A 54,412-nucleotide genomic window follows, 5' to 3' on the forward strand; every position below is an offset into this window, starting at 1 on the left:
CCGCGGCGACCCCGCCCGACGTGGCGGCCCGTCCCTCGCGGCGCCGTCCCGCCCTGCCGCCCCGGCCGTAGGGTCCCGTCCCCTGCGTCGCGGTTCCCGCCGCCACCCGCCCGCTTCGCCCCGCCGCTCCGGCGGCGGGGTCCCGAAGCGGCCGCGGGAAGGCGGGACCGTGACGTCGGGCCGGGTGGGGGCCGAGGTCCGGCGGCCGCCCGCCGCCGGACATGACATCTGTCATGCGGATCATCCGTGAGATCCATACTCCTCCGGTGATATCGGCGACTGCCCGGGAATCCGCCGGTGGAAGAAGATTTTCCGCATGAGGACACCACAGCTTGCGGACACGGCCGGCGCCGCCCCCCACGGCCTCGACGACGTGATCGAGGTCGGCGGCCTGCGGCAGAAGTACGGCGACTTCGAGGCCGTGCGCGGGATCTCCTTCACCGTCCCCCGGGGGGAGGTCTTCGCCCTGCTCGGCACCAACGGCGCCGGGAAGACCACCACGATGGAGGTCCTGGAGGGCTTCACGCCCGCGACCGACGGCACCGTGCGCGTCCTCGGCCTCGACCCGGTGCGGCAGCAGCGCGAGCTCCGGCCCCGGGTGGGCATCATGCTGCAGGAAGGCGGGTTCCTCGGCGACCTCACCGTCGCCGAGACGGTGGACCTGTGGAAGGGGCTGAGTGAGGACGCCGGCCGCCCGGTCACCCTGTCCGGCGGCGCCGAGCTGCCCGGCCGCCTCACCCTCATGGGCCGGGTGCGCGGGGTGGACCGGGCGACCATGGGCGCGCTGGAGCTGGTGGGCCTGGAGAGCAAGGCGCGGGTCAAGGTCAAGCAGCTCTCCGGCGGGCAGAAGCGCCGGCTGGACCTCGCGCTCGCGGTGCTCTCGGCGCCCGAGGTGCTCTTCCTGGACGAGCCGACCACCGGGATGGACCCCGAGGCGCGCCGGACCACGTGGAAGGTGATCGAGGACCTGCGGGACGCCGGCACCTCCGTGCTGCTGACCACGCACTACCTGGAGGAGGCCGAGCGCCTCGCCACCCGGCTCGCGATCATGCACGAGGGCCGGATCCACACCCACGGCACGGTCGAGGAGGTGGTGGCCACCTCCGGCGACCGCATCGCCTTCCGGCTCCCCGGCACCGCCTGGACCTTCGGCGACCTGCCGGTGCTGGACGGCGTCACACCGGTGCTCACCTACGCGGGCGGCGGCGACGGAACGGCCGCCCGGTCCGTCACCGCATCCTCCACCGCATCCTCCACTGTGCCCTCCACCGGGCCCTTCACCGAGGTCGTCTACACCCTGACCGGCGCCGACACCGAGACCCGCGCGCACGCCGCGCTCCGCCCGCTGATGGCCTGGGCCGACGGCCGGGGCGCGGCCCTGGAGCGGCTGGCCGTGCGCCGGGGGACCCTGGAGGACGTCTTCATGCGGGTGGTCGGGGAGCAGCGGTGAGAGCGGCATACCGGGAACGAGTCGTCCACGTATCGACGGGAAGCGGGAAGTGACCATGAAGACCGACGTTCTGCACGCCGTACGGCTGGCGAGGCTCGACCTGACCCTGGTGGCCAGGAACACCACCGTCTTGTTCAACGTGCTGCTGCTCCCGCTCCTGATGGCCTGGATGTTCACCGGGGCGCAGGGCGGCGCGGAGGTCGCCGGGGTGCCGGGCGGAGCCTTCGTCCTGACCGGCGTGCCCGGCCTGATGCTGGGCTTCGCGGTCTTCATCAACCTGGTGAACTCCTTCACGGCCCGCCGGGAGGAGCTGGTGCTCAAGCGGCTGCGCGGGGGCCAGCCGTCCGCCCTGGCGGTCATGGCCGGCAGCGGGCTCGGCGCGCTGGCGCTCCTGCTCGGCCAGATGGTGCTGCTGGGGATCTGGCTGCACCGGACCGAGGGGGTCCTCCCGGCCAACGTGCCGCTGATCCTGCTCGCCGCGGTGCTGGGCGTCATCGTGTTCGGCCTGCTGGCCGCGGCCTTCTCCGGCCTGACGCCGAACGCCGAGATGGCCCAGATCACCGTGTTGCCGGTGCTGATGGTCATGCTGCTCGGCGCGCCGATCGCGTTCCCCCTCGACGTGCTGCCCGGCCCGCTGGGCACGGTGTCCGGCCTGCTCCCGGTGACCCCGGTGGTGGAGATGATGCGCACCGGCTTCCTCGGCGCGGACCACTTCTCCAGCGGCGGCGAGGCGCTGAGCACGGCCGGGCAGTGGGTGGCCGCGCTGCCCTCGATCGGGATCATGGTCGTCTGGATCGGGGTGACCGGGCTGCTGGCCAGGTGGCTGTTCCGGTGGGAACCCCGGCACGGCTAACGTTGGTCGCCGGATGACGACGAACACGACGGAAGAACAGGGGACGGGGCGCCTGAGGCGCCTCGTCCCCGCGGCGCTGCCCCGGCGTCGCACGCGCTCACAGGTCGAACGGCTCCGCCGGCTGACCGCCTGGATGCTCGGCATCGGGATCTTCCTGGCCTGGGTCGGCCCGCTCGGCTGGTTCGCCAACAGCACCTGGCCGGTCCCGGTTCTCTCCTGGAGCCTCGGGCTGCTGGGCCTGGCGGTCTTCACCGTGCTCCAGACACGGATGATCAGGGCCGCCCTGGACGGAGCCACCGCCTACCGGGAGACCGCCGCCTCGGGCGCGGTGGCGCTGGCCGTGCTGCTGGTCCAGGACGGCCACCTGCTGGCCTGGGGGCTGATCGCCCCGGCGTGGGCGTCGGGCGCGGCACTGGTGCTGAACCGGTCCGCCACGTTCGCGGCCACCGTCGTGGCGACGGCGGCCGGGCTGTACCTCATGTGGCCGGACGCCTGGGCGGCCTTCTACCCGGACCAGGAGACGTTCGGCGGCGCGATCGGCGGCTACGTGGCGGCGTCGCTGACCGTGCCGTGGATGAACCGGTTCCAGCTCTGGTTCTGGGAGGTGGTCCGGGCCGCGGAGGCCGGCAAGGCGGCCCAGGCGCAGCTGGCCGTGACCGAGGAGCGGCTCCGCTTCGCCCGCGACCTGCACGACCTGGTCGGGCACAGCCTCTCCGCGATCGCGCTCAAGAGCGAGGTGGCGGCCAAGCTGGCGAAGAGCGACACCGGCCGCGCCGCGGCCGAGATGGACGCGGTGCGGGGGCTGGCCCGGGAGGCGCTGAAGGAGATCCGCACGGCGGTGCGCGGCTACCGGACGGTCGACCTGGAGGCCGAGCTGCGCAGCATGACCGCGGTGCTGGAGGCGGGCGGCATCCGCTGCGCCCTGGAGGCGCCGCCGGACGGCTTGCCGGAGGAGGAGGCCACCCTGCTGGCCTGGGTGGCCCGCGAGGGCACCACCAACGTGCTGCGGCACAGCTCGGCGACCCGCTGCCGGATCTCCGTCACGGTGCACGGCGGCACGGCGGTGCTGGAGATGGTCAACGACGGCGTGACCGGGACGGGCGTCCGCGGCGGCACGGGCCTGATCGGTCTGTCGGAGCGGCTGGCGCCCGCCGGCGGCACGGTCACCGCCGGACCCGGGAGACCGGGGGAGTTCAGGCTGCGGGCGACGGTCCCGCTGGAGGGAGCACGATGATCCGGGTCCTGCTGGCCGACGACGAGCACCTGATCCGCGAGGCGATCGCCACGCTGCTCGGGCTGGAGCCGGACATCGAGGTGGCGGCCCAGGTGTCCAGGGGCGACCACGTGGCGCAGGCCGTACGGGAGCACGCTCCCGACGTGATCGTGCTGGACATCGAGATGCCGGGCATGGACGGGCTGAGCGTGGCCGAGACGCTGCCGGGGCACGCCGTGCTGATGCTGACCAGCTTCGGGCGGCCCGGCTACCTGCGGCGGGCGCTGGCGGCGGGGGTGCGCGGCTTCGTGCCCAAGGACGCCTCCTCCGACGAGCTGGCGGCGGCGATCCGCAAGGTCCATGCGGGAGGGCGCTACCTCGACCCGGAGATGGCCGCCTCGGCGATGATGGCGGGGGAGAGCCCGCTCACCGACCGGGAGCGGGACGCGCTGGCGCAGGCGGCGCGGGGCGCCTCGGTCGGGGAGATCGCGGCCGCGCTCCACCTCACCGAGGGCACCGTCCGCAACTACCTGTCCAGCGCGATCACCAAGCTGGGCGCCGCCAACCGGATCACCGCCATCCGGGCCGCCCAGGAGAAGGGCTGGCTCTGACCGGCGGTCCCGGGCTCAGCCGGTCGGGGACCGGCGGAAGATGTGCATGGCCGTGCCGGTCAGCCGACCAGGGACCGGCGGAAGATGTGCACGGCCGTGCCGACCAGCTGGTCGACCGGGGGCGGGTCGGCGGCCAGCGTCCACTCGATGAGCAGCTCCTGGACCACGCCGAGCAGGCCGAGCACGACCAGGCGCGGCTCCACCCCGCCCTTCTCCGGCAGTTCGAAGAGGCTGGTCTCCAGGATCTGGCAGAAGGCCGCCGAGGTCTGCTGTCGGGACGCGGTGAAGCCGTCGTCGGCCCGCCGTACCTCCAGGTACATGATCCGGGCCCGGCGCCTGTCCCCGGTGATGAACCGGATGTACTCCGAGATGCCCGCCTCGATCCGGTCGGGCAGCGTGTCGGGAGCCCGCTCGACGGCCTTGGCCACCGTCTCCAGGGTCTCCCGCACGCACCGGTCGTACACCACCAGCATCAGCTCGTCGCGGCTCTCGAAGCACTCGTAGAACGCGCGGTTGGAGATGCGCGCGACGGTGCAGAGCTTCTCGATCGTGGTGTCGGGGAAGCCCAGCTCGGAGTAGAGGACGTAGGCCGCCGAGATCAGCCGCTCCCGGCGTTCCGCCAACCGCTCCTCTGCCGACATTCCCCTATAGGATCGGCCATTCATGCAAGCCCTCGCTGCGGGGGAGGGCTTGACAAGTCCACGCATATTCGCTTCCACCTCATGATCTTTGCTCCCCGAACCAACTATTATGGGTGCAAGATCCTTTTCATGGAAGAGGGAATGCCCTATCTCTTCCGGCGACCATGCAAGAAAGTCACAATTTTCACCAGCTGGTCAAGCTCCTTCTGCCCGCGGTCGAACGAGGTGAGGTTCATCCCGGGCAGGGCGAAGCGCTGCCGGGCGATCGCCTTGGGCCGGGCGAACTCGCGCAGGCCGTCCGCGCCGTGGATCCGGCCGAAGCCGGAGTCGCCGAGACCGCCGAAGGGCAGGGCGGGCACCGAGGCGAAGGAGATGACCGAGTTGATCGCGGTCATCCCGCTGCGCATCCGGCGCGCGAGCTCCACCGCCCGCCGCGCGTCGCCCGAGAAGACCGTCCCGGCCAGGCCGTACGCGCTGGCGTTGGCCCGCTCCAGCGCCTCCTCCGCGTCGGCGACGCGCTTGACCGTCACCGTCGGGCCGAACGTCTCCTCGCGGACCGCCGGGGAGTCCTCCGGCACGTCCTCCACGATCACCGGGTCCACGTACGGCGCGCGCACCGACTCCGGCCCGCCCACCACGGCGCGGCCGCGCGCGACGGCGTCGTCGATGTGCCGCCGGATGACGTCGAGCTGCGCGGGCATGGTGATCGGGCCGTAGTCCTCACCCGCCCTGATCGCGGCGGCCCGCCCGGTCAGCTCCCGCATGAACGCGTCGTAGACCGCGTCCACCACGTAGACCCGCTCCACCCCGGCGCAGGTCTGCCCGGCGTTGGACATCGCGCCCCACAGCGCCGCGTCCGCCGCCGCCCGCACGTCCGCGTCGGCGTCCACGATCAGCGCGTCCTTGCCGCCGCACTCGGCGACCAGCGGAGTCAGGTTCGCCGCGCACGCGGTCATCACCCGCTTGGCGGTGGCGGTGGAGCCGGTGAACGCGATCTTCTGCACCCCCGGGTCGCCCGCGAGGGCGGCGCCCGTCTCGCCCAGGCCGGTCACCGTGCGGAACACCGGCTGCTCGGGCACGGACTCGGCGAACAGCTCGGCGAGCAGGGCCCCCGTCCCCGGCGTCAGCTCGCTCGGCTTGAACACCACCGCGTTCCCCGCGGCCAGCGCGTAGGCGATCGAGCCCATCGGGGTGAACACCGGGTAGTTCCACGGCCCGATGACCCCCACGACGCCCAGCGGCTGGTACTCCAGCGTGGCCGCGAGGTTGGCGCCGACCAGGCCGGGGAAGACGCGGCGCGGGCCGAGGACCCGGCGCGCGTTGCGGGCCGCCCAGTCGAGGTGGACGACGGTCAGGACCACCTCCAGCACGGCGTCGGCCTTCGGCTTGCCCGTCTCGCGGTGGACCGTCTCGGCGATCCGGGCGAGGTCGCGGGTGACGACCGCCTTGTAGTCGAGCAGCCGCCGCCTGCGCTCGGCCCGGCTCAGCCCGCCCCACCACCGCGCGGCGCGCCCGGCCTCGGCCACGGCCGCGCGCACGGCCGCGGCGTCGTGGATCGGATGGGTCCCGACGACGGTCCCGGTGGCGGGGTCGAGGGAGTCGAAGGTGCGCTGTCCGGTCGCCGTGGACATCACGGGCCTCCTCGCGTGCGGAGCGGACACCCGGCGGCGGCGCGCGTCCGAGGGGCGTGGCCGGCCGAACGGGCACGGTGGGCCCACGATAGACCGGGTCCGCCCACGGGGTAAACCATCACTTACCCCTCTTACCGGATGAGGAGTCCCAGGTCGATGGCCGTGGTGACGGCGGCGGTGCGGTCGGAGACGCCGAGCTTGCCGAAGACCCGCAGCAGGTGCGTCTTGACGGTGGTCTCGCTGATGAACAGGGCCCGGCCGATCTCGGCGTTGGTCAGCCCGCGCGCGACCAGGGAGAGCACCTCGGTCTCGCGCGGGGAGAGCGACTCGGCCGCGGGCGCCCGCATGCGCGAGACCAGCCGGGTCGCCACCGACGGGGAGAGCACCGTCTCCCCCCGGGAGGCCGAGACGACCGCGGCCAGCAGGTCGGCCCGGGAGGTGTCCTTGAGCAGGTATCCGGCGGCCCCGGCCTCGACGGCGCGCACGATGTCCTGGTCCGTCTCGTAGGTGGTCAGCACGATCACCCGGCTCTCCGGCCGGTCCGCCAGGATGCGGGGGATCGCGGCCACCCCGTCGCCGCCGGGCATGCGCAGGTCCATCAGGATCACGTCCGGCGCGAGCTCGCGCGCCCGCACGACGGCCTCGTCCCCGGACGCCGCCTCGCCGACCACGGTGACCCGCGGGTCGGACTCCAGCATCCCGCGCAGCCCCTCCCGGACCACCGGGTGGTCGTCGACGATCATCAGACGCAGCATGCGGTCACACTCCCTGTTCTGCGGGGGCGGAGGCTCCCGGGGAGGCGGCGCCCGGGTCCGCGGTCCCGGCGGCCGCCCGGGCCGGTTCCTCCGGGGAGGCCGCCGGGCCGGTGGGAACGGTCACGGCCAGCACGGTCCCCGCACCGGGCGCACTGGTCAGGGTGAGCGTCCCGCCGACCTGCTCCGCCCGGGCGCGCATCCCGCGCAGGCCGTACCCGCCGGCGGCCTCCGGGTCGAGGCCGATCCCGTCGTCGCGGACCTCCAGCGTCACGGTCCCCGGCCCGTAGACGGCGCGGACGTCCACCCTGCTCGCCCCCGCGTGCTTGCGCACGTTCGCCAGGGCCTCCTGCGCCGCGCGGATCAGGACCACCTCGGCGGGCGGCGGCAGCGGGCGCGACCGCCCGCCGACGACGGCGACCGCCTCGATCCCCGTCTCCTCGCCCAGCCGCGAGGTGAGCCTGCGCAGGGCCTCGTCCAGCGTCGAGCCGTCCAGCGGAGCGGGGGACAGGGCCGCGATCAGCCCGCGGGCCTCGGCCAGGTTCTCCCGCGCGGTCCGTACGGCCAGCGCCAGGTGCCGGGCCGGGTCCGGCTGCGCCTCGGCGGCCTGGAGCAGCATGATGATGCTGGTGAACCCCTGGGCCAGGGTGTCGTGGATCTCCCCGGCCAGGCGCTCCCGCTCGGCCAGCGCGCCGCGCTCGGCCGAGAGCCGGGCCACCTCGGCCCGCTGCGCCTCCAGCTCCGCGATGAGCGCGGCCCGCTCCTCGCTCTGCTCCATGATCCGCTCCAGCCAGACCCCGAAGACGGCGGAGAAGAAGACCACGATCGTGGTGACGGTCAGGAAGTTGAACGTCCCGGCCCAGCCGTCGTCGGACAGGGTGAAACGGAGCGCGGGCCCGAGGTTGAACACGACGACCCCCGCCACCGCGGGCCTGGCCCGCAGCACCATGAAGCACTGCGGGCACAGGCCGAAGAGCGCGAACGTGGCCGTGGGGGCGATGAGCACGGCCGGCGTGAACAACGCGGCGAGCAGGACGATGTAGACGATCCCGCGCGGCCGGTCCTCCCGCGTGATCGCGGGCCGGCCGAGCAGGAGGTAGACCACCGGGACCGCGGCCAGCAGGCCCGCGGCGAGCAGGTGCTCCGGGGTGCGGGGACCCTCCAGCACGATGAACGAGGCCGGCAGGAGCGTCGTGGCTGCGAGCAGCAGCTCCCAGCCGCGCAGCGACTCCCAGGCGTTCGGCCCGGCGGGACCGGCGGGCCGCCGGCCCCGGCGCAGCAGTGGGAACGCGGGGCGCGCGGCCGGTCCGCGCCGGGCGGACGCCTCGTCCGGGCCGTCGCTCATCCGTCGCGGCGGCCCTTCCAGCGGAAGGTCGTCAGGCACAGCACCAGCCCTCCGACGACCCAGGCGCCCAGAATCAGGGCGACCCGGTCGAGTTCGTATGATTTCGCCAGTTCGAGTGTGGCACCTCCGTCGCCCAGGAACACCGACCGGAAGCCCTGGCACATCCACTTGAGCGGGAAGAACGAGGCGACCCGGGTCACCCACTCGGGGAGCTGGCTGATCGGGATGAACACCCCGGAGATGAACTGCAGGACCACGAACGGCATCGCGATCACCGCGCTCGCGCTCTTGGCCGACCGGGGCAGGCTGCTGACCGCGATGCCGAGCAGGGACGACCCGAGCACGCCGAGCACGAACACCCAGGCGAAGGTCAGCCAGTCGGAGAGCGCCGAGGGCAGCTCCAGCTCGAACATCGCCACCCCGATGGCCAGCAGGATCGCCACCTGGACGGCGGAGACGAGCAGCGTGTTCAGCGCCTTGCCGACGAAGTAGGCGGCGGGCGGCATCGGCGTCCCGGCCAGCCGCTTCAGCGTGCCGTCGTCGCGGTCCCCCGCGATGCCGATGCCGAGGTTCTGGAAGCCGGTCATGGCCGCCGAGCCGATCAGGCCGGCCACGTACAGCTGGGAGACGTTCAGGCCGGTGCCCTCCAGCTCGGCCTTGAAGATCGATCCGAAGATCACCAGCAGGACGATCGGGAAGGAGAAGGTGAAGATCACCGCATCCTTCTCCCGGAAGAACATCCGGGTCTCGAAGGCCGCCCGGGACAGCCCCACCCTGATCACGGAGGGCGGCCCGGCGGATGCGGGTGCGGGTGCGGCGGATGCGGGGGCGACGGTCTCGCTCATGGGAATCGGTTCTCCATCGTCTGTCTACGGGGGATCGCCGGACTCGTCCGGCGGGGAGTCGGCGGGCCGCTCTCCGGAGGGGGACCGGAGGTCAGTCTCCGATGAGGCCGAGGTAGACGTCCTCCAGGGACGGCCGGGTCACGGTCAGCTCCGGGACCTCGCCGTCGAACCGCTCGCTCAGCTCCCGTACGGCCCGGGTGGGGGTGTCGGTCTCCAGCGACCCGCCCGCCCAGCGGACCGTGGCCTTGGCGGTGGCCCGGCCGCCCAGGGTCGCGGGCTCGCCCTCGGCCACGATCCGGCCCTTGGCGATCACCGCCACCCGGTCGGCGAGCGCCTCGGCCTCGTCCAGGTAGTGGGTGGTGAGCACGATCGTGGTGCCCCGGTGGGCCAGACCCTGGATCAGGTCCCAGAACCGCCGCCGCGCCTCGGGGTCGAACCCGGTGGTCGGCTCGTCCAGGAAGAGCAGCTCGGGGCGGCCGATCACGCCGAGCGCCACGTCCACCCGGCGCCGCTGGCCGCCGGAGAGCTCCCGGACCCGCTTGCCGGCCTTCTCCGTCAGGCCGACCTGCTCGATCACCGCGTCGGGGTCCTCGGCGTCCGGGTAGTAACCGGCGAAGTGCCGGACGGTCTCCCGCACCGTCGCCTCGGTCATGTCGTTCGCGGTCTGCAGCACCACCCCGACCCGGGAGCGCCACTCGCGGGTGGGCCTGCCCGGATCCACCCCCAGGACGCTGACCTCACCGGCGTCCCGCTTGCGGTAGCCCTCCAGGATCTCCACCGTGGTGGACTTCCCGGCCCCGTTTGGGCCGAGGATCGCGAACACCTCGCCCGGGGAGATGTCGAGGTCGATGCCCCCGACCGCCTGCACGTCGCCGTACCGCTTGGCCAGGCCGCGCACTCGCACCGCTGTCGTCGTCATGCCCCAAGCCTCGCCGGGGCAGGGGCCCGGCGGTACCGCCGGCCGGTGGAACGCCGTGTCCTCCGTTCGGTGGACACGGCCACCCGCCCGGAACGCCGTACGGCTCCCGGAGCCGGGCGGGCCGTGGACGCCGAGCACGCCGTACGGAGGAACCCGGGGGCCGGGCCGTACCGGCTAGAACAGCGTGGGGTTCTCCGGCTCGATGCCGCGCAGCGCGGCGTAGTCGAGGGTGACGCAGTCGATGCCGCGGTCGGCGGCCAGCACGCGGGCCTGCGGTTTGATCTCCTGGGCGGCGAAGACCCCCCGCACCGGCGCCAGCAGCGGGTCGCGGTTGAGCAGTTCCAGGTATCTGGTGAGCTGCTCCACGCCGTCGATCTCGCCCCGTCGCTTGATCTCCACGGCCACGGTGGCGCCGTTCGCGTCACGGCAGAGGATGTCCACCGGGCCGATCGCCGTCATGTACTCCCGGCGGATCAGCGTGTAGCCCGCGCCCAGCGTGGTGATGTGCTCGGCCAGCAGCTCCTGCAGGTGTGCCTCGACGCCGTCCTTGATCAGGCCGGGGTCGACGCCCAGCTCGTGGCTGGAGTCGTGGAGGATCTCCTCCATCGTCAGGACGAGCTTCTCGCCGGTCTTGCCGTGGGTGACCGTCCAGGTGCCGTCCTCCTCGCGGAGCCTGCACGGCGGGTTCATCCAGTTGAGCGGCTTGAAGGCGCGGTCGTCGGCGTGGATCGACACGCTGCTGTCCGCCTTGATCAAGATCAGACGGGGTGCCATCGGGAGATGGGCGGTGAGCTTCCCTACGTAATCCACGCTGCAACGCGCGATGACCAGCCGCATGGGCCCCAACCCTACCCGCCGGAAGGGGGCGGCCGCCCGGCGAAGCGGACGGCCGCCGGGGAGCCGGTCAGCGCACCACCTCCGTGAGCTTGACCCGCGCGCCCGTGCGCAGGACCGCGCGCTCGTAGATCCGGGCGCCGACGGCGAGCATGCCCGCCGTCGCGACGAGCATCAGCGCCGCCGCCACGCCGATCTCCCAGAGCGGCACCTCGCCGCCCGCCATGCGGACCGGCATGACCATGGAGGAGAACGGGGGGATGAGCGACATGACCCGGGCCAGTGCGGTGCCGGGCTCCATGGTGGCGAAGAAGGCCACGAAGTAGGAGACCATGACCAGCATCTGCAGCGGGGTCAGGACGCTGCTCACCTCCTCCTGCCGGGAGACCAGCGAGCTCAGCGCCGCCGCCAGCACCGAGAAGAAGGCGTAGCCGAGCAGGAACCAGAACAGGGTGCCCAGCACGATGCCGGCCATCCCCGGCGGCAGGTCGACGGCGAAGCCGGTCGCGGCGGCGGCGCCGAGGCCGACCACCATGATCACGACGAGGTTGGCCAGCGCGAGGACGCCGAGGCCGAGGACCTTGCCGCCGAGCAGCTGCCAGGGGCGGATGGAGGTCAGCAGGATCTCCACGATGCGGCTGCCCTTCTCCTCGACCACGCCCATGGCGACGAACATGGCCGACTGGAAGATCAGGAAGAACAGCACGAAGACCACGATGGTCGCGATGCCGGTGCGGGCGGCCGCGTAGCGGGTGTCGGCGCCGACGGACACCTGCTCCAGGGGGGCGACCTGCATCGCCTGGCCGACCTTGGCCGGGTCGAGGCCCGCGTCGGCGAGCTGCTTCTGCGTCTGCGCGGTCCGGTGCGCGCTCTCCAGCAGCGCGCCGAGCTCCCGGTCGACCTCGCCGTCGGCGAGCACCCGGCGGTCGTCCACCACGGCCGCGTCCACGTCGCCGTCGAGGACCGCCTTGCGCGCGGCCGCCTCGTCGGCGAACGGCCTGGTGGTGACCTCCGTCTCTCCCGCCGTCGAGGTGAGCGCGGGCTGCAGCGCGGAGGAGCCGACGACGCCCACCGCGTAGGAGTCGGGCCCGTCGAAGACCTTGGGCAGGAAGGCGAACGCGCCGACCAGCACCGCGCTCACCACCAGCCCGGCGATGAACCCCTTCGTACGGCCGCGCGTGACGATCTCCCGCCGCGCGACCAGCCACAGTCCGTTCACCGGCGCACCGTCCTCAAGTCGTCGTGGGGGAGGCTCATGCGACGGCCTCCCGGAAGATCTCGGTGAGCGAGGGCCGCTCCCAGCCGAAGTGCTCGACCCTGCCCGCCGCCGTGGCGGCCCGCAGGATCTCCTGGCCGTCGCCGTCCACACCGGTGAAGAGCACCTCGTCGCCGTTCGCGGCGAGGTCGCCGGGCAGGCCCGCGGTCCAGCCGGGGGCCGCCTCGCGGACGACCACCCTCAGCACACCGCGCCCCTCCCCGGCCCGCAGCTCCCCGACCGTGCCGCTGGCGACCATGCGCCCGGCCGAGATGATGCCGACCGCGTCGCACAGCCGTTCGACCAGGTCCAGCTGGTGGCTGGAGAACAGCACCGGCGCGCCGGCGCGGCGCCGCTCGACGAGCACCTCGGCGAGCGCGTCGACGGCGATGGGGTCGAGACCGGAGAACGGCTCGTCCAGGACCAGCGCCTCGGGCTCGTGCACCAGCGCGACGGCGAGCTGGACCCGCTGCTGGTTGCCCAGGGAGAGCGCGCCCACCTCGTCACCGGCCCGATCGGTGAGCGAGAGCCGTTCGAGCAGGTCCGCGGTGGCCTTCCGGGCCGCGGCCGGGGCCAGGCCGTTGAGGCGGCCGAAGTACTCGACCTGCTCGGCGACCTTCATCTTCTGGTACAGCCCGCGCTCCTCCGGCATGTAGCCGAACCTGCGCCGGTCGGCGAAGGCCAGCGGCCCGCCGTTCCACCGCACCTGGCCGGAGTCGGCGGTCAGCACGCCCATGAGGATGCGCATCGTGGTGGTCTTGCCCGCGCCGTTGGCGCCCACGAAGCCGAACATCTCACCCGGTTTCACGGAGAAGGACACGCCCGCGAGCGCGGTCTTGTCCCCGTAGCGTTTGTGCAGGTCGTCGATCTCGATCACTCGGAAAGCCCTTCCGTCAGTCGTTTCAGCACCGAGACATAATCCCGGAAGGCGCGCCGCCCGTCGTCGGTGAGGGAGAGCCAGGTGCGCGGGCGCTTGCCCACGAAGACCTTCTCCACCTCGACGTAGCCGGCCTCCTCCAGGGTGAGGATGTGCTTGGAGAGCAGGGAGTCGCTCACCTCGATCGTGTCGCGCAGAAGGCGGAACTCCGCCTTCTCGGCGGCGGCCAGCGCGGCCATGATCGACAGCCGGACCGGGGCGTGGATGACGTCGTCCAGGTCGTGGCGCGGATGCGAACCGTCGCTCACCGCTCCGCCCGCAGGATCCGCCGGCCGCCGTAGAGGGCGGGGAGACCGGAGAGCACCGCCAGCGCGATCAGCGCCGCGGCCCACCCGGCGCCGGGGTCCTCCGGCCGGAAGAGCATCCCGAAGAGGAACGTGACCAGCACGGAGGCCACGTAGGCGACCGAGACCGGGGAGGTCGGCCGGTTGACCCAGGCGACCTCGGCGTCCTGGACCCGCAGGCTCCCGAGGTAGAAGGTGCTTGCGATGGTGAGGGCGACCCAGGCCACGCCCGCGACGGCCTGCGCCCACGTCGGGCCGAGGAACATGGCGGGCCAGTAGAGCATGGTGCCGAATCCGGTGGCCACGAAGGTCCAGCCGGCCGTGCGCACGGGCCGCCGCACCCGTCGCTCCGCCTCTTCGATCCGCCGCAGGGCGTCCCTGGGGGTGAACCTCTCTTCCATCACTCCTCCTCTGCTCACGTACTCAAACAGTAGCTAGTACTCAACCGCCGTTCAAGTATTTTCCGTACCCGGGTTTTGGGTCGGGTCGCACCTCTCTGGGAGACTGGAGGGCACGGGGCCGTCGAGCCCCGCCGATGAGCGGTCCGCGCGCGTGATGGGGAGAGGGATGGCCAGCACCTTTGAGACGGTCGGCGTGGTCGGCCTCGGCACGATGGGGGCGGGGATCGCCGAGGTGTTCGCCCGTGCCGGGATCGCGGTCGTCGGCGTGGAGACCGACCCCGGGGCGCTGGAGCGCGGCCGGGGCCACCTGGATGGCTCCACGGGCAGGGCGTTGTCGCGCGGCAGGCTGACCGAGGCCGAGCGGGCGGAGATCCTCGGCCGGGTGGCCTTCACCACCTCCCTGGAGGACCTGTCGGACTGCGACCTGGTCATCGAGGCCATCCCCGAGGTCATGGACTTCAAGCGGGCCCTGTTCACCGACCTCGACCGGGTCTGCAAGCCCTCCGCGGTGCTCGCCACCAACACCTCCTCGCTCTCCGTCACCGCGATCGCGGCCACCACCACCCGGCCCGGCCGGGTGGTCGGCATGCACTTCTTCAACCCGGCGCCGGTCATGCGGCTGGTCGAGGTGGTCCGCACCGTGAGCACCGAGGACGGGCTGGCCGAGGAGGTGGCCGGGCTCGCGCGCCGCCTGGGCAAGACGCCGGTGACCGTCGCGGACCGCGCCGGATTCGTGGTGAACCGGCTCCTGCTGCCCTACCTCAACCACGCGGCCGCACTGCTGGAGCAGGGCCTGTCCACCCGCGACGACATCGACACCGCGATGCGGCTCGGAGCGGGCTTCCCGATGGGCCCCTTCGCCCTGCTCGACCTGATCGGGCTGGACACCTCGTACGAGATCTGCGAGGCGCTGTTCCGGGAGAGCCGCGAGCGCCGCCACGCCCCGGCCCCGGTCCTGCGCGAGCTCGTCACCGCCGGGCTGCTCGGCCGCAAGTCCGGGCGCGGCTTCCACGGTGAGGAACCGCCCGCGAACCCCTCCGCCGAGGAGAAGCCGTCGGCGAGCACCGTCGCGGTCGTCGGCGGGACGGCCGCGAACGGGACGGGCGCGGCGGACGGAGCCGCGGAGGCGTTCGCCGAGCGGCTCTCCGCGGCGGGCTTCAAGACCACCCCCGTCGAGGAGGCCGACCTGGTCGTCGCCGTCTCCCGCACCCCGGTGATCGAGCAGGCCGTACGGCTCCCGCACCCGGCCCGCCTGGTCGGCCTCAACCTGGTCGGCGACCAGGTCGCGGAGGTCGCCTCCACCGTGCTCACCTCGCCCGGCGCCGCCCAGGTGGCCCGGGGCCTGCTGCGCATCCTGGGCCGGACGTCCGTGTCCTGCCGGGACCGGGCCGGGTTCGTGGTCGGGGCGCTGCTCCATCCCCACCTGAACGACGCCGTGCGGATGTACGAGTCGGGCTACGCCTCGATGGAGGACATCGACACGGCGATGCGGCTGGGCTGCGGTTACCCGGCCGGGCCGTTCGAGATGCTCGACCGGCTGGGCCTGGAGACCGTCCGCGACGGCCTGCGCGCCCTCTACGCCGAGTACCGCGACCCCTCCTTCGCCCCCGCACCGCTCCTCGACCAGCTCGTCACGGCCGGTGTGCGGAGCATCCGCGACCTGTCGTCGTGAGCCCGCGCAAGGCACGGCGGACGGACCCCTTCGACCGCGGCGGGAACCGGGGCGGAGCCCGTCCCGTCGGCGGGTCCGTGCCCGGAGTCGACCAGGTGGAGGAGTGGCCGGACGGCGACTGGCGCGTGCGCCGGGTCACCGGTGCGGCGGCCGGCAAGGTCTACCGGTGCCCCGGGTGCGACCAGGAGATCCGGGCGGGGCTTCCGCATCTGGTGAGCTGGCCCGCCTGGGCGGGCGGGGAGGACGAGCGCAGGCACTGGCACACCGCCTGCTGGCGCAACCGGACCAGGCGCGGCCCCGGCCGGAGCCGATACTGAGGGCCGGCGGGCGCCGGACGCGTCCCGGGTCCACCGGTCGCGGAGTCCTGGGCCCACCGGCCGTGAAGAAGGAGAACGATGGAGATCCGGGCCTCTACGGTCCTGCCCGCGCGGCGCGAGCCGATCGAGCTGCACACCGGTGACGGGCTGACCCTCGTCGGCGAGCTGGCCCTCCCGCCGGAGCGCCCCCCGGCGGCCACGCTCGTCTGCCTGCACCCGCTGCCCACGCACGGCGGCATGATGGACAGCCACCTCTACAAGAAGGCCGCCAACCGGCTGCCCGCGCTGGCGGATCTGGCGGTGCTGCGCTTCAACACCCGCGGCACCTCTTCCGAACGGGGCACCTCCGAGGGTGCCTTCGCCGACGGGGAGGGCGAGCGGTTCGACGTCGCGGCCGCGCTGGAGTACGCCGAGTTCCACGACCTGCCCCGGCCGTGGCTGGTCGGCTGGTCCTTCGGCACCGAACTGACGCTCAAGTGGGGGCACGACCCGGCGGTGCAGGGGGCGATCCTGCTCTCGCCGCCGCTGCACCGGGCCACCGACGCCGACCTCGACGCGTGGGCGGCGTTCGGGCGGCCGCTCACCGCCCTGGTCCCGGAGCTCGACGACTACCTCCGGCCGGAGGAGGCGCGCCGCCGTTTCGCCCGGGTCCCGCAGGCCGAGGTCGTCGGCGTGGACGGCGCCAAGCACCTGTGGGTCGGCGAGCCGTACGTGCGGATCGTGTTCGACGAGATCGTCCGCCGGGTGAACCCCGCCGCCCACCCCCTGCCCACCGAGGTCGCCGGGGCGTAGGTCCCCGCCGGTCCCCGCGTGACGAGGCCGCCGGGGCGCGCGGCCCGCCCGTCCGTCCGGGAGCGCGCCGCGGGGCTCGTCCGTCCGGGAGCGCGCCGCGGCGACCCCGGGCGGGTGGCCGCCGACGGCCGGGTATGCGACCCGTCAAGCGTCAGGGGGTGCCAGAGCGGCGGTCCCGGATTACGGTGGACGGCGTGCGCCTGTACACCCGGTCGGCGGGCGAGGGACTCCCGGTCGTCCTTCTCCACGCGTTCCCGATGTCATCGACGATGTGGCTGGCCCAGCGCGAGGGCCTCGCCGCCACCTGCAAGGTGATCACTCCGGACCTGCGCGGGTTCGGCGGCTCGCCGCTCGGAGACGACGAGCCCTCGGTCGACGTGATGGCCGACGACGTCGTGCGCCTCCTCGACGAGGAGGGGATCGACCGTGCCGTCGTCGGGGGCCAGTCCATGGGCGGCTACGTCACCATGGCCCTGTGCCGACGGCATCCGGACCGGCTCCTGGGGGCGGTCCTCGCCGACACCAAGGCGACCGCCGACTCCGAGGCGGCCAGGGCGGGCCGGGAGCGCATCGCCGCCGCGGTCCTGGAGCGGGGCACCTCGGTCCTGGTGGAAGAGGTGCTCCCGGGACTGGTCGGATCGACCACCCGGCAGCGCCGGGCGATGGTCTTCGGCCGGGTCCGCGGCCTGGTCCAGTCGGCCCCGCCCGCCGCCGTGGCCTGGGCCCAGCGGGCCATGGCCGCCCGCCCCGACTCCTTCGGCACCCTGCGCGGGCTCAAGGTGCCGGCGCTGGTGATCGTGGGGGAGGAGGACGGGCTCTCCCCGCCCTCCGACGCCGAGGCGATGGCGGAGGCGGTGCCGGACGGCCGCCTGACGGTGATCGAGAAGGCCGGCCACCTCAGCGCGATCGAACAGCCCGAGGCCTTCAACCGCGCGGTCGCGGCCTTCCTGCGGGACCGGATCCTCTGACCTGCTCCCCGCCCTGAAGGGCAGGGGACTCCCGTGCCGCTCACGCGGCGGCACGCGGCACGCCGCGCGCTGCGGAACGGGTGCGCGAGGCACGGCCCGGTCCCGAGAGGGCCGTACGGGAGGCGGAGAACAGCAGGAGAGCCCGGCGACCGCGAAGGTCGCCAGGCTCTCCCGTAGCCGTCGTCGATGCCCCGGAGCCGGGGGCGGTGCTACTCCTGCCACCACTCCGCGTCGTCCTCGGCCTTCTCGGCCTTGGCGGGAGCGGGGACCGGCTTGTCGGCGCTGCCGTTGGACGGGGCGGCGATGGCCGGCTTGACGGGGGCCGCGGTGACCGCGGGCTCCGGCTCCACGGCCGGGAGCGGCGCGCCGCCGAGCAACTGGCGGAGCTGCGCCAGGTGGCTGGTGATGCTGTCGCGCTGACGGGTCAGCTCGTCGACCTGGCGCTGGGCGACCGAGCGGCTCCGCTCCGCCTCGGCCTTGGCCTCGGAGACGATCGACTCGGCGCTGGCCTTGGCCTCGGAGACGACCTGGTCGGCGTTCTTGCGGGCGTTGGCCAGCAGCTGCTTGGCGTGCGTGTCGGCCTCGCGGCGGGTCTGCTCGGCCTGCTGGGTGGCCTTGGTGGCGCGCTGCTCGGCGGTGGCCGCCCGCTGCTCGGCCTCGGCGACCAGCTTCTGGGTGGCGGCCTGCGCGGTGGCGTGGCGCTCGGCCTCCTGGCGCTCGGCCTCCTCGCGGCGGGCGGCGAGCTGGATCTCGAACTCGGCCTCGTCCTGGGCCCGCTTGGCCTCGGACTCCTCCAGGACCCGCTGGGCCTGGGCCCGCATCTCGTCGGCCTGGCGCTTGGCGGTGGTGAGGATCTCGTCGCGCTCGCGCTTGGTCGAGGCGCGCAGCTGGGCGACCTCGCGCTCGGTGGTGGTGCGCAGCTTGGCGATCTCGCGCTCGGCGTCGGCGCGCTTCTCGGCGACCTCGTGGTCGGCGGTGGCGCGGAGCTTGGCGACCTCGCGCTCGGTGGTGGAGGTCAGCTCGTCGGCCTCGCGGCGGGCGGTCGAGCGGATCTCCTCGGCCTCGCGCTCCGCGGTGCCGCGCATGTCGTCGGCCTCGCGGGTGGCCAGGGCGCGCTTCTCCGCCGCCTCGTTCTCGGCGGCGGCGCGCATGTCGGCGGCCTCCACCTTGGCCGCGGCCTTGATCTCGTTGGCCTCGGCGCGGGCGGCCTGGACGAGCTCCGTGGCCTGCTCCTCGGCGAGGCGGAGCAGCTGCTCGATCCGGGCGCCGAGCCCGGAGTAGGTCGGGCGCTCCTGCTCCTGGAGCTGGCGCTGGGAGTCGGCCAGATCCCGCTGCAGGCCCTGGAGCTGTTCGCGGGCCTGGCGCAACTCCCCGTCGAGCTGCTTCAGGTGGTCGTGGACCTGGTGCCGGTCATAGCCCCGGAGCACCACGTCGAATTCCCGAGCGGGGGCGTCTTCAAAGAAGTTGTTGAGCTGGGCGTCGATGTCGGACTGCATGGAGGCTCGATCCTGGGTTGTCGAGACGGCTACACGGGCCGGACGGGGGGTTTCGGACATCCGAGGCGGGAGCCGGGGCGGGATCCACGTCCGGTGGTACGCCAGCGTACTCCGCCGCTGCCGCGTTGGCCTCCTCCTCCGACTATCTGCGTGACTTGTTACGTATGAGCCTTTCTTGTGTTCCGCGTGGTCAAGGTCGCCGCGGGCGGGGCCGCCGCGGCGCGGCAGGGCGGCCGCGCCGCCGCGGCCGGTGCCGCCGCGCCCGGAGCCGCCGTGGCGCGGTCAGGGCCGCCGCGGCGGGGCCTGGACGAGTTCGGTGAGCATCCCGCCCACGTCCTTGGGGTGGAGGAAGGCGATGGAGGAGCCCATGGAACCGTGGCGCGGCTTCTCGTCCAGCAGCCGGACCCCCCGGCCGCCGATCTCGCCCAGGGCCGCCTCGACGTCCGGCACGCCGAACGCGACGTGGTGCACCCCCTCCCCGCGCTTGGCCAGGAACCTGCCCACGGGGGTGTCGGGGCCGAGCGGTTCGAGGAGCTGGATGTAGGAGCCGCCGCCCTCGCCGTCGGCGATGTGCAGCATCGCCTCCTTGACCCCCTGCTCCTCGTTGACCTCCCTGGCCACCACCGTGAGCTCGAAGGTCCGCTCGAAGAAAGCGATCTTCTCCTCCAGGTCGTGGCAGGCGATTCCCACATGATCGATGCGCATGAACATAGGACCGTCCTCCATGGCGGGTGTCCGGGTACTCATGGGTATCGTGGCAAACGCGTCACGTCCTCCGCGAGGGCGCGCCGGTGAACGGGACCGAGGAGTGGAGAATCTCCGAGGGGCCGAGGGTGGGGATCCGGCCGCTTTCCGTCCGGGCCGTGACGCGCAGTGCCGCCATCGACACAGGAAGGCCCCTCCCATGCCTGGTTCCGTCATCGTCGCCGGAGCTCGTACCCCCATCGGCCGCCTGCTCGGCTCCCTGTCCGGCCTGTCGGCCGCGGAGCTCGGAGGCATCGCGATCAAGGCCGCGCTGGAGCGCTCCGGAGTCGCCCCCGAGGCCGTGCAGTACGTGATCATGGGCCAGGTGCTCCAGGCCGGGGCGGGGCAGATCCCCTCCCGGCAGGCGGCCGTGCAGGCCGGGATCCCGATGTCCGTGCCGTCGCTGACGATCAACAAGGTCTGCCTGTCCGGGATGGACGCCATCGCCCTGGCCGACCAACTCATCCGGGCCGGCGAGTTCGACGTCGTGGTCGCCGGCGGCATGGAGTCCATGTCGAACGCCCCGCACCTGCTGCCCGGCCTGCGCCGGGGAGTGAAGTACGGCGAGGCCGGCATCGTGGACTCGATGGCGCACGACGGCCTGACCGACGCCTACGACCAGGTGTCCATGGGCGAGTCCACCGAGCGGCACAACGCCCGCCTGGGCCTGACCCGCGAGGAGCAGGACGCGTTCTCCGCCCGTTCCCACCAGCTCGCCGCCGCCGCGATCAAGAACGGCGTGTTCGACGACGAGATCGTCCCGGTCACGATCCCGCAGCGCAAGGGCGACCCGGTGGTCTTCTCCGCCGACGAGGGCGTGCGCGGCGACACCACGGCCGAGACCCTGAGCCGGCTGCGCCCCGCCTTCAGCAAGGACGGCACGATCACCGCGGGCTCCGCCTCGCAGATCTCCGACGGCGCCTGCGCCGTGGTGGTGATGTCGAAGGCCAGAGCCGAGGAGCTGGGCCTCGAGTGGCTGGCCGAGATCGGCGCCCACGGCAACGTGGCCGGACCGGACAACTCGCTGCAGTCGCAGCCGGCCAACGCGATCAAGCACGCCCTCGGCAAGCAGGGGCTCTCGGTGGACGACCTCGACCTGCTGGAGATCAACGAGGCTTTCGCCCAGGTCGTCCTGCAGTCCGCCAAGGAGCTCGGCGTCCCCCTCGACAAGGTCAACGTCAACGGCGGCGGCATCGCCCTCGGCCACCCGATCGGGGCCTCCGGCGCCCGCATCGTCCTGGCCCTGGCCCACGAGCTCCGGCGCCGGGGCGGCGGGCTCGGCGCGGCGGGCCTGTGCGGCGGCGGCGGCCAGGGCGACGCCCTGATCATCCGCGTCCCCTCGGCCTGAGGGCCGGGATGGGAGACCGGGCGGCCGCCCCGGCCGCGCCGGCGTCAGGGCAGCAAGGCCGGGCGGCCGCTCCGGCGGCGCCGGGGCACCACGACCGGCGGGACGGAGGCGGTATGGATCTGGACGTCCTGGTCGAGGGCGTCCGCCAGGGGCGGCCCCGGGCGGTGGCCCGGCTGATCACCCTGGTGGAGAACGGCTCGCCGGTGCTGCGGGAGATCTCCGCCGAGCTCGTGCGGCTCTGCGCCGCCCGGCCGGAGCGAGCCCGGATCATCGGGCTCACGGGCTCGCCCGGCGTGGGCAAGTCCACCTCCACCGCGATGCTGGTCCGGACGTTCCGCGAGCGCGGCCGGAAGGTGGGTGTGCTGGCGGTCGACCCGTCCTCGCCGTTCACCGGCGGGGCGCTGCTGGGCGACCGGGTGCGGATGCAGGACCACGCCACCGACTCCGGCGTGTTCATCCGCTCCATGGCCAGCCGCGGCCACCTGGGCGGCCTGTCCTGGGCCGCGCCGCAGGCGCTGCGCGTGCTGGAGGCCGCCGGGTGCGAGGTCATCCTCGTCGAGACGGTCGGGGTCGGCCAGGCGGAGGTGGACATCGCCTCCCTGGCCGACAGCACCATCGTGCTGCTCGCCCCGGGCATGGGCGACGGCGTCCAGGCCGCCAAGGCGGGCATCCTGGAGATCGCGGACGTGTTCGTGGTCAACAAGGCCGACCGCGACGGCACCCAGGCGACGATCCGCGAGCTGCGCAACATGCTCGCCCTGGTGGAGCGGGCCTGGCGGCCGCCGATCGTGCCGACGGTGGCCTACCGCGGCGAGGGCGGCGGAGACGTGGCCGACGCGCTGGACGCCCACCTGGCGCACCTGGAGGAGTCGGGGGAGCTGGAGCGCCGCCGGCGCGCCAGGGCGAGAGACGAGATCGAGGCCGTCGCCCTGGCCGCGCTCCGCTCGCGCTTCGCCCACCTGCACGGGGACCGGCGCCTGGACGCGCTCGCCGTACGCGTCCTGGCCGCCGAGCTCGACCCCTACGCGGCGGCGGACGAGCTGCTCGCCTCGCTCGGCTGACGGACCCCGCCGGCGGACCGCCGGCGGGGCCCCGCGCCCCTCGGAGGCGGCCCTGGATCAGGGCTCGTCGGAGAACTTCACCGTGACCTTCGTGAAGCCGAGGCCGTTCAGCATGCCCTGCAGCATCGCCTTGGTGTTCTGGTCGGCGCGGTTGCGCAGGTCGCTGGCGAGGGCCGCCTCGGCGATCTTCTTCTCGGCCAGCACGTAGAGCTCCTGCTGGTCGGCCGGGGAGGAGGACAGGAAGTCCCCGACCCGGTCGAACAGGCCGCGCTGCTGGTCGTAGACGTAGGAGCGCCGGTTGTCGAGGTTGGGCTTCTCCAACTGGGCGCGAGGGAGCCGTACGGTGACCTCGGTGCGGTCGGGGGAGACGGTCAGCGCGTCCTTGGCCAGGCCGCCGAAGTCCACGTAGGCGTCGACGCCGCCCGCGCCGACGAAGAGGGTCCGGGTGCCCTTGATGGCGTCCGGCAGGAAGTCGGCGTCCTTCTCCAGGTCCACGATGACCTGGAAGTTGCCGGTGGCCGCCTCGAACCGGCTGAGATCGTGGATGGACTGCAGCAGGGCGGGCTGGCTGCGGTCGACCGTGGTCTCGCCGAAGGGGTCCAGCCACGACCAGGCGACCCTGGCCCCCACGGCCAGGAGGACCACGGCGACGAGGAACCCGGCCAGGAAGCGCCAGCGGCGCCGGCGCGGCGCCGGGGGGGCGACGTCGGGGGGTGCTTCCGGGGGAGCGTTCACAGCCGTGTCCTTCCCTCGGGGGCCGCTTTCTCACCTGGACCCTACGCGGATCCCGTCACCGCCGCGGCAGGTGCCCGGAGGCCGCGTCCCGCAGGCGCCACCGGAGCACGTCGCGGACGCTCCCGAGCGGTGAGCCGTCCGCCCGGTGCGGCTCGCCGCCGTGGCGGTCCCCGGTCCCGCCGCCCGCCGGCTGACGGGACCTGCCGCCGTGGTGGTCCCTGGGCCCGCCGTCCCCGCGGCCGCGCGGCTCCCCGTTCCCGGGGCCCTCGTGGCGGGGGCGGTCTCCGGAGGGGCCGTCCTCCGGGGCGGGACCGCGCCGTCCGTGCGGCGGGGCGGGCGCCTCCGGGGCGGGTGAGACGGCCGGTCGGGCGAACAGCACGTCCTCGGGCGCCTGGTAGAGCTGGCCGGCGCGGGGCGCCCCCTCCGCGAGGCCCGTCCGCCCGAGGCCGGCGGTCCCGTCCCCGGCCCGCTCCCGCGCGGACCCGCCGCGGCCCTTCGGCTCACCGGTCCTGCGCGTGCCGGAGCTCTGGCGGCTCCCGGTCTCCCGGGGCTCGGAGGTCTCCTGCTGCGACCGGCGGGTCTGCTCGCTCTGGGCCGTCTGGGCGCCGAAGTGGGTGCTCTGCAGCCGGCAGCCGGTGAAGTCGGAGTAGTAGAGCCGCAGCCAGCCGCGCCGCTGGGCCTCGGTCAGGCCGGAGAACCAGGCGGCGGCGTATTGGTGCTCGGGCAGCGGCCCGCCGGGCAGCGGTTCACCGCGCAACCAGGCCGTCACGATGTCGCGGTATCCGTCCGCCACCGTGCCCTCGCACTCCTCGGCGAGGCCCTCCACGAACTCGTCGGCCGCCCGGTCGGCGAACCCGGCCGACAGGTCGTCGACGTGGACGGGGACCACGCCCGGCGGGAGGACGGCGTCGTCGCGCCGCGGGCGCTGCTCGACCCGGGAGAACTCGCCCGGGGTCCCCGCCAGCCGGGAGGCGATCTTGACGAACGCCGAGCCCAGCTCGTCCAGCCCGGTGCGCATCCCCGGATGCACGCAGACCATGATCGGCCATTCCTGGCAGCTGTAGACCACCCGCTGGATGGCGATCGGCTTCGGTTCGGAGAGCAGGCGGGCGACGCCGGTGCCGGCGGCCAGCACCGCGAGCAGCGCGGCGGCCAGCACCAGCGCCTGGCGGGTCACGATGGCGGCCCAGCCCAGCAGGAGCGCGGCGCTGACCCCCAGCAGCCAGAGCGTCTGGTCGGTGAAGGCCGCCGCGCTCAGTCCCTGGAAGAGGTCGTACGGCTCCCGCGTGGCGGGGGCGAGCCGGTCGGCCCAGGTCGAGCCGTCCGCCAGCCAGCTGAACAGGGCGTAGCAGCCGAGACCGGCGAGCGCCGGAGTGATCGTCCAGGGCAGCAGCCACCCGGTCACCCAGCCGATGGTGACGTACAGGGCGAGCCCGGACACGCCCATGATCAGGCCGCTGGGCAGCAGCCGCCCCGCCTGCTCGCTGAGCATGGTCTTGACCGCCAGGACCAGCACCGTGGCGGTGTAGGAGCCCATGACGACCACCAGGATCGCCAGCGGGGCGCGCACCGCCTGCCACGTCGTCAGGGCCCTGCCGCCGGTCGCGCGCCGCCTGCGCACCGCCACCCAGGCGGCGAACGCGGCGGCGACCGGTCCGGTGATCCGCAGTGAGCCGATGAGAGCGACGATGAGGTTCTCCCAGGCGCTGACACCGGGAATGAGGACGCTCCACGCCGCGACCACGCCGAGCACGAGCAGGACGGCGACCGCCACCAACGCGCTCTGCTGGAGTTCCTCGCGTGAAACGCCCCTGTGCTCACGCACGGGAGGGCGCGGGCCGGGCCCACGCCGCGTCCACCGCCGCGTCCACCGCCGCGTCCACCGCCGCGTCCACCGCCGCGTCCACCGCCGCGTCCACCGCCGCGTCCACCTCCGCGTCCACCGCGCCGGAGCCCGGACCGGAGTCCGGGCCGCAGCCGGCATGGCGTGCGAACGCCTTCGAATCGTCGTCCATCAAGCACCCCCCGTGCGGTGAATGTGCGGAGCCGGTCCCCTCGGCGTCCGGTCCCGCCCGCTTCCCCCGCGGGCCGGACTTGAGTCCCCGTCGCCACTTGGCTGCGGCCTCACCATTCGATGTGGGAACCATAACTGAGTGTGACGTTTCACGTCCGGGTTCTTGGCCAAGCCGCCAATCTGATCACTCTACGTATATGGGCGAACCGGGACGAGGCCGCGCTACCGTAGCCTGTGTGGCTACCGACCAGCTGAACCTGCCGTTCGACCCCATCGAGCGTGCCGCGGAGACGTGGCGCACCCGCTTCGGGCCGTCGTCGGCGATGGCCGCGGTTACCTCGATCATGAGAGCGCACCAGATCCTGCTGTCGCAACTGGACACGCTGCTCAAGCCGTATGACTTGACCTTTGCCCGGTACGAGGCACTGGTTTTGCTCACCTTCAGCAGGGCCGGGGCGCTGCCGCTGTCGCGGATCGGCGAGCGGCTGATGGTGCACCCGACGAGCGTCACCAACACCGTGGACCGGCTGGAGCGGGCCGGGCTGGTCCGGCGCAGGCGCAATCCCAGGGACGGCCGCGGGGTGCTGGCGGAGATCACCGACCATGGCAGGGAGGTGGTGGCCCGGGCCACGGAGGCGCTGATGGGCGCCGACTTCGCCATGCCGATGTACGGCGAGGCGGAGCTGGAGCAGCTGTTCGGCCTGCTCAGGACCCTCAGGGTGGCCGCCGGCGACTTCGCGGCCGAGCACGGTGTCGATCACGGTGCCGATCACGGTGCCGATCACAACGCCGATCGCCGTGCCGACCACCGTGCCGGGCGCGGGACCGGGTGCGCCGCTCCCGGTCTGGCGAACAAATACTAGGACGTCCTAGTATTTTCCGCAGGGCCCCTCCCCGGAGCCGGCCGCCCACAGGCGGGCACGGACCGCGGGAGGAGGGGCCGGGGCCACGAGCCGGACGGAAGAGGTGGGGCATGAACGCCGAGGAGATCGAGGCGGGCAGGGCGCGCTGGCAGGCGCGGTTCGACCGGGCCGCCAAGCGTGAGTCGGAGTTCCGGACGCTCTCCGGCATGGAGGTGGAACCCGTCTACGGCCCGCCCGGGGAGGACCCGCGCTTCGAGCGCATCGGCTGGCCCGGGGAATACCCCTTCACCAGGGGCCTGCACGCCACCGGCTACCGCGGCAAGACGTGGACCATCCGGCAGTTCGCCGGGTTCGGCAACGCCAGGCAGACCAACGAGCGCTACAAGATGATCCTGGGGGCCGGCGGCGGCGGGCTGAGCGTGGCCTTCGACATGCCGACGCTCATGGGCCGCGACTCCGACGACCCGCGCTCGCTCGGCGAGGTCGGGCACTGCGGCGTGGCGATCGACTCCGCCCAGGACATGGAGCTGCTGTTCGACGGCATCCCGCTGGGCGACATCACGACCTCCATGACGATCAGCGGCCCCGCCGTGCCGATCTTCTGCATGTACGTCGTCGCGGCCGAGCGGCAGGGCGTGCCGGTCGGCAGGCTCAACGGCACGCTGCAGACCGACATCTTCAAGGAGTACATCGCGCAGAAGGAGTGGCTGTTCGCCCCCGAGCCGCACCTGCGGCTGATCGGCGACCTGATGGAGTTCTGCGCCGCGGAGATCCCGGCCTACAAGCCGCTCAGCGTCTCCGGCTACCACATCCGCGAGGCGGGCTCCACGGCCGCGCAGGAGCTGGCGTTCACCCTGGCCGACGGCTTCGGCTACGTGGAGCTCGGCCTGTCCCGGGGCCTCGACATCGACGTCTTCGCCCCCGGCCTGTCGTTCTTCTTCGACGCGCACATCGACTTCTTCGAGGAGATCGCCAAGTTCCGGGCCGCCCGGCGGATCTGGGCCCGCTGGCTGCGCGACGTCTACGGGGCCAGGACCGACAAGGCCCAGTGGCTGCGCTTCCACACCCAGACGGCGGGGGTCTCGCTGACCGCGCAGCAGCCGTACAACAACGTGGTCCGCACCGCGGTCGAGGCGCTCGCGGCCGTGCTCGGCGGCACCAACTCGCTGCACACCAACGCGCTGGACGAGGTGCTGGCGCTGCCCACGCAGAAGGCCGCCGAGATCGCGCTGCGCACCCAGCAGGTGATCATGGAGGAGACCGAGGTCGTCAACGTCGCCGACCCGCTCGGCGGGTCCTGGTACGTCGAGGCGCTCACCGACCGCATCGAGGCCGAGGCCGAGGCGATCTTCGCGAAGATCCGGGACATGGGCTCCGACGGCTCGATGACCTCGGGCATCCTGCGCGGCATCGAGGACGGCTGGTTCATGTCGGAGATCGCCGAGGCCGCCTTCGACTACCAGCGCAAGCTGGAGAAGGGCGAGAAGCGGATCGTCGGGGTGAACTGCCACACCGCCTCCGCCGAGGAACCCCTAGAGATCCTGCGGGTCAGCCACGAGGTCGAACGGGAGCAGAACCGGGTCCTGGCCGCCCGCCGCGCCGCCCGCGACCAGGATGCCGCCGACGCCGCGCTGGCCGCGCTGGTCCGGGCCGCCGAGGGCGAGGGCAACATGATCCCGGCCATGCTCGACGCCGTCCGCGCCGAGGCCACCCTCGGCGAGATCTGCGACGCCCTGCGCGGGGTGTGGGGGGTCTACACCGAACCCGCGCGCTTCTGACGGACTTCCCCGCCGTGCCCCGCCGTGCCCCGCCGTTTCCCGTCGGCCCCGGCCCCTCGCGGGCGCTCCCGGGCGCGCGGAGTACGGCCGGGCCCTCCTCATGCGGCAGGATTGGAGGTATGAGCCCAGCGGATTTCACTCCTCGACCCGGATCGCTCTACGGTGCCGTCGACCTCGGCGCGCGCAAGCAGGCGCTGGAGGCGCAGGCGCGCAGGGAGACCACCGCGCAGCAGACCGGAGGCGTCCCGGCGCAGGTCATCGATGTCGACGACGCCAGCTTCGCGACGGAGGTCGTCGAACGCTCCATGAACAGCCTGGTGCTGCTGGAGCTCACCGTCACCCGGGCCGAGCAGGCCAGGGACTACAGCCTCCTGCTGGAGAAACTGGCCGCGGAGAACGCCGGCCGGTGGGTGCTGGCCCGGGTGGACGTCGAGGTCAGCAGGCAGATCGCGCAGGCGCTCCGGGTGCAGAACGTGCCCGCCCTGTACGCCATCTTCCAGGGGCAGCCGGTGGCCGTCGTCCCGGGCATCGCCACCGAGCCGCAGCTGCGCGACTGGCTCACCCAGCTCATGGAGGCCCTCGCGCAGTACCTCCCGCCGCCCGCCGAGGGGCAGGAGGGCGAGCCCGCCTCCCAGGAGCCTCCGGTGGACCCGGACGTCCTCGCGGCGGAGCAGGCCATCGACGCCGGCGACCTCGACGGGGCGACGGCGGCCTACGAGCGGCTGCTGGCCCGCTCCCCGAACAACGAGGACGCCAAGCTGGGACTGGCCGGGCTGGGCCTGATCCGCCGGACCACCGGCGTCGACCCGGCCGACGTGGAGCGCCGCCTGGCCGACCCCGCCGACGTCGCGGCCCAGCTCCTGGCCGCCGACTTCGAGATGCTCTCCGGTGAGGTGGACGCCGCCTTCGACCGCCTCGTCGGGGTCGTCCGCCGGACCTCCGGCGACGACCGCGACAAGGCCAGGGTGCACCTGCTCGGCCTGTTCGAGACGCTTCCCGGTGACGACCCGTCCGTCGTCAAGGCCCGCAGGAACCTCGCCTCCGCACTGTTCTGAGCCGCGCCCGGAAGCCCGCGTACACCCGATCGTGACCGTGCCCGCGGACCCCGGCAGGCGGTCCGCGGCACGGACACCCGTCCGTTGGTGGCACGATGGAGGCATCCCGAACCGGGCTTGTCGCGAAGGAGCGGATTGACCGTGGCCACCGTGCCGAGTGTGTCGTACTCCATCACCGTGCGCCTCGAGGTGCCCGCCGGCGGCAAGGCCGTCAGCCAGCTCACCCACGCCGTGGAGTCCGCCGGGGGCGTGGTCACCGCGCTCGACGTGACCACCGCCGGGCACGAGACCCTGCGCATCGACGTCACCTGCGCCGCCCGCGACACCGACCACGCCCAGGCGATCGTGGACCAGCTCGACGCCGTCGAGGGCGTCGTCCTGCACAAGGTCTCCGACCGGACCTTCCTCATGCACCTCGGCGGCAAGATCGAGATGCAGTCCAAGGTGCCGCTGCGCACCCGTGACGAGCTCTCCATGGCCTACACGCCCGGCGTCGCCCGGGTCTCCATGGCGATCGCCCGCAACCCCGAGGACGCCCGCCGCCTGACCATCAAGCGCAACAGCGTCGCGGTGGTCACCGACGGCTCGGCCGTGCTCGGCCTGGGCAACATCGGCCCGGCCGCCGCGCTCCCCGTCATGGAGGGCAAGGCCGCGCTGTTCAAGCGGTTCGCGGGCATCGACGCCTGGCCGATCTGCCTGGACACCCAGGACGTCGACGAGATCGTGCAGATCGTCCGCGCCATCGCCCCCGGCTTCGGCGGCATCAACCTGGAGGACATCTCGGCGCCGCGCTGCTTCGAGGTGGAGCGGCGGCTGCGCGACCTGCTGGACATCCCGGTCTTCCACGACGACCAGCACGGCACCGCGATCTGCGTGCTGGCCGCGCTGACCAACGCGCTGCGCGTGGTCGGCAAGGAGCTGAGCGGGGTCCGGGTCACCCTCGCCGGCGCCGGCGCCGCCGGCACGGCCGTGCTCCGCCTGCTGCTCGCGGCCGGGGTCCGCGACGTGGTCGTCTGCGACTACCTGGGCGCCGTGCACCTGGGACGCGAGGACCTGGACGACTCGCTCCGCTGGATCGCCGAGCACACCAACGCCGAGGGCTACTCCGGCGACCTGCGCGGCGCGGTCAAGGGCGCGGACGTGTTCGTCGGAGTGTCGGCCCCCGGCATCCTCAGCGGCGACGACATCGCCACGATGGCCGAGGACGCCGTGGTCTTCGCGCTGGCCAACCCCGAGCCCGAGGTCTCGCCCGACGACGCCCGCGAGCACGCCGCCGTGGTCGCCACCGGCCGGTCGGACTACCCGAACCAGATCAACAACGTGCTGGCCTTCCCGGGCGTCTTCCGCGGCCTGCTCGACGCGCAGGCCAGCGTGGTGACCGAGGAGATGCTGCTGGCCGCCGCCCGGGCGCTGGCCGCGGTGGTCACCGACGAGGAGCTCGGCCCCAACTACATCATCCCCAGCGTCTTCCACCCGGACGTGGCGGGCGCGGTCGCGGCGGCGGTGCGCGAGTCGGCCGGCGGCCGGGCGCGCACGGGCATGACCGAGGCGTAGCCCCCTCCCGGCACCTCCGGACCCGCCCCACCCGCCCCGCCGGGCCGTACGGCGGGCGGGACCGGAGCCGATTCCGGGCCACGGCGGGGCAAGGCGGGGGGTAAGGCGGCACGATCCGCGTCCAGCCATCATGATGGGTGTATGGCGGAGGCGATCTATGTCGGCGGGCTGCTGGTGGCGACACCTCAGCTGGAGGATCCCAACTTCCGGCGTTCCGTGGTCCTGATCCTGGAACACGACATCGACGGGGGCACTCTCGGGGTGGTGCTCAACCGCCCGAGCGACGTCTCGGTGACGCAGGTGCTGCCCAGCTGGGACGCCCTGGTCACCGGCCCGCCCGTGCTGTTCCAGGGCGGGCCGGTCCAGACCGACAGCGCGCTGGCGCTGGCCGCGGTCCCGAGCGGGCAGGAACCGCTGGGCTGGCGGAGGCTGCACACGGGGGCCGCCGCGGTGTCGCGGCTGGGGACCGTCGACCTCGACGCCCCGCCGGAGATCCTCGCGGGGGAGATCGCCCAGATGCGGATCTTCGCCGGTTACGCCGGATGGACCGGCGGGCAGCTGGAGGCCGAGATCGGCGACGGCGCGTGGTACGTCGTGGACGCGGAGCCCGGCGACACCTTCCACGCGGCCCCCGAGACGCTGTGGCGCGCGGTCCTGCGCCGCCAGCGCGGCGAGCTGGCCTACGTGGCCACCTGCCCCGACGACCCCTCGATGAACTGACCTGCGGGGCCGCGTGACGGGGCCTGCCGCGAGGGGCGGTCCCAGCCGGGGCGCAGGGAGCGCTCGGCCAGGGCGAGCATCTGCTCCAGGCGTTCGGTGAGGGCGCCCAGGTCGTCGGCACTCCGAGCGGTGCAGTGCTCGAGGCCGACCCGTGCCACGGTGGTGAACAGGGCGACCACGAAGTGGGGGAGGTGGTCGTCGGGGGAGACGCCCTCACGCCGCGCCACCTCGGCGATCAGCCGCCGCTCGTTCTCCATCATCCGGCGGACGTTCCCGGCGAAGAGCGCGGGGGTGACCTCGATCAGCTCCCGGGCCCTGAGGAACCTCGCGACGTCGGTGGGCTCCCCCTCCCTCAGCTCGGCGACGACGGCGCGCATGGCGTGGCCGAGCGCGGTGAACGGCGCCTCCCCGGCGGGGCGCGCGGCCAGTTCCCTCAGCATCACCTCATGCCCGTCGACGGGAAGGGAGAGCGCGACGTCCTCCTTGGTCGCGAAGTAGCGGAAGAACGTGCGGGGCGAGACGTCGGCGGCGGCCGCGATCTGGTCGACGGTCGTGGCCTCGTAGCCCTGGGCCGCGAACAGTCCGAGAGCGGCGTCGACCAGCGCCAGCCGGGTTCGCTGCTTCTTGCGCTCGCGTAGGCCGGGCTGACTCATGGTTGTCATCTCCTCGCAACATATGCTGCAGAGTCTGCCATATGTCATGCCGTGCCTCATAAAACGATTTGTCATGTGTCAGTCCCTGCCATAAATTACCGACCGTCAATGTCCCAAGATGGGACGTATCCAGTGATGGGGGGACCCTTCCATGGCTCAGGCCAAGACGGTGGCGACACCGCCGCCATCGGATCGGAGTGCGTCGAGGCAGGGTCATCCATGGCTCACGCTGCTGGCGGTCTCGCTCGGCGTGATGATGGTGATGCTCGACGGCACGGTCGTCGCGATCGCCAACCCGGTGATCGGTGCGGAGCTCAAGGCCTCGCTCGGCGACCTGCAGTGGGTGACCAGCGGTTACCTGCTGGCGCTGGCGGTGTTCCTGATCACCGCGGGCAAGCTCGGCGACCTGTTCGGGCACAAGCGGATCTTCATGATCGGCATCGTGGGCTTCGCCCTCACCTCGCTGGCCATCGGCCTGAGCGACTCCATCGGCATGCTGATCGCCTTCCGCGTGCTGCAGGGCCTCTTCGGCGCGCTGCTCCAGCCCGCCGCCCTCGCCCTGCTCCGCGCGGCCTTCCCGGCCGAGAAGCTCAACATGGCGATCGGCGTCTGGGGCGCCACGATCGGCCTGTCCAGCGCGGCCGGCCCCATCGTCGGCGGCCTGCTGGTGGAGAACGTCAACTGGCAGTCGGTCTTCTTCATCAACGTCCCGGTCGGCGTCGTCGCGCTGGTCGTCGGCCTGCTCGTGATCAAGGAGAGCCGGGCCGACTCCCTGTCCAGGGTCGACTGGCTCGGCGTCGTGCTGCTCTCCGGGGCCATGTTCTGCCTGATCTGGGCGATCATCAAGGCTCCGGAGGACGGCTGGGGCGACACCCGCACGCTCGCGTTCCTCGCCGGGGCCGCGGTGCTCGGCGCCGCGTTCGTCTGGTGGCAGGGCAGGGCCGCCGAGCCGCTGGTCCCGCTCAGCCTCTTCCACAACCTATCGGTCTCGATCGGCACCGTGCTGATGGTGCTGATGGCCTTCTCGATGTTCGGCGCGATGTTCTTCCTCACGTTCTACTTCCAGGGCGTGCACGGCCTCGACCCGCTGGACGCGGGCATCCGCATGCTCCCCATGAGCGCAGGCATGATCGTCGCCTCTCCGCTGGCGGGCGCGGCGATCAGCAGGTTCGGCCCGAAGATCCCGATCGCGGTGGGCATGCTGATCACCGCCTCCGCGATGTTCCTGTTGTCCCGCCTGGGCCTGGAGGACGGCTACGTGGCCAGCGCGATCCCGTTCGTGCTGCTCGCCTTCGGCCTCTCGCCGGTCATGGTCGGCGCCACCGAGATCATCGTCGGCAACGCCCCCGAGGAGCTCAGCGGCGTCGCGGGCGGCATGCAGCAGTCGGCGATGCAGGTCGGCGGCTCACTGGGCACCGCGGTGCTCGGCGCGATCGTCGCGGGCAAGGTGGGCGACGTGCTCCCCGGCTACTGGAGCGAGGCGAAGCTCCCCCCGCTCCCCCCGGAGCAGATGGAGCTCGTCAAGCAGGGCGCGTCCTTCGCCGAGGCCGGTGCGCCCCCCGGCACGCCCGAGCCGATCGTCCAGGCGATCACCGGCGTGGTGAACTCGTCCTTCCTGGACGGCATGCACCTCGGCTTCCAGGTCAGCACGGGCGTCGCGGTGCTCGCGGCCCTGCTCGCGCTGCTGGTCAAGGCCGGCCGCAAGACCGAGGGCGCCCCGGTCCACATGGGTTGAGGCGCCCCGCCCGCCGTACGGCCCCCGCCCCCGGATCCGTCCCGGGACGGGGGCCGTATCCGTTGCCCCGAGGTGGCGGACGGGTTGCGGAACCCGGATCGGCGCGGGACCCGGCGGAGCGGGGACATAAAATCGACAGGGTGAGCACGAAGATCCTTCCTGAGAGCGACGTCCGGCCGAACCTGTCGCACGGCGACGGCGACCACGAGCGGTTCGCCCACTACGTCGAGAAGAACAAGATCATGGAGAGCGCGGTCACCGGGACCCCGGTGCGCGCGCTCTGCGGCAAGGTCTGGGTGCCGAACCGTGATCCCCAGAAGTTCCCGGTCTGTCCCGAGTGCAAGGAGATCTACGAAGGGCTGCCGAAGGGCGAGGACGACAGCGGCAAGGAGTGAGTGTCACTCCCGGTCGATCGCCCCCGATGAGGTTACGGTCAGGATGGCGCTGGAGACCATCCGGCCAGGTCAGACCACTCATCGGGGGAGTGCATGGTTGCGCGTGCGATCGCCGTCGTTTCGGCATGCCTGTTGACGGCGGGCGCCGTTCCCGCCTCCGCCCCGCCACCGTCGCGCCTCGCGCCCGCGGCGGTACCGGACGGATGCGAGACCGGCGCGCGGACCGCGCACCCGGCGGCCCGGACGGCCCGGACGGCCCGGGAGACTCCGCTGATTCCGGCGACCCCGGTGGGTTTCGCGACCTCGGCGGGTTCCGTGGCCCCGGCGGCCCCCGACACCCCGGGCCGGGGGATCGAACCGCACGCTCCAGGCCCGGAGCAGGTCGCCGAGATGCTCGCCGACCTCGACCGGCACCGGCCGGCGCAGCGCCGCGCGCCCGCGGAGACGGTCACGGTGCCGGTCTGGGTGCACGTGATCACCAGCGGGCGGTCGGGCGCGTCCGACAGCGCGGTGCGCAGCCAGGTCGCCACGCTCAACGCCGCCTACGGCGGCCGGCTCGGCGGGGCCGACACCGGCATCAGGTTCCGGCTCGCCGGGATCACCAGGACGAACAACCCGGCCTGGTTCACCAACCCGATCGCCAACGAGGACTCGGTGAAGCGGCTGCGCAGGGGCGGCGCGGAGACCCTCAACCTCTACGTCGCGCAGCTCAGCCGGCTGGTGCTCGGCTACTCCACCTACCCCTACTGGTACATGAACGAGCCCCGCGCTGACGGCGTCGTCGTCGACTGGCGCAGCCTGCCCGGCGGGACGCTGCGCAACTTCGACCGCGGGTTCACCGCGGTCCACGAGATCGGCCACTGGCTCGGGCTGCTGCACACCTTCGAGAACGGCTGCCAGACGCCGGGCGACGGGGTGGCCGACACCCCGCCCCAGGCGGCGGCGACCGAGGGCTGCCCCGTGGGCAAGGACACCTGTCCCGGAGACGGGCCCGACGCCGTCCACAACTTCATGGACTACTCCTACGACACCTGCATGTCGCAGTTCACCGCGGGACAGGGGGCCAGGATGAGGGAGTCGTGGAGGCTGTACCGGGCGGCGGGACCGGACATTAACCTTGACAGGTGACAGCACCGAAGACTCTCGACACTCCGTACGCCCCTCCCCGGATCTTCGGCCCGCGCTACCGGACCGCGACCCTCGGCATCCTGCTCGTCGTCACCCTGATCGCCTTCGAGGGCATGTCGATCGGGGCGGTCATGCCCGACGTCTCGAAGGACCTCGACGCGCTCGACCTGTACGGCATGAGCTTCTCGGCGTTCCTCATCGCCGGCCTGTTCGCCAACGTGGCCGCCGGGCTCTGGTCCGACCGGCGCGGCCACGCCGTACCGTTCCTGCTCGGCGTGGCCCTGTTCGTGACCGGCATGGTGATGGCGGGCGCCGCCGGGTCGAAGGAGGTCTTCATCGCGGCCCGCGCGGTCCAGGGGCTGGGCGGCGGCGCGGTCATCGTCGCGATCTACGTCATGATCGTGCGGGTCTACCCGCCGGAGGCCCGGCCCAGGGTCTTCGCCGGGCTCTCGTCGGCCTGGGTGCTGCCCGCGCTGGTCGGACCCGGCCTCGGCGGGCTCATCGCCGACACCGTCGGCTGGCGCTGGGTCTTCTACGGGATCGTCCCGCTGGTGGTCCCGGCCCTGGTGATGCTGCTGCCCGCGCTGCGCGGCGGCGACGGGGACACCCCGGAGCCGGGCACCGGACCCCGCTCCCGGCCGCTGCGGATGACCCTCGCGGCGCTGGCGACGGCCGCCGGAGGCGGCACGCTGCTCTACGGGGTCGAGCGGCTGGACACCGCCCCGCTGCCCGGCGGAGCCGCCACCGCCGCCGGACTGGTCCTGCTCGCCGCGGGGCTGCCCCGGCTGCTGCCCCCGAAGGCCCTGCGGTTCGGCCGGGGACTGCCCACCACGGTGATGATGCGCGGCGTCCTCGCCTCGGCCTTCTTCGGGGTCAACGCCTTCATCCCGCTGGTGCTCAAGGAGGAGTTCGGCTTCAGCACCACCCAGGCCGGGGTCGCGCTCACCATCGGCGCCCTGGGCTGGAGCGGCGGTTCCTACCTGCAGACCCGGCGCGAGTTCGACCGGCCCACCCTGGTACGGCTCGGCGCCACGGCGGTCACCGCGGGCATCCTGCTGACGGCGCTCGCCCTGCTCCCCGGCATGACCGGATGGATCATGGCGCCCGCCTGGATGGTCGCCGGGTTCGGCATGGGCATCGGCACCACCAGCGTGAGCATCACCACCATGCGCCAGTCGCCCGACGACGAGCAGGGCGCCAACTCCGCCGCGCTCCAGGTCGTCGACACCCTGGGCGGCGCGCTCACCATCGGGTTCGGCGGCGTGCTGGTGAACCTGATCGGCCACGACGACATCGCCACCGGGTACACCGCGATCATCGCCATGACGGCGGCCATCGGGGTGCTCGGCACGGCCGTCGCCGGCCGCATGCGCGACCTCCCCTGACCGGGCCGGCCCGTCCCATATCGGAGATCGCCTATGGCCGGACCGCGGCGGGCGAGGCATGGTAGGACGGAAGGCCGGGACCACCGGGAGGAGGAGGCGTGGGCGAACCACCCCACCGCGCGTGGCCGCCGGAGGAACCCCCGCGGCGGGCCCGCGACCCCCGCCGGGCACGGCCGTACGGGGCGCCGGTGGACAGGGCCGCGCCCCCCGGGCCGTCCGCGCCTCCCGTGCCCCCCGCGTCCCCGGCGCCTCCCGCGCCGCCCGACCTGGAGGCCCTGCGGCCCGGCCAGGCGTGGCCGCCCCGGCAGAGCGGATGGAGCCCCGCCAGGCCCGGCAGCGCGGGCCCGCCCGGCCCGGACGGGGGCGAGGACCTGCCGCCCTCGGCCCGCCGGTACGGCATGCCCGCGACGCCGTCCGGCCCCCGGATCCCGCGCCGCCTGCGCCGCCTCCTGCTCGGCCTCCTCGCGTCGGCGGCCTGCGCCGTGATCACCGCGGGCGTCGTGACCGCGGTGCTCCGGGCGCTGCCCGCCCCGGAGCCCGCCCGGGTGACGGACCGGGCCGCGGGCGTCGGCTACCCGCTGCCCGAGGGGTGGCGGACCGGAACGGCGCCCCCGGTCACCGGGTTCACCTCGGTGGCCGGAGACGGCCGGACGGCGACGGTGCTGGTCCGGCCGGGCGGCCGGGTCACCGACGCCCGCGAGGCCGCGGTCACCCTCGCCGACCTGTACGGCAGGCTCCTGCTCCACGGTGACGAGGTGAAGGTCGAGGACGACCGGACGATCACCGTGGGCGGGCGGACCGGGCACAGCCGGACCCTCCGGGCGGAGTACCGCGACGTGGTGAACCGCCCCGCCTACCTGCGTGTGGTGTTCCTCACGGCGAGCGCGGGCCGGCCTCCCGTGGTCGTGCTGGCGGTCGCCAAACCGGACGGCCCCCGGACGCGTGCCGAGATCGACGCCGTGCTCGCCGGGGTCCGCTGAGCCCCGTCGGCACGGCCGCGGCGCGGCGGGAGCACGACCGCGGGGGGAGCGCTCCGGGCCCCGGCGGGACCGGAGGGCGATTCCCGGCGGGTCCGCGCGGATCGGGGCCGATCGGCGCGCCCGGCCGGTGACGCAGATTAGTCTGTTGAGATTGTGAGTGAGCCAAGCGAGCGGACCATCAGACACGGCAGGCCCGTCGACGCCCCGACCGGCCGTCAGGCGAGGAGGGGCGCATGAGCACTTTCGCCGCCTCCCACCTGCCTCCCTCCTACCCCGAGAGGGCCGCCTGGGGCACCGCGCCGAAGCTCCGCGCCTGGCAGCAGGAGGCCTTCGACCTCTACCTCAGGCGCGAGCCGCGCGACTTCCTCGCGGTCGCCACGCCGGGCGCGGGCAAGACGACCTTCGCGCTGCGCATCGCCAGCGACCTGCTGTCGCGGGGGATCGTCCGGGCGGTGACGATCGTCACCCCCACCGAGCACCTCAAGCAGCAGTGGGCCGACGCGGCCGGGCGGGTCGGCATCCCCATCGACCCCGAGTTCAAGAACAGCCAGGGCGCGACCTCCCGTGACTACACCGGGGTGGCCGTCACCTACGCCCAGATCTCGATGCACCCGGCGCTGCACCGCGCCCGGACCGAGGCGCGCAAGACGCTCGTCATCTTCGACGAGATCCACCACGCGGGCGACGCCAAGTCCTGGGGCGACGGCGTGCGCGAGGCCTTCGAGCCCGCCGCCCGCCGGCTGGCCCTGACCGGCACCCCCTTCCGGTCCGACGTGAACCCGATCCCGTTCGTCACCTACGCCGAGGACGGCGAGGGCGTGCGGCGGAGCGTCTCCGACTACTCCTACGGGTACGGCCCGGCGCTCGCCGACGGCGTCGTCCGGCCGGTCATCTTCCTGGCCTACGCCGGAGAGATGCGCTGGCGGACCCGCGCGGGCGACGAGATCGCCGCGACGCTCGGCACCCCCCTCACCAAGGACCAGCTCGGCCAGGCGTGGAAGGCCGCGCTCGACCCGAAGGGCGACTGGATCCGGCAGGTCCTCCAGGCCGCCGACCGGCGGCTGACCGAGGTCCGCCGGGGCGTGCCGGACGCGGGCGGCCTGGTGATCGCCACCGACCACGAGACGGCCCGCGCCTACGCCCGGCACATCCGCGCCATCACCGGCGAGGGCGCCACGGTCGTGCTCTCCGACGACCCCGAGGCGTCCAAGAAGATCAAGCAGTTCTCGGCGTCGAAGGACCGCTGGCTGGTGGCGGTCCGCATGGTCTCCGAGGGCGTCGACATCCCGCGCCTGGCCGTCGGAGTCTACGCCACCAGCACCTCGACGCCGCTGTTCTTCGCCCAGGCCGTCGGCCGCTTCGTCCGGGCCCGCAAACGCGGCGAGACGGCCTCGGTGTTCCTCCCCTCGGTACCGACCCTGATGGGCCTGGCCGGGGAGATGGAGGCCGAGCGCGACCACGTGCTCGACCGCAAGCTGCCGGAGGAGGGGCTCGACGACTTCCTCGTCGAGGACGCCAACCGCAAGAAGGACAATCCCGACGTCCTGGGTGACGAGCTGCCGTTCGAGACCCTGGAGGCGGTCGCCACCTTCGACCGGGTGCTCTTCGACGGCGGCGAGTTCGGCACGGCCGCCGAACCCGGCTCACCCGAGGAGGAGGACTTCCTCGGGCTGCCCGGCCTGCTGGAACCCGACCAGGTGCGGACCCTGCTCAGCAAGCGCCAGTCGGAGCAGCTCAAGGCCGGCCGGAGCAGGCCCGAGCCGAAGGAGCCGCAGCTCGCCCCGCACGAGCTGATCGCCAACCTCCGCAAGGAGCTCAACGGCCTGGTCGGCGCGTGGAACCACCGCACCGGGCAGCCTCACGGGGTCATCCACGCCGAGCTCCGGCGTGCCTGCGGCGGCCCCGCCATCGCTCAGGCGACCGCCGAGCAGGTCCAGGCACGGATCGACAAGATCCGCCAGTGGGCCACCCAGCGGTCGCGCTAGACCATCCCGGCGACCGCCCGGCGTGCAGGGCGGTCGCCCCCGGGCCGAGCGGTTCCGGCCGGTGCGGGTCGGCCGCCTCGTCCTCATGGCGACCGGCAGACCCGGTGCGACCGCTCTCCACCGGAACGCGGGCCGGTGCTCCGGCCTTCAGACCGGGGAGAGCGTCGATCGCGTCGGTCAGCGCAGGGCGATCGGCCGGCCGGTGCGGCCGTCGACCGCGGTGAGGTCCGTTCTGCCTGGCAGCGGCGGGACGAGGCGGACCCGCGTGGAGGCCGTACCGCCGGTGACATTCACCGGGAGCGTCCGGGCGCCGGCGGGATGGTCCGGCACCGCCGTACCTCCGTGCAGCCACACCTGGAGCGTGCCGCCGCGGCGGCGCACGGCGACGGTCGCGGTGTCGCACCCGTCCGCGGCGGCCGTCCAGGAGAGCGCCACCGCACGGAGCGCGCCACCGCGCGTGATCAGCCGGGCCTCTTCGGGCACGAGGGGGGAGGCGGAGCAGGGCGCCGGATGTGCGATCACGTTCTCCGGCCGGGTGGGGGCGGGTGCCATGGGCCGGGGGGACGTGGTCGTCCCGGGCCGGGAAGGCATGGGCGCCCCGGGCTGAGGGGACACAGAGGACGCAGAGGATGCGGAGGCGGGCCGGGAGACCTCGGGAACCGCGGTCCGCGGGACCGACGGCCGGGCGGCCGGCGCCTGGGACGGGATCCCCGCGTCGAGCCAGACGGTGGCCGCCTCCAGCACGGCGAGTGCCAGAACGGCGGCCACCCGCGCCCAGGCCCGGCCGCGGAACAGCAGCCATAGGCACACGGGGGCCAGGAGCAGCCACGAGACACCGAGCACGAGCATGTGGTCACCACCGCGAGGTATGAGGATTTCAACTCTCCGTCATACTCCTGTCGCAACGGGTGATGGAGGTGTTTACCGCTTCCTTGCCGATCGGTGATCGTCCGCATCCGAAGCGTGAGGGATCCGATAGCGTGTCCTCGTCCTCGTCGCCACACCCCCTCCTTCGGTGGCCACTACGCTTCCCCCAGAAGGAAACATGCACATGCTGCAGCTGCAGAAAGCCCTCCGAGCCGAGATCAGGGAGTACACGGCGCCCATGTTCGAGCAGCTCATGGTGAGGATGGAGGACTTCGCCACGAAGGCGGACCTGGAGCGGTTCGCGACCAAGGCGGACCTGGAGCGGTTCGCCACGAAGGCGGACCTGGAGCGGTTCGCGACCAAGGAGGACTTGGCCGAGGTCAAGCAGGATGTGGCGGTCCTGAAGACGGACGTGGCGGTCCTGAAGACGGACGTGGCCGACCTCAAGCACGACGTCGCAGGGCTCAAGCAGGACGTGACCGGGCTCAAGCACGACGTCGCAGGGCTCAAGGCGGACGTGGCCGGGCTCAAGACGGACTTCCGCAGGATGGACGGGAAGATCGACCGGATCATCGACTTCCTGGGGATGCCGGCCGCCTGAGGCCGGATCAGGAGGCGCGGACCACCGGGGCGCCGGTGAGGACCACTCCGGCCGAGTCGAGCTCGGCCAGGGCGGCCTCGGTGGTCTGGCGGGCCACCCCGGCGGTCAGGTCCAGCGGTACGTGCACGGCCAGGCCGTTCTCGACGGCGTCCAGCGCCGTGGCGCGCACGCAGTGGTCGGTGGCGATGCCGACCACGTCCACCGCGTGGACGTGACGCTCGGCGAGCCAGTCGGCCAGCCTGGTGCCGTCGGCCGACGTCCCCTCGAAACCGCTGTAGGCGGCGGAGCGGGCGCCCTTGCTGAACACCTCCTCCACCCGTCCGGCGTCGAGGGCGGGGTGGAAGTCGGCGCCGGGGGTGCCGGCCACGCAGTGCGCCGGCCACGAGGTCACGAAGTCGGGCTCCGCGGCGAAGTGGTCACCGGGGTCGACGTGGAAGTCGCGGGTGGCCACGACGTGGTCGTAGCCGTGTGAGGCCGCGTGCCGGGAGATGGCGGCGGCGACCTCGGCGCCGCCGTCCACGGCGAGGCTGCCGCCCTCGCAGAAGTCGTTCTGGACGTCGACGATGATCAGCGCGGTTGCCATGGCTCTAGTCAAACACGGTGGGAAGCGCGGCGTCGCCCCGGGACAGCTGGTGCGCGGTGACGGGGAGCTCGGCGAAGGCCTCGCGGTGCCTGGCGCGGGCCTCCTCCGGCTTCTCCCGCACGACGACCTCGCCGCCCCGGACCAGCGGGGTCTGCAGCGGGCGCGCGCCGGGCGGCCGCCGTCCCGCGGTCGTGACCAGCTCGGCGACCGCCGTGCCCGACTCGTCGAGCCGCCGGAAGGCCTCCTTGCGCCCGCCCCGGCTGGGCTTGCCGACGGACCTCTTGGCCACCGGCTGGAGGACGCCCGCGGAGTCCTCCCGGGCGACGAGTTTGTAGACCAGGGCGGCGGTGGGCGAACCGGAGCCGGTGACCAGGGAGGTCCCGACGCCGTAGCCGTCCACCGGGGCGGCGGCCAGCGCCGCGATGGCGTACTCGTCGAGGTCGCCGGTGACCAGGATCCGGGTGCCGTGCGCGCCCAGGCCGTCGAGCTGCGCGCGGACCTCGCGGGCGGCCTCGGTCAGGTCACCCGAGTCGATGCGGACCGCGCCCAGCCCGGGACCGGCGAGCTCGACCGCGGTCCGTACGGCCCGCGCCACGTCGTAGGTGTCCACCAGCAGCGTGGTGCCCGTGCCGAGGGAGGCGAGCTGGGCGGCGAACGCCTGCTCCTCGGAGTCGTGCAGCAGCGTGAACGCGTGGGCCGCGGTCCCGGTGGTCGGCACGCCGTACACCCGGCCGGCCATCAGGTTGGAGGTGGCGGCGAACCCGCACAGGTAGGCGGCGCGGGCCGCGGCCACGGCGGACATCTCATGCGTGCGCCGCGAGCCCATCTCGATGAGGGGCCGCGAGCCGGCGGCGCAGACCATCCGGGAGGCGGCGGTGGCGATCGCGCAGTCGTGGTTGAGGACGGACAGGATCAGCGTCTCCAGCAGCACCGCCTCGGCGAACGTGCCCTCCACGGTCATGATCGGGGAGCCGGGGAAGTAGCACTCGCCCTCGCGGTAGCCGTGCACGTCGCCGCGGAAGCGGTAGCCCGCCAGGAAGTCCAGGGTGGCGTCGTCCACCACCCGGTTGGCGGCCAGGAACGCGAGCTCGTCCTCGCCGAACCGGAAGTGCTCCAGCGCGTCGAGCACCCGGCCGGTCCCGGCGACCACCCCGTAGCGCCGCCCGCCCGGCAGCTGCCGGGCGAACACCTCGAACACGGCGCGCCGGGAGGCCGCTCCGCTGCGCAGGGCCGCCTGCAGCATCGTCAGCTCGTAGTGATCCGTCAGCAACGCCCCGCTCATGCTCATCGTCACGAGTCGAAGACTAAGCCCGGGATAGGGCAGACTGGTGAACGTGGGTACCACAGCTCCGATGGAGGTCGAGCGTCCGTCGATCGACAGCCGGCCGGATCTGCCCTGGCTGACGATCGTCTGGAACGACCCGGTCAACCTGATGTCGTACGTCACGTACGTCTTCCAGTCCGTCTTCGGCTACTCGCGGGAGAAGGCGGAGAAACTGATGCTGGACGTGCACCACAAGGGCAGGGCGGTGGTCTCCAGCGGCACCCGCGAGGAGATGGAGCGCGACGTGCAGATCATGCACTCCTACGGCCTGTGGGCGACCGTGCAGCAGGACGCATGAGCAGTGGGTTCGCCGCGGGGCGCGACGGCGGTGTGACCGCCCGCTTCGACGCCGCGGAGATAGCGGTCCTGCGGTCCCTGATCTCCCAGATCCTCGATCTGGTCGAGCCCGGCGCGACCGGGGACGACCCGCTGGAGCGCGCCCTGGGGATCGGTTCGGCCGAGGAGCCCACCGACCCGGTGCTGGCCCGGCTGTTCCCCTCGGCCTACGCCGACGACGACCTGTCGGCGGAGTTCCGCCGCTACACCGAGGCGACCCTGCGGGACGGCAAGCGCTCCGACGCGCGGACCATGCTGGAGACCGCGGCGCCCGGCCGGGTGGAGCTCACCGCGGAGCAGGCGCAGGCGTGGATGCGGGCGCTGAACGACGTGCGGCTGGCGCTCGGCACCCGGCTGGAGGTGACCGAGGAGGTGCACGACGAGATCGCCGGGATGGGCGAGGACGACCCCCGCTATCCGGCGTACGTGACCTACGACTGGCTGACCTACCTCCAGGACAGCCTGGTCCGCGCTCTTTGGTAGCTTCCAGGCATGCTCACGATCTCCCAGGAACTGGTCGACAAGATGATCGCGCACGCCCGGGCCGACCACCCGGACGAGGCGTGCGGCGTGATCGCGGGCCCCGAGGGCTCCGACACCCCGGCGCGCTTCGTCCCGATGGAGAACGCCGAGCGGTCGCCGACGTTCTACCGGTTCGACTCCATGGAGCAGCTGCGGGTCTGGCGCGAGATGGACGACCGCGACGAGGAGCCGGTGGTCATCTACCACTCGCACACCTCGACCGAGGCCTATCCCTCGCGCACCGACGTCTCCTACGCCTCCGAGCCGAACGCCCACTACGTGCTGGTCTCCACCCGCGAGGAGCTGGGGGAGGAGGCGGAGGTGCGCTCCTACCGCATCGTCGAGGGCGTGGTGACCGAGGAGGAGGTCGTCATCCTGCCGTCGTGACGTCCACCACGTGACACGGCCGTGGGGCCCGGCGCCCCTTTTGGGTAAACTGGACGGCATGCCGACCGCCGACCCGAACCCCGAGGACGTCGTGCGCTCGCGTCCCGGCGTTCGCGTGCGGCACGCGGGCCTCGCACCCGTGCAGAACTTCCTCTTCGGGCACACCCCTCTCTCCGTCGTCTACGACTGTCGCTGACCGGCCCCGCCGGAAATCCCCCCAGCCCCACCGGTGTTCTCATCCGGTGGGCGTTCCCATGACGACACGAGTTCCCACGACGACACGAGGAGACCGATCCACGATGGCCATCGAGGTCCGCATCCCCACCATCCTGCGCACGTACACCGACGGCGCCAAGGCCGTGGACGCCAAGGGCGCCACCCTGGAGGAGCTGATCGGCGACCTGGAGTCCCGGCACCCGGGCCTGCAGGCCCGCCTGGTCGACCAGGGCGCGCTGCGCCGCTTCGTCAACGTCTACCTGAACGACGAGGACGTCCGCTTCCTCGGCGGCCTGGAGACGCCGGTGGCCGACGGCGACACCGTCACCGTGCTGCCCGCCGTGGCCGGCGGCTCCCGCTGACCCGCGCCGTGCCGCCGGGACCGCGTCCGGGCCCGGCGGCACGACCCGACGTCTCTCGTCCACCGACACGGAGCGGAAACCCGCACTCATGCGTTTTGACTCGCTGATCGACTCGGTCGGCCGCACTCCCCTGGTCGGGCTGCCCCGCCTGTCGCCGTCGGAGGACGTGCGGATCTGGGCCAAGCTCGAGGACCGCAACCCCACGGGTTCGATCAAGGACCGTCCGGCGCTGTGGATGATCGAGCAGGCCGAGAAGGACGGGCTGCTCACGCCCGGCTGCACGATCCTCGAGCCCACCAGCGGCAACACCGGCATCTCGCTGGCCATGTCCGCCCGGCTCAAGGGCTACCGGCTGATCTGCGTGATGCCGGAGAACACCTCCGAGGAGCGCCGCCAGCTGCTGCGCATGTGGGGAGCGGAGATCATCTCCTCTCCGGCGGCGGGCGGCTCCAACGAGGCGGTCCGGGTCGCCAAGGGGCTGGCGGCCGAGAACCCCTCCTGGGTGATGCTCTACCAGTACGGCAACCCCGCCAACTGGCGCTCCCACTACGAGACGACCGGCCCGGAGATCCTCGAGGACCTGCCGTCCGTCACCCACTTCGTCGCGGGCCTGGGCACCACGGGCACGCTGATGGGCGTGGGCCGGTTCCTGCGCGAGCGCGTGCCCGGCGTGCGGATCGTCGCCGCCGAGCCGCGCTACGGCGAGCTGGTGTACGGCCTGCGCAACGTGGACGAGGGCTTCATCCCCGAGCTCTACGACCCCGAGGTGCTGACCACCCGGTTCTCCGTCTCCTCGGGCGACGCCCTGCGCCGGACCAGGGAGCTGCTGGCCGCCGAGGGCATCTTCGCCGGGGTCTCGACCGGTGCCGCCCTGCACGCGGCCCTGGGCATGGCCGCCAAGGCGGTCAAGGCCGGAGAGCGCGCGGACATCGTGTTCGTGGTGGCGGACGGCGGCTGGAAGTACCTGTCCACCGGAGCCTACGAGGGCACGCTGGACGAGGCCGAGGAGCGCCTGGAGGGCCAGCTCTGGGCCTGACGGCCAGCTCTGGGCCTGACCTCCGGCCGGTCCGGCCGCCGCGGAACGGCGGAGGGGCGGGCGTCCTCCCTGGACGCCCGCCCCTTTTTCATGTGCCCTCAGCCGGATCCGTCCGGGATCAGTCGAACAGGACCCGCACGGAGAAGTCCGCGTCGCCGCCGGACTGCGTGCCGCTGATGCCGACGGCGCGCAGGACCTTGAGGTTGGCCTGCTCGTCGCCCTGCAGGTTCTGCAGGTAGAGCTTCTCGAGCTTGTTGAGGTCGACGTACGTGGCGAAGGTCGCGTCGCCGGCGTTCGGGACGGCGAGCTGGAAGCTCTCGCTGTCGGCCAGGGTGCCGTCCTTGGCGAGCTCGGCCGCGTAGTCCTGGGCGCTGGCCAGGACGAGGAAGCCGTCGCCGGGGACCTTGGCGATCTGCGGGGCGGCGGTGCCGGAGTCGGCGAGGAACCGCTCCAGCTTGCCGACGACCTCCTGGGCCTTGGCAGGGTCGGTGGTGATCCGGGCGCCGATCTTGGGCGAGTTGGCCTCCAGGCCGTTCTCGTCCAGGGCGACGGTGAGGTTCTTGCCGAGCAGCGTCACCAGATCGGCGGGGAGCGCCAGCCCGTACTTCTGCTGGGCCTGGTCGACGAACTGCTGGAAGGACTGGCCGCCGCCGGCCTGGTCGGCCGCCTTCATGAGCTCGGTCCACTGCTTGCCGATCGCGTCGCCGAGACCGGAGACCGAGACCGCCGCGGCGGTGGAGGCGGGGAGCTTGCCGATCTGGGAGGGCTGGGCGTCGCCCATGCCCACGTCCTTGGCGCCGCGGACGATGGCGGCCAGCTCGACGTAACCGCCGTCGAAGCGGAGCGCGCCGGCCACGCGGGCGTTCTTGAGCTGCGCGAGGGTGGCGGGGTCCTGGGTGGCCAGCTCCGGAGCGAGCTCGGCGACCTTCCCGGCGTCCAGCCAGAAGGACATGACACCGGTCTCACCGAGGTCGCCCTGGTCGGCGGAGAAGTTGGCGTTCTGCGACAGCGGGGCCGCGGCGGCGGCCTGGTCGGCCTGCTCCTGCTTCTCGGCGAGCAGCGCGTAGTCCTCGCGGAAGGCGATGCCGAACTTGCCCTCGCCGCCGGCCAGCTTGGCGATGCCGGCCTTGGCCTTGTCCTGGTCGGTGACCTGGACGGCCACCACGACGCCGGGCTCCTCGCCGCGCTGCGCGGGGGGCAGCACGGCCACGCCGACGCGGGAGCCGAGCCAGGGCTCGACGTCGGCGGCGTAGTCCAGCTTGCTCAGGCTCTGGTCGTCCTTCTTGATCATGTCGAAGAGGGACTTGCGCGGGTCGTCGCCGGTGAAGGAGTCCTTGGTGACGGTGAACTTCTTGGCGATGTCGAACAGCGCCAGCTTCTGGTTGGCGGCCGGGTCGAGGTCGACGCGGACGTAACCGAGGGCGTTGCCGGGCAGCACCTCGTACGGCTGGGTGCCGCCGCCGCTGAGCAGGCTGACCGCGGCGTAGCCGCCGCCGCCGAGGAGGGCCACGACCAGCGCCGCGATCAGCGCGACCAGCCAGCCCTTGCCGCCCTTGCGGGCCGGCGGGACCGGAGGCTGCCCCGCGCCCAGGAACTCGGGGCCCTGCTGCTGCCAGCCGGGCTGGCCGTACGCCTGCTGGCCATGGGCCTGCTGACCGTAAGCCTGCTGGCCGTACGGCGGCGGCTGCTGGCCGTACGCCTGCTGCTGGCCGTAGGGCTGCTGGGGCGCCGCCTGCTGCGGGTAGGGGGGAGGAGCCTGCTGGTACCCGCCCGGGTTCTGGGGGTGTCCGCCGCTCTGCGGGTGGCCGGGCTGACCCTGCTGCGGGTAGGCGCCGCCCGGCTGGGGGTACCCGCCCGGCTGGGGATAGGCCTGGGTGTGGGGCTGGTCGTGCTGCTGGGGACGGTATGCGATGGTCCTGTCCGGGCTCTCATTCGGATCAGGGAACTGTCCCGGAGGGGTGTTGGCAGACATGCTCACTCACAAGGTGGACTTCGGGGATATGTAGAAGTTAGTGCATCTTCCTAGCGAACCGCTTGCATTGAACTAACTGCGTCTTTGCTGCGTCTAAGGATGAATTGCCGCGGGCAGTGCTTCTGACCAGGGCTCTTGTCCCCCTGTCGGAGGCCTCGCGTCAAGGGCCGTGGAAATCGCCCATACGGGTGATCAGGGAACGACCACCCCAAAAACAATCTTCCAGCGGCCGGTCTGCTGAAGTCCTCCGTCCCGCCCTCCGGAAGTCGTCCGGAGTGCGCCGCGGCCGGTCGGGCGGGATCGGAGCAGGGCGGAGCCCGCGCCGGATAGTAGAGTGAGCTCACTAGAACAAGGTTCGGGAGGTCGGTCCGGCGGACGCCGCCGGACCGGACGTCAGGAGCGAGGGGACGCGACGGCCCGGCGCCGGCCGCGGACGCCCGAGCCGCCGGGTGAAGCGAGGTAGTGGACACAGATGACGAAGTTCGACGAGGCGACGCAGGCCATCCGGGTAGACGAGAACACCTACGACGTGTGCCTGGACCCCGGATACTCGATCGGCGGCCCCCTCAACGGCGGCTACCTGATGGCGGTGGTCCTGCGCGCCGTCGTCGACGCCTCCGCGCACGAGCACCCGGTGACCACCAGCGCCCAGTTCCTGCGCGCGGCCCGCCCCGGCCCCGCCCGGGTACGACTGGAGCGCATCAAGACCGGCCGCACCGCAGAGATGACCCGTGCCACCCTGCTCCAGGACGGCCAGGCGTTCATCGAGACCCTCGTCACCACCGCCACCCTCACCGCCGGCGCGGTCCCCGACTGGACGGACGGCCCCTCGGCCGCCATGCCGCCCGTCGAGCGGTGCGTCAGGCTGCCCGACCCCAGGCCCGAGTCGAACATGACGCTCAACGCCCAGGTGGAGATGGTCTTCGACCCGCCCACCGTCGGCTGGCTCGACGGCGCCCCCAGCGGCCGGCCGGAGTCGCGCGCCTACTTCCGGATGGCCGAGCCGCAGGACCCCGACCCCTTCGTGCTGGCCTTCGCCGTGGACGCCCTCCCGCCGGTGGTCTTCTCCGCCGGAGCCCGCGGCTGGGCCCCGACCGTCGACCTCACCTGGCACCTGCGGGCGCTGCCGGCCCCCGGCTGGCTCACCGTGCTGGGCAGCGGACGGATGATCGGCGACGGCTGGTTCGACGAGGACGTCGAGGTCTGGGACTCCGCCGGACGGCTCGTCGCCCAGTCCCGCCAGCTCGCCCGCGTCGGCCGCGGCTGACCGGAGTCCCTCCGCGCGGCCCCGCACGCGGCGCGCGACCGTTGTGAGGATTCTTACCGTGAGCGGTAGTCCCAGGTCGCCTAACCTTGGGAACCGTGTCGCAAGCGAGCATTGGAATCTTCGACAGCGGTGTCGGCGGCCTCACGGTGGCCAGGGCGATCATCGATCAGCTGCCCGGTGAATCGGTCCTCTACGTGGCCGACACCGCGCGGCAGCCGTACGGCCCCCTGCCGATCGCCCAGGTCCGGTCCTACGCGCTGGAGGTGATGGACCACCTCGTCGAGCACGAGGTCAAGATGCTGGTGATCGCGTGCAACAGCGCCAGCGCGGCGGTGCTGCGCGACGCCCGCGAACGCTACGACGTGCCCGTCGTGGAGGTGATCCAGCCGGCCGCCCGGCGGGCCGTGCGGGCCACCCGCAACGGCAGGGTCGGGGTCATCGCGACCCGCGCCACCATCCAGTCGATGGCCTACCACGACGCGTTCGCCGCGGCCCCCGACGTCCGGCTGACCGGGGTGGCCGCACCCCGGCTGGTCGAGTTCGTGGAGCGCGGCGAGACGATGAGCGAGGAGCTCATCGAGGTCATCCGCGGCTACCTGGAGCCCGTGCTCGACGACGGCTGCGACACGCTCATCCTGGGATGCACCCACTACCCGCTGCTGACCGGCGCGATCTCCTACGTCGCCGGGGACGGCGTCACGCTGGTGTCCAGCGCCGACGAGACGGCCAAGGACGTCTTCAGGATCCTGCACGACCAGGGCCTGGCCGCCCTCCCCGGCACGCTGCCCCGCCACCGGTTCCGCGCCACGGGTGAGACCGGGCTGTTCGCCAGGCTCGGCCGGCGGTTCCTCGGCCCGGAGATCGAGGCGGTCGAGGCCGCCCCGGTGGGAGCACCGGTGGGGACGCCGGTGCCGGCACCCGTCCGCGACGCCGGCGTCGCGGTGACCACGCGGTCGGGGACCCCGGCCTGAGGGCCGGACCCCACGCCGGAGGCAATCGATGAAACAGGAGGCCGCGTTGAAACTGACGATCGTCGGATGCTCGGGAAGCTTCCCCGGGCCGGACAGCCCCTCGTCCTGCTACCTGCTGGAGGCGGAGGGCTACCGGATGCTGCTGGACTTCGGCAACGGCGCGCTGGGCGCCCTCCAGCGGCACATCGGCCTGTACGACGTGGACGCGATCTGCCTGTCGCACCTGCACGCCGACCACTGCCTGGACCTGTGCCCCTACCACGTGGTGCGCACCTACTCCCCGGACGGCCCGCGGCCGAGGATCCCGGTCCACGCCCCCGCCGACGCGCCCAGGCGCCTGGCCGCCGCCTACGGCATGCCCGACGAACCCGGCCTGGACACCGCCTTCGACTTCGCCGCGCTCACCCCCGGCACCTTCGAGGTCGGACCGTTCGAGGTGACTACCGCCCGCATGAACCACCCGGTCGAGACCTTCGGCTTCCGCGTCTCGTACGGCGGGCGCTCGGTCGCCTACTCCGCCGACACCGGCGAATCCGCCGAACTCGTCAAGCTGGCCGCCGACGCGGACCTGCTGCTGTGCGAGGCGTCGTTCCTGGACCGGCCCGACCTCCCCGAGGCCCTGCACCTGTCCGGCCGCCAGGCCGCCGAGCACGCGGCCAGGGCCGGAGCGGGCACGCTCGTGCTGACCCACCTCGTCCCCTGGTACGACCCCGCGGACATCCTCCGGGACGCCTCCCGCGGCGGCTTCGGCGGGCGGATGGAGCTCGCGCGGAGCGGGGCCGTGTATGACCTAGGGTGATGTCCATGGCTCGTGCAGACGGACGCAATCCCGATCAACTCCGCCCGGTGACCATCACCCGGGGCTGGCTCGCACACGCGGAAGGCTCGGTGCTCGTCGAGTTCGGCGGCACCAGGGTGCTGTGCGCCGCCTCCGTGCAGGAAGGCGTGCCGCGCTGGCGCAAGGGGAGCGGCCAGGGCTGGGTCACCGCCGAATACTCCATGCTGCCTCGGGCCACGAACACCCGCAACGACCGCGAGTCGGTGCGCGGCAGGATCGGCGGCCGGACGCACGAGATCTCCCGCCTGATCGGCCGCTCCCTGCGCGCCTGCGTCGACTACAAGATCCTCGGCGAGAACTCCGTGGTGATCGACTGCGACGTGCTCCAGGCCGACGGCGGCACCCGCACCGCCGCCATCACCGGCGCGTACGTCGCGCTGGCCGACGCGGTGAGCTGGATGCGCGAGCGCAAGATGTGCAAGGGCGACCCCCTGGTCGACTCGGTCGCGGCCGTCTCGGTCGGCGTCGTGAAGTCCACCCCGCTGCTCGACCTCTGCTACACCGAGGACGTCGCCGCCGAGACCGACATGAACGTCGTCATGACGGGGGCCGGCGAGTTCGTCGAGGTCCAGGGCACCGCCGAGGGCAGGCCGTTCGACCGGGCCGCGCTGGACCGGCTGCTCGACCTGGGCGTCGCCGGCTGCGCCGAGCTCACCCGCCTGCAGAAGGCGGCACTGGCGTGAGGCGGGTCGTCCTGGCGACGCGGAACACCGGGAAGATCGTCGAGCTCCGCCGCATCCTGGCCGAGGCCGCGCTGCCGGTCGAGATCGTCGGCCTGGAGGAGTTCCCGCAGATCGGCGACGTCGCGGAGACCGGCCTGACCTTCGCGGAGAACGCCCTGCTCAAGGCCCACGCCGTCGCACAGGCGTCCGGCCTGCCGGCCGTCGCCGACGACTCGGGCCTGTGCGTGGACGCGCTCAACGGCATGCCCGGCATCTTCTCCGCCCGCTGGTCCGGGACCCACGGCGACGACAGGGCCAACCTGGACCTGCTGCTCGCCCAGGTCTCCGACGTGCCGGACGGCCGACGGGGGGCGCACTTCGCGTGCGCCGCGGCCCTGGCCCTGCCGTCGGGGCAGGAGCGGGTGGCCGAGGGCGCGCTGCACGGCTCGATCATCCGCGCCCCGCGCGGGACCGGGGGGTTCGGTTACGACCCGGTCTTCGTGCCGGAGGGCGGGACCCGGACGACCGCCGAGCTGGCCCCGGAGGAGAAGGACGCGATCAGCCACCGGGGCCGGGCCTTCCGCGCGCTGGCCCCGATCCTGGCCGAGGTGCTCGTCCCGGAGTGACCCGTCCGGCCGCGCCGGGCCCGGCGCGGAGTGACCCGTCCCGCCGGGCCCGCTGCGGGCCTCCGGTAATGAACGGGTAAGAACTCCCGGTCCCCGGCGGGCGTAGCGTCGAGCCATGGAGAGCAACGGGCGCGCACCCGCATGGGCCGCGGCACTGATCGGGCTGGTCGCGGGCGCGGTGGCGGTGGGGGTGTCCCTGCCGGTCGCCGCGCTGGTCAAGGCCTCGGCCTTCCCCGTCGTCGCGGTCGGGGACGCCGCGGTGGACCTGGCCCCCGCGTGGCTGAAGGAGTGGGCGATCCGCGCCTTCGGCGAGAACGACAAGACCGTCCTGCTCGTCGGCGTCCTCGCGGTCCTCGCCGCCGTCGCCGCCGCCACGGGAGCGCTGGCGGTCCGCGACCTGCGGTACGGCCTGGCCTGCCTGGCCGCGTTCGGCGCCGTCGGCCTCCTGGCGGTCCTCACCCGTCCCGGCGCGGGCCCCGGCGACGCCCTCCCCACGCTGCTGGGAGTCGCCGCCGGGATGTCCGCCCTGTCCCGGCTGCTCCGCCGCGCCCGCCTCGGCCCCCCGCCCCTTCCTGCGGCCCGTGGTGGGGCCCGTGGTGAGGCCGGAACGGCCCCGGAACCCGGAACGGCCCCGGGGACCGGGGCGGGTCCGGAGGCGGCGGAGCGGCACGGCGTCCCCGGCCCGGCGGTCATGCGCGCGGGGGAGGACCTGCGCTCCTTCGACCGGCGCGGACTGCTGACCGCGGCGCTCGGCGGAGTGGCCGTGGCCGGGATCGGCGGCGCGGCCGGGCGGCTGCTGTCCGGAGGGGCCGAGGCGGACGCGGCCCGCAGCGGGGTGGTGCTCCCGCGTCCCGCGGTCCCCGCCCGGCCGGTCCCCGCCGGAAGCGATCTCAGGATCAGCGGGCTGTCGCCGTTCTTCACCCCAAACCGCGACTTCTACCGGGTGGACACCGCCCTGCTCGTCCCCAGGGTCGACCCGCGCGACTGGACCCTCGCGATCACCGGCATGGTCGACCGGCCGGCCGAGCTGACCTTCGCCGACCTGATGGGGCGGCCCCTGGTGGAGGCCGACGTCACGCTCTGCTGCGTGTCCAACGAGGTCGGCGGGCCGTACATCGGCAACGCACGCTGGCTCGGCGTCCGCCTGGCCGACGTCCTGCGCGAGGCCGGCGTGCACGCCGGCGCCGACATGCTGCTCAGCACCTCCACCGACGGCTGGACCTGCGGCACCCCGGCCGACGTCGTCCTCGACGGCCGGGAGGCGCTCCTGGCCGTCGCGATGAACGGCGAGACGCTCCCCGCCGACCACGGCTTCCCCGCCCGACTGGTCGTCCCGGGTCTGTACGGCTACGTCTCCGCGACCAAGTGGGTGACGGAGATCAAGGTCACCCGGTTCGACCGGGACGAGGCCTACTGGACGCCGCGGGGCTGGTCGGCGAAGGGTCCGGTCAAGACGCAGTCGCGCATCGACCTCCCCAGGCCCGGAGCGGTCCTCCCGCCCGGCCGCACCGTGATCGCCGGGGTGGCGTGGGCGCAGCACCGGGGGGTGGACGCGGTCGAGGTACGCGTCGACGGCGGGCCGTGGCGGCGGGCCCGGCTGGCCGAGGCGCCCACGGCCGACACCTGGCGCCAGTGGGTCCTCGACGACTGGGACGCCGCGGCGGGCGAGCACACCATCGAGGTGCGGGCCACCGACGCCACCGGCCGCACGCAGACCGCCGAGCGGGCCCCGGTGGCCCCGGACGGCGCCACCGGCCTGCACGCGGTCACCGTCAGGGTCGCCTGAACCTCGGGCTTGCACGCGGTCACCGCCGGGACCGCCCGAACCCCCCGTCTTGCGTGCGGTCACCGTCAGGGCCGCCCGAACCCCCGGCTGAGCCCTCGGCCCGGAGGAAGTCCACCGGCCCGGATCTGGTCAACTCACCCGCACCGCCGCGGTGACCGCCCTACGATCGGGGCTGCGAAACGTGGAGCGAGGGGGGATTCATGTGACGCGATGGTCCGTGCCCGCGGGTGTCTACAACCCGGTCGTGACCGCCGACGGGAAACGGTGGCGCGACTTCGAGCTGGACGGAGCCGTCTCGGTCGTCGTGGCCGCGCCCCGGGAGCCCGAACGGGAGCCCTGGAGGCCGCCCCGGCTGGACCGGTGCAGGCCGTACGGCACGGCGGGTGGGCTGTCGAGGCCGGAGCCGCAGGCCCAGGCCGACATCGAGCAGGCCGTCCCGGTCGACGAACGGGGCGCGCCGCGGCGCTTCCCCGATCCCCGGGGCATGTGGATCCGGCTGATCAACGCCACCGGCCCGGCCGACGACCCGTTCCGCGCGACCAACGCGATGGACTGCGCCATGGCGGTCCTCGCCACCTGGTACGGCATGCCGACCGTCGCCGCCCCCCGGCACGCCGAATACGACCGGATCGGCAAGCCCGTGCTCACCGGCGAGACCGGGGGACCGGCCCGCGCCGAGCGGTGGCTGGGCCACCGCTTCCAGCTCG

General features: G+C 73.2%; 56 protein-coding genes and 1 pseudogene (2 of these 57 only partly in view). 36 read left to right on the top strand and 21 right to left on the bottom strand.

Translation table 11 applies throughout. From position 1 onward, the window contains the following. The 5 genes from IEZ07_RS18195 to IEZ07_RS18215 all read left to right on the top strand — a co-directional run. A protein-coding gene (locus IEZ07_RS18195) for a S41 family peptidase (protein ID WP_191895841.1) crosses the window boundary here: on the top strand, positions 1-71 show its 3' portion. Its footprint begins 3,148 nt before the window's first position; only the last 71 of its 3,219 coding nucleotides appear in the window; the start codon falls outside the window, past its left edge; the stop codon is at positions 69-71. Positions 72-316: 245 nt separating this feature from the next. Further along, positions 317-1,450: an ABC transporter ATP-binding protein gene (locus IEZ07_RS18200; protein WP_191895842.1), complete on the top strand. Its 1,134-nt coding sequence runs from the start codon at positions 317-319 to the stop codon at positions 1,448-1,450. Between the two features lie 55 nt (positions 1,451-1,505). Continuing rightward, entirely contained in the window at positions 1,506-2,303 is a 798-nt protein-coding gene (locus tag IEZ07_RS18205) for an ABC transporter permease (protein WP_191895843.1), read from the top strand. Positions 2,304-2,316: 13 nt separating this feature from the next. Then, entirely contained in the window at positions 2,317-3,537 is a 1,221-nt protein-coding gene (locus IEZ07_RS18210; protein WP_191895844.1) for a sensor histidine kinase, read from the top strand. Then, the gene (locus IEZ07_RS18215; protein WP_068894856.1) at positions 3,534-4,127 is read left to right on the top strand and encodes a response regulator transcription factor; all 594 of its coding nucleotides are present in this window, start codon (positions 3,534-3,536) and stop codon (positions 4,125-4,127) included. The genes IEZ07_RS18210 and IEZ07_RS18215 overlap by 4 nt, the downstream gene beginning before the upstream one ends. Before the next feature lie 59 nt (positions 4,128-4,186). Here the strand turns inward: IEZ07_RS18215 and IEZ07_RS18220 are convergent, their stop codons facing one another. The 11 genes from IEZ07_RS18220 to IEZ07_RS18270 all read right to left on the bottom strand — a co-directional run bounded on the left by IEZ07_RS18220 (position 4,187) and on the right by IEZ07_RS18270 (position 13,971). Further along, the gene (locus IEZ07_RS18220; RefSeq protein WP_230880802.1) at positions 4,187-4,768 is read right to left on the bottom strand and encodes a TetR/AcrR family transcriptional regulator; all 582 of its coding nucleotides are present in this window, start codon (positions 4,766-4,768) and stop codon (positions 4,187-4,189) included. 146 nt (positions 4,769-4,914) lie between these two features. Continuing rightward, entirely contained in the window at positions 4,915-6,399 is a 1,485-nt protein-coding gene (locus tag IEZ07_RS18225; RefSeq protein WP_191895845.1) for an aldehyde dehydrogenase family protein, read from the bottom strand. A gap of 131 nt (positions 6,400-6,530) precedes the next feature. Continuing rightward, positions 6,531-7,154, bottom strand: coding sequence for a response regulator (locus IEZ07_RS18230; protein ID WP_068894862.1), 624 nt, complete (start codon positions 7,152-7,154; stop codon positions 6,531-6,533). Between the two features lie 4 nt (positions 7,155-7,158). Next, on the bottom strand, positions 7,159-8,496 hold the full coding sequence (locus IEZ07_RS18235; RefSeq protein WP_191895846.1) for a sensor histidine kinase: 1,338 nt from the start codon (positions 8,494-8,496) through the stop codon (positions 7,159-7,161). Further along, the gene (locus IEZ07_RS18240) at positions 8,493-9,341 is read right to left on the bottom strand and encodes an ABC transporter permease (RefSeq protein WP_191895847.1); all 849 of its coding nucleotides are present in this window, start codon (positions 9,339-9,341) and stop codon (positions 8,493-8,495) included. Before IEZ07_RS18240 ends, IEZ07_RS18235 begins: the two co-directional genes overlap by 4 nt. Before the next feature lie 91 nt (positions 9,342-9,432). Beyond that, positions 9,433-10,260 (bottom strand): ABC transporter ATP-binding protein, encoded by an 828-nt coding sequence (locus IEZ07_RS18245; RefSeq protein WP_191895848.1) that lies wholly within the window; start codon positions 10,258-10,260, stop codon positions 9,433-9,435. Positions 10,261-10,434: 174 nt separating this feature from the next. Beyond that, positions 10,435-11,097, bottom strand: coding sequence for an endonuclease NucS (gene nucS / locus IEZ07_RS18250; RefSeq protein ID WP_191895849.1), 663 nt, complete (start codon positions 11,095-11,097; stop codon positions 10,435-10,437). Between the two features lie 67 nt (positions 11,098-11,164). Then, the gene (locus IEZ07_RS18255; protein WP_191895850.1) at positions 11,165-12,313 is read right to left on the bottom strand and encodes an ABC transporter permease; all 1,149 of its coding nucleotides are present in this window, start codon (positions 12,311-12,313) and stop codon (positions 11,165-11,167) included. A gap of 34 nt (positions 12,314-12,347) precedes the next feature. Next, the gene (locus IEZ07_RS18260) at positions 12,348-13,226 is read right to left on the bottom strand and encodes an ABC transporter ATP-binding protein (RefSeq protein ID WP_191895851.1); all 879 of its coding nucleotides are present in this window, start codon (positions 13,224-13,226) and stop codon (positions 12,348-12,350) included. Further along, a complete protein-coding gene (locus IEZ07_RS18265; protein ID WP_068894872.1) occupies positions 13,223-13,534 on the bottom strand; it encodes a winged helix-turn-helix domain-containing protein in 312 nt (103 codons plus the stop codon). The genes IEZ07_RS18260 and IEZ07_RS18265 overlap by 4 nt, the downstream gene beginning before the upstream one ends. Beyond that, entirely contained in the window at positions 13,531-13,971 is a 441-nt protein-coding gene (locus IEZ07_RS18270; RefSeq protein ID WP_191895852.1) for a hypothetical protein, read from the bottom strand. The genes IEZ07_RS18265 and IEZ07_RS18270 overlap by 4 nt, the downstream gene beginning before the upstream one ends. Positions 13,972-14,137: 166 nt before the next feature. Between IEZ07_RS18270 and IEZ07_RS18275 the strand changes: the two genes are divergently transcribed. The 4 genes from IEZ07_RS18275 to IEZ07_RS18290 all read left to right on the top strand — a co-directional run bounded on the left by IEZ07_RS18275 (position 14,138) and on the right by IEZ07_RS18290 (position 17,720). After that, positions 14,138-15,643, top strand: a complete 1,506-nt coding sequence (locus IEZ07_RS18275; protein ID WP_191895853.1) for a 3-hydroxyacyl-CoA dehydrogenase family protein — start codon at positions 14,138-14,140, stop codon at positions 15,641-15,643. Then, the gene (locus tag IEZ07_RS18280; protein WP_191895854.1) at positions 15,640-15,960 is read left to right on the top strand and encodes an Rv1322 family protein; all 321 of its coding nucleotides are present in this window, start codon (positions 15,640-15,642) and stop codon (positions 15,958-15,960) included. The genes IEZ07_RS18275 and IEZ07_RS18280 overlap by 4 nt, the downstream gene beginning before the upstream one ends. 78 nt (positions 15,961-16,038) lie before the next feature. After that, on the top strand, positions 16,039-16,752 hold the full coding sequence (locus IEZ07_RS18285; protein ID WP_191895855.1) for an alpha/beta hydrolase: 714 nt from the start codon (positions 16,039-16,041) through the stop codon (positions 16,750-16,752). A 194-nt stretch (positions 16,753-16,946) separates the two neighbouring features. Next, positions 16,947-17,720, top strand: a complete 774-nt coding sequence (locus IEZ07_RS18290; protein ID WP_239320138.1) for an alpha/beta fold hydrolase — start codon at positions 16,947-16,949, stop codon at positions 17,718-17,720. 209 nt (positions 17,721-17,929) lie between these two features. Here the strand turns inward: IEZ07_RS18290 and IEZ07_RS18295 are convergent, their stop codons facing one another. Continuing rightward, positions 17,930-19,216: a DivIVA domain-containing protein gene (locus IEZ07_RS18295; RefSeq protein ID WP_068894881.1), complete on the bottom strand. Its 1,287-nt coding sequence runs from the start codon at positions 19,214-19,216 to the stop codon at positions 17,930-17,932. 282 nt (positions 19,217-19,498) lie between these two features. Then, complete coding sequence (gene mce / locus IEZ07_RS18300; RefSeq protein WP_189238314.1) at positions 19,499-19,927, bottom strand: methylmalonyl-CoA epimerase; 429 nt, start codon at positions 19,925-19,927, stop codon at positions 19,499-19,501. A 193-nt stretch (positions 19,928-20,120) separates the two neighbouring features. On the opposite strand from mce, the gene IEZ07_RS18305 reads away from it, so the two are divergent. Then, positions 20,121-21,308, top strand: a complete 1,188-nt coding sequence (locus tag IEZ07_RS18305; RefSeq protein WP_191895857.1) for an acetyl-CoA C-acetyltransferase — start codon at positions 20,121-20,123, stop codon at positions 21,306-21,308. A gap of 113 nt (positions 21,309-21,421) precedes the next feature. Next, positions 21,422-22,369 carry a methylmalonyl Co-A mutase-associated GTPase MeaB gene (gene meaB / locus IEZ07_RS18310; RefSeq protein WP_191895858.1) on the top strand — a complete coding sequence of 316 codons (948 nt, stop codon included), beginning with the start codon at positions 21,422-21,424 and terminating at the stop codon, positions 22,367-22,369. 57 nt (positions 22,370-22,426) lie between these two features. On the opposite strand, the gene IEZ07_RS18315 is transcribed toward meaB, so the two are convergent. The 3 genes from IEZ07_RS18315 to IEZ07_RS18325 are packed head-to-tail and all read right to left on the bottom strand — an operon-like array spanning position 22,427 to position 25,119. Beyond that, positions 22,427-23,104, bottom strand: coding sequence for a DUF4230 domain-containing protein (locus IEZ07_RS18315; protein ID WP_191895859.1), 678 nt, complete (start codon positions 23,102-23,104; stop codon positions 22,427-22,429). 55 nt (positions 23,105-23,159) lie between these two features. Continuing rightward, positions 23,160-24,929: a hypothetical protein gene (locus IEZ07_RS18320; RefSeq protein WP_191895860.1), complete on the bottom strand. Its 1,770-nt coding sequence runs from the start codon at positions 24,927-24,929 to the stop codon at positions 23,160-23,162. Then, entirely contained in the window at positions 24,922-25,119 is a 198-nt protein-coding gene (locus IEZ07_RS18325; protein ID WP_191895861.1) for a hypothetical protein, read from the bottom strand. Before IEZ07_RS18325 ends, IEZ07_RS18320 begins: the two co-directional genes overlap by 8 nt. A gap of 196 nt (positions 25,120-25,315) precedes the next feature. Here IEZ07_RS18325 and IEZ07_RS18330 point away from each other — a divergent pair. The 5 genes and pseudogenes from IEZ07_RS18330 to IEZ07_RS18350 all read left to right on the top strand — a co-directional run. Then, positions 25,316-25,855 (top strand): annotated as a pseudogene (locus IEZ07_RS18330) (MarR family winged helix-turn-helix transcriptional regulator); the annotation flags it as partial. 236 nt (positions 25,856-26,091) lie between these two features. After that, complete coding sequence (gene icmA / locus IEZ07_RS18335; protein WP_191895863.1) at positions 26,092-27,759, top strand: coenzyme B12-dependent isobutyryl-CoA mutase large subunit; 1,668 nt, start codon at positions 26,092-26,094, stop codon at positions 27,757-27,759. Positions 27,760-27,878: 119 nt separating this feature from the next. Further along, positions 27,879-28,814: a co-chaperone YbbN gene (locus IEZ07_RS18340; RefSeq protein WP_189238307.1), complete on the top strand. Its 936-nt coding sequence runs from the start codon at positions 27,879-27,881 to the stop codon at positions 28,812-28,814. Between the two features lie 141 nt (positions 28,815-28,955). Beyond that, positions 28,956-30,368, top strand: a complete 1,413-nt coding sequence (locus IEZ07_RS18345) for an NAD-dependent malic enzyme (protein ID WP_068895289.1) — start codon at positions 28,956-28,958, stop codon at positions 30,366-30,368. A gap of 141 nt (positions 30,369-30,509) precedes the next feature. Continuing rightward, positions 30,510-31,088, top strand: coding sequence for a YqgE/AlgH family protein (locus IEZ07_RS18350; protein ID WP_068894894.1), 579 nt, complete (start codon positions 30,510-30,512; stop codon positions 31,086-31,088). On the opposite strand, the gene IEZ07_RS18355 is transcribed toward IEZ07_RS18350, so the two are convergent. After that, positions 31,049-31,741: a TetR family transcriptional regulator gene (locus IEZ07_RS18355; protein ID WP_239320136.1), complete on the bottom strand. Its 693-nt coding sequence runs from the start codon at positions 31,739-31,741 to the stop codon at positions 31,049-31,051. The two genes, IEZ07_RS18350 and IEZ07_RS18355, sit on opposite strands and share 40 nt — an antisense overlap. Positions 31,742-31,892: 151 nt before the next feature. Here IEZ07_RS18355 and IEZ07_RS18360 point away from each other — a divergent pair, with 151 nt between their 5' ends. The 6 genes from IEZ07_RS18360 (at position 31,893) to IEZ07_RS18385 (ending at position 39,349) form a co-directional block, all read left to right on the top strand. Continuing rightward, positions 31,893-33,476, top strand: a complete 1,584-nt coding sequence (locus IEZ07_RS18360) for an MFS transporter (RefSeq protein ID WP_191895865.1) — start codon at positions 31,893-31,895, stop codon at positions 33,474-33,476. A gap of 140 nt (positions 33,477-33,616) precedes the next feature. Continuing rightward, positions 33,617-33,871: a DUF3039 domain-containing protein gene (locus IEZ07_RS18365; RefSeq protein WP_068894900.1), complete on the top strand. Its 255-nt coding sequence runs from the start codon at positions 33,617-33,619 to the stop codon at positions 33,869-33,871. A gap of 288 nt (positions 33,872-34,159) precedes the next feature. Further along, positions 34,160-34,999, top strand: a complete 840-nt coding sequence (locus IEZ07_RS18370) for a zinc metalloprotease (RefSeq protein WP_239320133.1) — start codon at positions 34,160-34,162, stop codon at positions 34,997-34,999. Next, entirely contained in the window at positions 34,996-36,384 is a 1,389-nt protein-coding gene (locus tag IEZ07_RS18375; protein ID WP_191895866.1) for an MFS transporter, read from the top strand. Before IEZ07_RS18370 ends, IEZ07_RS18375 begins: the two co-directional genes overlap by 4 nt. Positions 36,385-36,482: 98 nt before the next feature. Continuing rightward, entirely contained in the window at positions 36,483-37,364 is an 882-nt protein-coding gene (locus IEZ07_RS18380) for a hypothetical protein (RefSeq protein ID WP_191895867.1), read from the top strand. A 233-nt stretch (positions 37,365-37,597) separates the two neighbouring features. Further along, positions 37,598-39,349 carry a DEAD/DEAH box helicase gene (locus tag IEZ07_RS18385; protein WP_191895868.1) on the top strand — a complete coding sequence of 584 codons (1,752 nt, stop codon included), beginning with the start codon at positions 37,598-37,600 and terminating at the stop codon, positions 39,347-39,349. A 177-nt stretch (positions 39,350-39,526) separates the two neighbouring features. Here the strand turns inward: IEZ07_RS18385 and IEZ07_RS18390 are convergent, their stop codons facing one another. Further along, positions 39,527-40,198, bottom strand: a complete 672-nt coding sequence (locus IEZ07_RS18390) for a hypothetical protein (protein ID WP_191895869.1) — start codon at positions 40,196-40,198, stop codon at positions 39,527-39,529. Between the two features lie 202 nt (positions 40,199-40,400). Between IEZ07_RS18390 and IEZ07_RS18395 the strand changes: the two genes are divergently transcribed. Continuing rightward, a complete protein-coding gene (locus IEZ07_RS18395; RefSeq protein WP_191895870.1) occupies positions 40,401-40,817 on the top strand; it encodes a hypothetical protein in 417 nt (138 codons plus the stop codon). Between the two features lie 7 nt (positions 40,818-40,824). On the opposite strand, the gene IEZ07_RS18400 is transcribed toward IEZ07_RS18395, so the two are convergent. Further along, a complete protein-coding gene (locus IEZ07_RS18400; protein WP_191895871.1) occupies positions 40,825-41,400 on the bottom strand; it encodes an isochorismatase family protein in 576 nt (191 codons plus the stop codon). A 4-nt stretch (positions 41,401-41,404) separates the two neighbouring features. After that, positions 41,405-42,688, bottom strand: coding sequence for a nicotinate phosphoribosyltransferase (locus tag IEZ07_RS18405; RefSeq protein WP_191895994.1), 1,284 nt, complete (start codon positions 42,686-42,688; stop codon positions 41,405-41,407). Between the two features lie 46 nt (positions 42,689-42,734). Here IEZ07_RS18405 and clpS point away from each other — a divergent pair, with 46 nt between their 5' ends. From clpS to IEZ07_RS18435, 6 genes are all read left to right on the top strand, one after another. Then, positions 42,735-43,022 (top strand): ATP-dependent Clp protease adapter ClpS, encoded by a 288-nt coding sequence (clpS, locus tag IEZ07_RS18410; protein ID WP_068895294.1) that lies wholly within the window; start codon positions 42,735-42,737, stop codon positions 43,020-43,022. After that, on the top strand, positions 43,019-43,543 hold the full coding sequence (locus IEZ07_RS18415; RefSeq protein WP_068894913.1) for a DUF2017 domain-containing protein: 525 nt from the start codon (positions 43,019-43,021) through the stop codon (positions 43,541-43,543). Before clpS ends, IEZ07_RS18415 begins: the two co-directional genes overlap by 4 nt. Before the next feature lie 9 nt (positions 43,544-43,552). Beyond that, positions 43,553-43,969, top strand: a complete 417-nt coding sequence (locus IEZ07_RS18420) for a M67 family metallopeptidase (protein ID WP_191895872.1) — start codon at positions 43,553-43,555, stop codon at positions 43,967-43,969. A 58-nt stretch (positions 43,970-44,027) separates the two neighbouring features. Beyond that, positions 44,028-44,165, top strand: coding sequence for a hypothetical protein (locus IEZ07_RS18425; protein ID WP_157237453.1), 138 nt, complete (start codon positions 44,028-44,030; stop codon positions 44,163-44,165). A gap of 103 nt (positions 44,166-44,268) precedes the next feature. After that, positions 44,269-44,547, top strand: coding sequence for a MoaD/ThiS family protein (locus tag IEZ07_RS18430; protein ID WP_068894917.1), 279 nt, complete (start codon positions 44,269-44,271; stop codon positions 44,545-44,547). Between the two features lie 88 nt (positions 44,548-44,635). Further along, entirely contained in the window at positions 44,636-45,583 is a 948-nt protein-coding gene (locus IEZ07_RS18435) for a PLP-dependent cysteine synthase family protein (protein WP_068894919.1), read from the top strand. A gap of 118 nt (positions 45,584-45,701) precedes the next feature. Here the strand turns inward: IEZ07_RS18435 and IEZ07_RS18440 are convergent, their stop codons facing one another. Continuing rightward, complete coding sequence (locus IEZ07_RS18440; RefSeq protein ID WP_191895873.1) at positions 45,702-47,555, bottom strand: DUF3352 domain-containing protein; 1,854 nt, start codon at positions 47,553-47,555, stop codon at positions 45,702-45,704. A gap of 472 nt (positions 47,556-48,027) precedes the next feature. On the opposite strand from IEZ07_RS18440, the gene IEZ07_RS18445 reads away from it, so the two are divergent. The 7 genes from IEZ07_RS18445 to IEZ07_RS18475 all read left to right on the top strand — a co-directional run. Beyond that, positions 48,028-48,822, top strand: coding sequence for a thioesterase family protein (locus IEZ07_RS18445; RefSeq protein WP_068894923.1), 795 nt, complete (start codon positions 48,028-48,030; stop codon positions 48,820-48,822). 95 nt (positions 48,823-48,917) lie between these two features. Beyond that, positions 48,918-49,793 (top strand): glutamate racemase, encoded by an 876-nt coding sequence (murI, locus tag IEZ07_RS18450; RefSeq protein WP_191895874.1) that lies wholly within the window; start codon positions 48,918-48,920, stop codon positions 49,791-49,793. 46 nt (positions 49,794-49,839) lie between these two features. After that, on the top strand, positions 49,840-50,592 hold the full coding sequence (locus tag IEZ07_RS18455) for an MBL fold metallo-hydrolase (RefSeq protein WP_191895875.1): 753 nt from the start codon (positions 49,840-49,842) through the stop codon (positions 50,590-50,592). A 5-nt stretch (positions 50,593-50,597) separates the two neighbouring features. Beyond that, positions 50,598-51,314 carry a ribonuclease PH gene (gene rph / locus IEZ07_RS18460; RefSeq protein WP_068895296.1) on the top strand — a complete coding sequence of 239 codons (717 nt, stop codon included), beginning with the start codon at positions 50,598-50,600 and terminating at the stop codon, positions 51,312-51,314. After that, on the top strand, positions 51,311-51,919 hold the full coding sequence (gene rdgB / locus IEZ07_RS18465) for an RdgB/HAM1 family non-canonical purine NTP pyrophosphatase (protein WP_191895876.1): 609 nt from the start codon (positions 51,311-51,313) through the stop codon (positions 51,917-51,919). The genes rph and rdgB overlap by 4 nt, the downstream gene beginning before the upstream one ends. Positions 51,920-52,034: 115 nt before the next feature. Continuing rightward, positions 52,035-53,705 carry a molybdopterin-dependent oxidoreductase gene (locus tag IEZ07_RS18470; protein ID WP_191895877.1) on the top strand — a complete coding sequence of 557 codons (1,671 nt, stop codon included), beginning with the start codon at positions 52,035-52,037 and terminating at the stop codon, positions 53,703-53,705. A 202-nt stretch (positions 53,706-53,907) separates the two neighbouring features. After that, positions 53,908-54,412 carry the 5' portion of a toxin glutamine deamidase domain-containing protein gene (locus IEZ07_RS18475; protein ID WP_231647191.1) on the top strand. Its footprint extends 245 nt past the window's final position, so the window shows 505 of its 750 coding nt (coding positions 1-505); it begins with the start codon at positions 53,908-53,910; its stop codon lies off the right edge, out of view.

The organism is Planomonospora parontospora (assembly GCA_014647935.1).
Taxonomy (GTDB): Bacteria; Actinomycetota; Actinomycetes; order Streptosporangiales; family Streptosporangiaceae; genus Planomonospora; species Planomonospora parontospora.

What these genes read in the sequence shown, in the direction of transcription:
- IEZ07_RS18200 (WP_191895842.1), top strand. Translation starts at nt 317, where the DNA reads ATGAGGACACCACAGCTTGCGGACACGGCCGGCGCCGCCCCCCACGGC.
- IEZ07_RS18205 (WP_191895843.1), top strand. Translation starts at nt 1,506, where the DNA reads ATGAAGACCGACGTTCTGCACGCCGTACGGCTGGCGAGGCTCGACCTG.
- IEZ07_RS18210 (WP_191895844.1), top strand. Translation starts at nt 2,317, where the DNA reads ATGACGACGAACACGACGGAAGAACAGGGGACGGGGCGCCTGAGGCGC.
- IEZ07_RS18215 (WP_068894856.1), top strand. Translation starts at nt 3,534, where the DNA reads ATGATCCGGGTCCTGCTGGCCGACGACGAGCACCTGATCCGCGAGGCG.
- IEZ07_RS18220 (WP_230880802.1), bottom strand. Translation starts at nt 4,768, where the DNA reads ATGTCGGCAGAGGAGCGGTTGGCGGAACGCCGGGAGCGGCTGATCTCG.
- IEZ07_RS18225 (WP_191895845.1), bottom strand. Translation starts at nt 6,399, where the DNA reads ATGTCCACGGCGACCGGACAGCGCACCTTCGACTCCCTCGACCCCGCC.
- IEZ07_RS18230 (WP_068894862.1), bottom strand. Translation starts at nt 7,154, where the DNA reads ATGCTGCGTCTGATGATCGTCGACGACCACCCGGTGGTCCGGGAGGGG.
- IEZ07_RS18235 (WP_191895846.1), bottom strand. Translation starts at nt 8,496, where the DNA reads ATGAGCGACGGCCCGGACGAGGCGTCCGCCCGGCGCGGACCGGCCGCG.
- IEZ07_RS18240 (WP_191895847.1), bottom strand. Translation starts at nt 9,341, where the DNA reads ATGAGCGAGACCGTCGCCCCCGCATCCGCCGCACCCGCACCCGCATCC.
- IEZ07_RS18245 (WP_191895848.1), bottom strand. Translation starts at nt 10,260, where the DNA reads ATGACGACGACAGCGGTGCGAGTGCGCGGCCTGGCCAAGCGGTACGGC.
- nucS (WP_191895849.1), bottom strand. Translation starts at nt 11,097, where the DNA reads ATGCGGCTGGTCATCGCGCGTTGCAGCGTGGATTACGTAGGGAAGCTC.
- IEZ07_RS18270 (WP_191895852.1), bottom strand. Translation starts at nt 13,971, where the DNA reads ATGGAAGAGAGGTTCACCCCCAGGGACGCCCTGCGGCGGATCGAAGAG.
- IEZ07_RS18275 (WP_191895853.1), top strand. Translation starts at nt 14,138, where the DNA reads ATGGCCAGCACCTTTGAGACGGTCGGCGTGGTCGGCCTCGGCACGATG.
- IEZ07_RS18285 (WP_191895855.1), top strand. Translation starts at nt 16,039, where the DNA reads ATGGAGATCCGGGCCTCTACGGTCCTGCCCGCGCGGCGCGAGCCGATC.
- IEZ07_RS18295 (WP_068894881.1), bottom strand. Translation starts at nt 19,216, where the DNA reads ATGCAGTCCGACATCGACGCCCAGCTCAACAACTTCTTTGAAGACGCC.
- mce (WP_189238314.1), bottom strand. Translation starts at nt 19,927, where the DNA reads ATGTTCATGCGCATCGATCATGTGGGAATCGCCTGCCACGACCTGGAG.
- IEZ07_RS18305 (WP_191895857.1), top strand. Translation starts at nt 20,121, where the DNA reads ATGCCTGGTTCCGTCATCGTCGCCGGAGCTCGTACCCCCATCGGCCGC.
- meaB (WP_191895858.1), top strand. Translation starts at nt 21,422, where the DNA reads ATGGATCTGGACGTCCTGGTCGAGGGCGTCCGCCAGGGGCGGCCCCGG.
- IEZ07_RS18325 (WP_191895861.1), bottom strand. Translation starts at nt 25,119, where the DNA reads ATGGACGACGATTCGAAGGCGTTCGCACGCCATGCCGGCTGCGGCCCG.
- icmA (WP_191895863.1), top strand. Translation starts at nt 26,092, where the DNA reads ATGAACGCCGAGGAGATCGAGGCGGGCAGGGCGCGCTGGCAGGCGCGG.
- IEZ07_RS18340 (WP_189238307.1), top strand. Translation starts at nt 27,879, where the DNA reads ATGAGCCCAGCGGATTTCACTCCTCGACCCGGATCGCTCTACGGTGCC.
- IEZ07_RS18350 (WP_068894894.1), top strand. Translation starts at nt 30,510, where the DNA reads ATGGCGGAGGCGATCTATGTCGGCGGGCTGCTGGTGGCGACACCTCAG.
- IEZ07_RS18355 (WP_239320136.1), bottom strand. Translation starts at nt 31,741, where the DNA reads ATGAGTCAGCCCGGCCTACGCGAGCGCAAGAAGCAGCGAACCCGGCTG.
- IEZ07_RS18360 (WP_191895865.1), top strand. Translation starts at nt 31,893, where the DNA reads ATGGCTCAGGCCAAGACGGTGGCGACACCGCCGCCATCGGATCGGAGT.
- IEZ07_RS18385 (WP_191895868.1), top strand. Translation starts at nt 37,598, where the DNA reads ATGAGCACTTTCGCCGCCTCCCACCTGCCTCCCTCCTACCCCGAGAGG.
- IEZ07_RS18390 (WP_191895869.1), bottom strand. Translation starts at nt 40,198, where the DNA reads ATGCTCGTGCTCGGTGTCTCGTGGCTGCTCCTGGCCCCCGTGTGCCTA.
- IEZ07_RS18395 (WP_191895870.1), top strand. Translation starts at nt 40,401, where the DNA reads ATGCTGCAGCTGCAGAAAGCCCTCCGAGCCGAGATCAGGGAGTACACG.
- IEZ07_RS18400 (WP_191895871.1), bottom strand. Translation starts at nt 41,400, where the DNA reads ATGGCAACCGCGCTGATCATCGTCGACGTCCAGAACGACTTCTGCGAG.
- IEZ07_RS18405 (WP_191895994.1), bottom strand. Translation starts at nt 42,688, where the DNA reads ATGAGCATGAGCGGGGCGTTGCTGACGGATCACTACGAGCTGACGATG.
- IEZ07_RS18415 (WP_068894913.1), top strand. Translation starts at nt 43,019, where the DNA reads ATGAGCAGTGGGTTCGCCGCGGGGCGCGACGGCGGTGTGACCGCCCGC.
- IEZ07_RS18420 (WP_191895872.1), top strand. Translation starts at nt 43,553, where the DNA reads ATGCTCACGATCTCCCAGGAACTGGTCGACAAGATGATCGCGCACGCC.
- IEZ07_RS18425 (WP_157237453.1), top strand. Translation starts at nt 44,028, where the DNA reads ATGCCGACCGCCGACCCGAACCCCGAGGACGTCGTGCGCTCGCGTCCC.
- IEZ07_RS18430 (WP_068894917.1), top strand. Translation starts at nt 44,269, where the DNA reads ATGGCCATCGAGGTCCGCATCCCCACCATCCTGCGCACGTACACCGAC.
- IEZ07_RS18435 (WP_068894919.1), top strand. Translation starts at nt 44,636, where the DNA reads ATGCGTTTTGACTCGCTGATCGACTCGGTCGGCCGCACTCCCCTGGTC.
- IEZ07_RS18440 (WP_191895873.1), bottom strand. Translation starts at nt 47,555, where the DNA reads ATGTCTGCCAACACCCCTCCGGGACAGTTCCCTGATCCGAATGAGAGC.
- IEZ07_RS18445 (WP_068894923.1), top strand. Translation starts at nt 48,028, where the DNA reads ATGACGAAGTTCGACGAGGCGACGCAGGCCATCCGGGTAGACGAGAAC.
- rph (WP_068895296.1), top strand. Translation starts at nt 50,598, where the DNA reads ATGGCTCGTGCAGACGGACGCAATCCCGATCAACTCCGCCCGGTGACC.
- IEZ07_RS18470 (WP_191895877.1), top strand. Translation starts at nt 52,035, where the DNA reads ATGGAGAGCAACGGGCGCGCACCCGCATGGGCCGCGGCACTGATCGGG.